The 57,671-nt window shown below is 57.5% G+C and carries 42 protein-coding genes and 2 pseudogenes (1 of these 44 running past the window's edge); 24 read left to right on the forward strand and 20 right to left on the reverse strand.

Features of this window, described 5'->3' with window-relative positions; all coding sequences use genetic code 11:
* Positions 1 to 271: hypothetical protein (locus H9532_RS03045; RefSeq protein ID WP_296365707.1), on the forward strand; the 271-nt coding region annotated here is incomplete at its 5' end.
* Between the two features lie 271 nt (positions 272 to 542).
* Here the strand turns inward: H9532_RS03045 and H9532_RS03050 are convergent.
* Together H9532_RS03050 and H9532_RS03055 are read right to left on the reverse strand one after the other, a co-directional pair.
* On the reverse strand, positions 543 to 1,763 hold the full coding sequence (locus tag H9532_RS03050) for a hypothetical protein (RefSeq protein ID WP_296365708.1): 1,221 nt from the start codon (positions 1,761 to 1,763) through the stop codon (positions 543 to 545).
* Between the two features lie 38 nt (positions 1,764 to 1,801).
* Complete coding sequence (locus H9532_RS03055; protein WP_296365709.1) at positions 1,802 to 3,664, reverse strand: hypothetical protein; 1,863 nt, start codon at positions 3,662 to 3,664, stop codon at positions 1,802 to 1,804.
* A gap of 803 nt (positions 3,665 to 4,467) precedes the next feature.
* Here H9532_RS03055 and H9532_RS03060 point away from each other — a divergent pair.
* The 5 genes and pseudogenes from H9532_RS03060 to H9532_RS03080 form a co-directional block, all read left to right on the forward strand.
* Positions 4,468 to 5,234: pseudogene (locus tag H9532_RS03060) on the forward strand (transposase); the annotation flags it as partial.
* A 373-nt stretch (positions 5,235 to 5,607) separates the two neighbouring features.
* Positions 5,608 to 20,127 (forward strand): Calx-beta domain-containing protein, encoded by a 14,520-nt coding sequence (locus tag H9532_RS03065; RefSeq protein WP_296365710.1) that lies wholly within the window; start codon positions 5,608 to 5,610, stop codon positions 20,125 to 20,127.
* A 183-nt stretch (positions 20,128 to 20,310) separates the two neighbouring features.
* Positions 20,311 to 20,700: pseudogene (locus H9532_RS03070) on the forward strand (transposase); the annotation flags it as partial.
* A 49-nt stretch (positions 20,701 to 20,749) separates the two neighbouring features.
* Positions 20,750 to 21,175, forward strand: a complete 426-nt coding sequence (locus H9532_RS03075; RefSeq protein ID WP_296365711.1) for a hypothetical protein — start codon at positions 20,750 to 20,752, stop codon at positions 21,173 to 21,175.
* The gene (locus H9532_RS03080; RefSeq protein ID WP_296365712.1) at positions 21,172 to 21,429 is read left to right on the forward strand and encodes a hypothetical protein; all 258 of its coding nucleotides are present in this window, start codon (positions 21,172 to 21,174) and stop codon (positions 21,427 to 21,429) included. The genes H9532_RS03075 and H9532_RS03080 overlap by 4 nt, the downstream gene beginning before the upstream one ends.
* Positions 21,430 to 21,876: 447 nt before the next feature.
* Here the strand turns inward: H9532_RS03080 and H9532_RS03085 are convergent, their stop codons facing one another.
* Positions 21,877 to 23,121 (reverse strand): nucleoside hydrolase, encoded by a 1,245-nt coding sequence (locus tag H9532_RS03085; RefSeq protein WP_296365713.1) that lies wholly within the window; start codon positions 23,119 to 23,121, stop codon positions 21,877 to 21,879.
* A gap of 705 nt (positions 23,122 to 23,826) precedes the next feature.
* Here H9532_RS03085 and istB point away from each other — a divergent pair.
* Genes istB through H9532_RS03100 form a run of 3 tightly spaced genes read left to right on the forward strand, consistent with a single transcriptional unit; the run spans position 23,827 to position 25,802 of the window.
* Positions 23,827 to 24,786 carry an IS21-like element helper ATPase IstB gene (istB, locus tag H9532_RS03090; protein ID WP_296365714.1) on the forward strand — a complete coding sequence of 320 codons (960 nt, stop codon included), beginning with the start codon at positions 23,827 to 23,829 and terminating at the stop codon, positions 24,784 to 24,786.
* Between the two features lie 36 nt (positions 24,787 to 24,822).
* Complete coding sequence (locus H9532_RS03095; protein ID WP_296365715.1) at positions 24,823 to 25,281, forward strand: hypothetical protein; 459 nt, start codon at positions 24,823 to 24,825, stop codon at positions 25,279 to 25,281.
* Complete coding sequence (locus H9532_RS03100; RefSeq protein WP_296365794.1) at positions 25,278 to 25,802, forward strand: ISAs1 family transposase; 525 nt, start codon at positions 25,278 to 25,280, stop codon at positions 25,800 to 25,802. The genes H9532_RS03095 and H9532_RS03100 overlap by 4 nt, the downstream gene beginning before the upstream one ends.
* On the opposite strand, the gene H9532_RS03105 is transcribed toward H9532_RS03100, so the two are convergent.
* Entirely contained in the window at positions 25,792 to 25,986 is a 195-nt protein-coding gene (locus H9532_RS03105) for a hypothetical protein (protein WP_296365716.1), read from the reverse strand. The two genes, H9532_RS03100 and H9532_RS03105, sit on opposite strands and share 11 nt — an antisense overlap.
* 291 nt (positions 25,987 to 26,277) lie before the next feature.
* Here H9532_RS03105 and H9532_RS03110 point away from each other — a divergent pair, with 291 nt between their 5' ends.
* On the forward strand, positions 26,278 to 27,180 hold the full coding sequence (locus H9532_RS03110; RefSeq protein WP_296365717.1) for a hypothetical protein: 903 nt from the start codon (positions 26,278 to 26,280) through the stop codon (positions 27,178 to 27,180).
* Between the two features lie 70 nt (positions 27,181 to 27,250).
* A complete protein-coding gene (locus H9532_RS03115) occupies positions 27,251 to 28,906 on the forward strand; it encodes a hypothetical protein (protein WP_296365718.1) in 1,656 nt (551 codons plus the stop codon).
* A 187-nt stretch (positions 28,907 to 29,093) separates the two neighbouring features.
* Here the strand turns inward: H9532_RS03115 and H9532_RS03120 are convergent, their stop codons facing one another.
* The 7 genes from H9532_RS03120 to gloA form a co-directional block, all read right to left on the reverse strand.
* Positions 29,094 to 31,271, reverse strand: coding sequence for a cation:dicarboxylase symporter family transporter (locus tag H9532_RS03120; RefSeq protein ID WP_296365719.1), 2,178 nt, complete (start codon positions 31,269 to 31,271; stop codon positions 29,094 to 29,096).
* Between the two features lie 120 nt (positions 31,272 to 31,391).
* The gene (rplA, locus tag H9532_RS03125; RefSeq protein WP_296365720.1) at positions 31,392 to 32,099 is read right to left on the reverse strand and encodes a 50S ribosomal protein L1; all 708 of its coding nucleotides are present in this window, start codon (positions 32,097 to 32,099) and stop codon (positions 31,392 to 31,394) included.
* 93 nt (positions 32,100 to 32,192) lie between these two features.
* Positions 32,193 to 32,618 (reverse strand): 50S ribosomal protein L11, encoded by a 426-nt coding sequence (gene rplK, locus H9532_RS03130; RefSeq protein WP_296365721.1) that lies wholly within the window; start codon positions 32,616 to 32,618, stop codon positions 32,193 to 32,195.
* Between the two features lie 118 nt (positions 32,619 to 32,736).
* Positions 32,737 to 33,333, reverse strand: coding sequence for a transcription termination/antitermination protein NusG (gene nusG, locus H9532_RS03135; protein ID WP_296365796.1), 597 nt, complete (start codon positions 33,331 to 33,333; stop codon positions 32,737 to 32,739).
* A gap of 105 nt (positions 33,334 to 33,438) precedes the next feature.
* Complete coding sequence (gene secE / locus H9532_RS03140) at positions 33,439 to 33,642, reverse strand: preprotein translocase subunit SecE (RefSeq protein WP_296365798.1); 204 nt, start codon at positions 33,640 to 33,642, stop codon at positions 33,439 to 33,441.
* A gap of 111 nt (positions 33,643 to 33,753) precedes the next feature.
* The gene (locus tag H9532_RS03145) at positions 33,754 to 36,498 is read right to left on the reverse strand and encodes an AAA family ATPase (RefSeq protein WP_296365722.1); all 2,745 of its coding nucleotides are present in this window, start codon (positions 36,496 to 36,498) and stop codon (positions 33,754 to 33,756) included.
* The gene (gloA, locus tag H9532_RS03150; RefSeq protein ID WP_296365800.1) at positions 36,488 to 36,889 is read right to left on the reverse strand and encodes a lactoylglutathione lyase; all 402 of its coding nucleotides are present in this window, start codon (positions 36,887 to 36,889) and stop codon (positions 36,488 to 36,490) included. Before gloA ends, H9532_RS03145 begins: the two co-directional genes overlap by 11 nt.
* Positions 36,890 to 37,015: 126 nt before the next feature.
* Between gloA and eno the strand changes: the two genes are divergently transcribed.
* Complete coding sequence (gene eno, locus H9532_RS03155; protein WP_010305456.1) at positions 37,016 to 38,308, forward strand: phosphopyruvate hydratase; 1,293 nt, start codon at positions 37,016 to 37,018, stop codon at positions 38,306 to 38,308.
* 25 nt (positions 38,309 to 38,333) lie between these two features.
* On the opposite strand, the gene H9532_RS03160 is transcribed toward eno, so the two are convergent.
* From H9532_RS03160 to H9532_RS03170, 3 genes are read right to left on the reverse strand one after another with little or no spacing between them, the layout of a single operon-like run.
* Positions 38,334 to 40,001, reverse strand: a complete 1,668-nt coding sequence (locus tag H9532_RS03160) for an AarF/ABC1/UbiB kinase family protein (RefSeq protein ID WP_296365723.1) — start codon at positions 39,999 to 40,001, stop codon at positions 38,334 to 38,336.
* Complete coding sequence (locus tag H9532_RS03165; protein ID WP_296365724.1) at positions 40,001 to 40,309, reverse strand: hypothetical protein; 309 nt, start codon at positions 40,307 to 40,309, stop codon at positions 40,001 to 40,003. The genes H9532_RS03160 and H9532_RS03165 overlap by 1 nt, the downstream gene beginning before the upstream one ends.
* A gap of 50 nt (positions 40,310 to 40,359) precedes the next feature.
* On the reverse strand, positions 40,360 to 40,788 hold the full coding sequence (locus H9532_RS03170; protein WP_296365725.1) for a hypothetical protein: 429 nt from the start codon (positions 40,786 to 40,788) through the stop codon (positions 40,360 to 40,362).
* Between the two features lie 182 nt (positions 40,789 to 40,970).
* Between H9532_RS03170 and H9532_RS03175 the strand changes: the two genes are divergently transcribed.
* Together H9532_RS03175 and H9532_RS03180 are read left to right on the forward strand one after the other, a co-directional pair.
* Positions 40,971 to 41,879: a LysR substrate-binding domain-containing protein gene (locus tag H9532_RS03175; protein ID WP_296365726.1), complete on the forward strand. Its 909-nt coding sequence runs from the start codon at positions 40,971 to 40,973 to the stop codon at positions 41,877 to 41,879.
* A 141-nt stretch (positions 41,880 to 42,020) separates the two neighbouring features.
* Positions 42,021 to 43,319 (forward strand): site-specific integrase, encoded by a 1,299-nt coding sequence (locus H9532_RS03180; RefSeq protein WP_296365727.1) that lies wholly within the window; start codon positions 42,021 to 42,023, stop codon positions 43,317 to 43,319.
* Positions 43,320 to 43,409: 90 nt separating this feature from the next.
* Here H9532_RS03180 and H9532_RS03185 read toward each other — a convergent pair whose 3' ends face one another.
* Both H9532_RS03185 and H9532_RS03190 read right to left on the reverse strand, forming a co-directional pair.
* Positions 43,410 to 43,802: a hypothetical protein gene (locus H9532_RS03185; protein WP_296365728.1), complete on the reverse strand. Its 393-nt coding sequence runs from the start codon at positions 43,800 to 43,802 to the stop codon at positions 43,410 to 43,412.
* Positions 43,803 to 43,936: 134 nt separating this feature from the next.
* Complete coding sequence (locus tag H9532_RS03190; RefSeq protein WP_296365729.1) at positions 43,937 to 44,551, reverse strand: hypothetical protein; 615 nt, start codon at positions 44,549 to 44,551, stop codon at positions 43,937 to 43,939.
* A gap of 393 nt (positions 44,552 to 44,944) precedes the next feature.
* Between H9532_RS03190 and H9532_RS03195 the strand changes: the two genes are divergently transcribed.
* Positions 44,945 to 45,571 (forward strand): hypothetical protein, encoded by a 627-nt coding sequence (locus tag H9532_RS03195; RefSeq protein ID WP_296365730.1) that lies wholly within the window; start codon positions 44,945 to 44,947, stop codon positions 45,569 to 45,571.
* 593 nt (positions 45,572 to 46,164) lie between these two features.
* Here the strand turns inward: H9532_RS03195 and H9532_RS03200 are convergent.
* Positions 46,165 to 46,743 (reverse strand): recombinase family protein, encoded by a 579-nt coding sequence (locus H9532_RS03200; RefSeq protein WP_296365731.1) that lies wholly within the window; start codon positions 46,741 to 46,743, stop codon positions 46,165 to 46,167.
* A 336-nt stretch (positions 46,744 to 47,079) separates the two neighbouring features.
* The gene (gene argJ, locus H9532_RS03205) at positions 47,080 to 48,309 is read right to left on the reverse strand and encodes a bifunctional glutamate N-acetyltransferase/amino-acid acetyltransferase ArgJ (RefSeq protein ID WP_296365732.1); all 1,230 of its coding nucleotides are present in this window, start codon (positions 48,307 to 48,309) and stop codon (positions 47,080 to 47,082) included.
* A 41-nt stretch (positions 48,310 to 48,350) separates the two neighbouring features.
* On the opposite strand from argJ, the gene coaE reads away from it, so the two are divergent.
* From coaE to H9532_RS03220, 3 genes are all read left to right on the forward strand, one after another.
* Positions 48,351 to 49,013, forward strand: a complete 663-nt coding sequence (coaE, locus tag H9532_RS03210) for a dephospho-CoA kinase (protein ID WP_296365733.1) — start codon at positions 48,351 to 48,353, stop codon at positions 49,011 to 49,013.
* Between the two features lie 111 nt (positions 49,014 to 49,124).
* The gene (locus tag H9532_RS03215; RefSeq protein ID WP_296365734.1) at positions 49,125 to 49,595 is read left to right on the forward strand and encodes a hypothetical protein; all 471 of its coding nucleotides are present in this window, start codon (positions 49,125 to 49,127) and stop codon (positions 49,593 to 49,595) included.
* Positions 49,596 to 50,107: 512 nt separating this feature from the next.
* Entirely contained in the window at positions 50,108 to 50,824 is a 717-nt protein-coding gene (locus H9532_RS03220; RefSeq protein WP_296365735.1) for a hypothetical protein, read from the forward strand.
* A gap of 336 nt (positions 50,825 to 51,160) precedes the next feature.
* Here the strand turns inward: H9532_RS03220 and gatB are convergent, their stop codons facing one another.
* Positions 51,161 to 52,633 carry an Asp-tRNA(Asn)/Glu-tRNA(Gln) amidotransferase subunit GatB gene (gene gatB / locus H9532_RS03225; RefSeq protein ID WP_296365736.1) on the reverse strand — a complete coding sequence of 491 codons (1,473 nt, stop codon included), beginning with the start codon at positions 52,631 to 52,633 and terminating at the stop codon, positions 51,161 to 51,163.
* Between the two features lie 102 nt (positions 52,634 to 52,735).
* On the opposite strand from gatB, the gene thiO reads away from it, so the two are divergent.
* Positions 52,736 to 53,845 carry a glycine oxidase ThiO gene (thiO, locus tag H9532_RS03230; protein WP_296365738.1) on the forward strand — a complete coding sequence of 370 codons (1,110 nt, stop codon included), beginning with the start codon at positions 52,736 to 52,738 and terminating at the stop codon, positions 53,843 to 53,845.
* A gap of 107 nt (positions 53,846 to 53,952) precedes the next feature.
* Positions 53,953 to 54,282: a DUF3307 domain-containing protein gene (locus H9532_RS03235; protein ID WP_010305496.1), complete on the forward strand. Its 330-nt coding sequence runs from the start codon at positions 53,953 to 53,955 to the stop codon at positions 54,280 to 54,282.
* 34 nt (positions 54,283 to 54,316) lie between these two features.
* On the opposite strand, the gene ndk is transcribed toward H9532_RS03235, so the two are convergent.
* Complete coding sequence (gene ndk, locus H9532_RS03240; RefSeq protein ID WP_010305500.1) at positions 54,317 to 54,772, reverse strand: nucleoside-diphosphate kinase; 456 nt, start codon at positions 54,770 to 54,772, stop codon at positions 54,317 to 54,319.
* Between the two features lie 169 nt (positions 54,773 to 54,941).
* On the opposite strand from ndk, the gene H9532_RS03245 reads away from it, so the two are divergent.
* The 4 genes from H9532_RS03245 to H9532_RS03260 form a co-directional block, all read left to right on the forward strand.
* Positions 54,942 to 55,193 carry a type II toxin-antitoxin system Phd/YefM family antitoxin gene (locus tag H9532_RS03245; RefSeq protein WP_296365742.1) on the forward strand — a complete coding sequence of 84 codons (252 nt, stop codon included), beginning with the start codon at positions 54,942 to 54,944 and terminating at the stop codon, positions 55,191 to 55,193.
* Entirely contained in the window at positions 55,190 to 55,582 is a 393-nt protein-coding gene (locus H9532_RS03250; RefSeq protein WP_296365744.1) for a type II toxin-antitoxin system VapC family toxin, read from the forward strand. Before H9532_RS03245 ends, H9532_RS03250 begins: the two co-directional genes overlap by 4 nt.
* Positions 55,582 to 57,528, forward strand: a complete 1,947-nt coding sequence (speA, locus tag H9532_RS03255; RefSeq protein WP_296365802.1) for a biosynthetic arginine decarboxylase — start codon at positions 55,582 to 55,584, stop codon at positions 57,526 to 57,528. Before H9532_RS03250 ends, speA begins: the two co-directional genes overlap by 1 nt.
* Before the next feature lie 96 nt (positions 57,529 to 57,624).
* Positions 57,625 to 57,671: the start of a hypothetical protein gene (locus H9532_RS03260; RefSeq protein WP_296365746.1), read on the forward strand. The gene runs 145 nt beyond the window's last position; the window shows 47 of its 192 coding nt (coding positions 1–47); it begins with the start codon at positions 57,625 to 57,627; its stop codon lies off the right edge, out of view.

A 57,671-nucleotide genomic window follows, 5' to 3' on the forward strand; every position in this document is an offset into this window, starting at 1 on the left:
CCTGTTCACCCTCGAACCAGGGCAATCGGGCCTCGGGATTTACACCTCGCAAAGGGACGCGGCCCACTGCAGTGCAATGGATCTCGCCTTATTCAGCAAACCCTACATGGTGCAGTCAGACGTTGTGAGGCTATTTAGGCTTGATGTAGAGGGGAAGAACGAGAAAGATGGCGTGATTGGATTTGAGGGCTTGCCGACAAAGCCTAGGGCGCCATCTCCATGGATTTGCGATGTCGATGCATGGACTGAGATCACTGTGCCAGAGAGGTAGTTCGCTGCCGATGGGGGAAGTTATAGCTCTTAGTACTGCAAGCTCCCAGTCAACAACGACCTTCTTGGTATTCGTGCTGGGCAGAAGGGTGTCTGGCGACAGTTCTCAACGAGTAATAGACGATCTTTACAGCCCCGGTGACACCAACTGTGCTCAATGAATATGATCAGAATTCTGACTTTGGTCGATTGGCGACAAGCCAGCGGTGGCTGGAAGGTGTTGGCTGACTCCCTTGGTTTAGAAGCAGCAGCCTAGGCACGGCTGAGCATTGTCAACCATTCCAGTCACTGGAATACCAGACGGGTGAATCAAAGCCACTGGTGTTGGGCATGCCTACCATCCAGTCGCTGTTGCGGAAGTGTGCGATCGAATTTAATGGGCCAATCCCATCAAACAGAGCAAAGGTGAAGTCAATACCGATGCCTGCTTTGCTTGACCACTTCTTCATCGCTTCTGAGGTGTTGGGTAGTGATTCTGCAACCAGCTCCTTGTTGTAGAAGCCATAGACAGGGTGCTTGATCTTGTCGGAACTGATACCCTCTTGAGCCGCTACTTCGACCACCTTTCTAGCGATGGTATCGCTAGTGATTTGAAGGTCAATATCACTTCGATCACCGATTCCTAATTTTGCCATCAGATCGACTGTCCGATAGCGTGGAATGTCATCACTTTCACGCTGGCTTTCCGCGCCAAGCCAATGGTCGTAGTTGATCAGAATATCTCTTGCTTTCTCTTGGGAGACTTCTGTTTTTGTTTCATTTTCGTAGAGCACGATCGCATCGCGTGCGGTGCTGGGTACGGTTTTTGTTGGATTGGAAAACAGCCTGGCAGCGCTCCCGTTCAGCCTGATGTCATGTGGCGCTGTAAAGCCATCGGAGCTCAATGCGCTGTAGAGATCTTTCGTGAAGCTGTCCCACTGGCTATTAGAGAGAAGGAACGGTGAATTACGCTCCCTCCAATCTGTAATATCTTGAGCTGTCAGACCCGTGAAGTATGCATCTTCTGGTTTCATCTGCCATTGAGCGCCATCACTGATGGGCGTTGCAAGGGCTTGAAGGTATCCTTTCTGAAGGGCTTTGGGGATTTCAAGCTGAGGAGCCGAATTGAATAGATTGAAGCTGCTTAGGCGTTGACCGGAGAGATCTTCGAGAACTTCTTGATTGGACAGATTGAAGGGCCTGAATTTAAAAATAAGCTTGCCACTGTTTTCTTTGTATTTAGGATTTTTGTTGAGCTTGAATGTGAGCACATCAACATCATCGCCAATTTTGAAGGTTGCCGCCAAATCGGCGCCTTTGCCATTGAGAAAAGAGTTCCACCGTGCCGCAACCTGTTTGGGGCTAGTGCTTTCTACGGGGCTGTTGTCTTTTTTTGCATGGATATACTCAGCACCCTGCAAAGCAAGTTTGAATTTCCCCCCATCAGACCGTTGTAATGCTCCACGATTGAAAAGAGCGTCGAACTGAGGGGCATTGGAGGAGGAGGTTGCCATGGCGAAATTTGTTGTGTGGTGATTGTGACGGAAGGGATTTACGACGCTGTGTGGTTGATGCTTGCGGTGAACCAGGGAATGGATCGATCCATCAGTGTGAACAGAGCTGCACGATGATTGGCGGCCTTTGCTGTGATCAGTTCGATATTCTGCTTGCCATAGTTAATGCGCTGCCAGTTATAGAGTGATTGTGTCACTGGGTTGGAAACCACCTCGTCTTGCTCGCCGTACACCATCAGCAGATCTGCTGACAACGGTAGCTTGCCAACACTGGACTCGTTCAGGAGCTTCACATAGTCAGATTCAGCAAAGGCTTTCGGGTTAGTGCTATAGCGAGCTGGAAGGATCTCCTTAGCAATGTTTGGGAGGAAGTATCCGTCAACGAGCACTCCTGAACCATCACTAGTTGGAAGTATCGACTTATAGTCTGAGGTGTAGATCTTTCGTCCAGCTTCATAGTATTTACCCAGGATGTCTTCGGCTATGTTGCCTCGATCTGAGTACCAATCCAGAGAAAAGGCTGACTGCACAAGGACGTTATAAATCCAAGGCGCTTCAGGAGTGTTGCCATCCGACCCATTGCGAGGATTCCAGATCCCAGCGTTGACATTCATGGCTAGGTCCAAGGGAGCGCCGGCGATGGCAACACCGCTGAGCTCGATCCCCTGTTGTTCAAGCCTTTCAGCCAAGCCCACTGCGGTAACTCCACCAATAGACCAGCCAGCGACATAGAGATTCGAGATCCTCTTATTGAGAGCGCTGAGCAGCTCGGAGGCCGACTTGTAATTGTCGAGACTGGACTGCTGGTTACTCTTTTTCGCTAAATAAGCGTAGTATTCTGGATTATTGCCCAGTCCGTACTGGTCACCGATGATCACGGCGAAACCCTGGCCGGCGTAATGCGCAACCTTAGTTCTTGTGCTGTAGAGGGACATCGCTTCGCCACTGTTTTCTGGATAAGAGAAGGCTTGAGATGCGGCGCTGGCTCGGTCGAATACGGTTTGGTGCTCCATCGCGATCACTGGTATGGAGCTGGCGTCTGTTTGGGGAATCGCCGCCAGACCATAATTGGTTGTGAAGCGCTCTTGACCCGGAATCTTGGAGCGGTAGGCGATCCGATAGAGATCGACAGAATGAGTTGCTTTGGGATAGTCAGGCAGTTGATAATCCCTTAGATATGGAAGAATGTTGTCCGGCGTAGCAGGGAGCTGTTGGTTGATCTTGACACCCGAGTCGTAGTAGGCACGATCTTGTTCCATCAATGCATTCAACTCACTGGCTGACATCGTCTTGAGGAATTCGAAGTGAGATCCCAGCAGTGCAGCTTTGGATCCATTGATGATGAGATTCTTCTTGAAGTCAGCACCGATCAGTTCAATCGGATTGCCGCCCTTATCGGCCAGTGTGCTTTTACCCGGTAGCAGAATTACTTCACTCCCAAGGTCTCCGAAATCGATCAGCGCTCCTCGTTGAATACCTTCAGGCAGCTCGCTCCCAAACACGAGAGTTTTGCTCCCACTTCCGCGCCTGTAACTCAGAAGAGTGCTCTGGCCATCGATTTCGATCGGGATTGCTGGTGACCCTTTGACGATGGTTTGCCGATCAAATCTGACTTTTACCATCACCTGATGCTTGGCGATGGCTGGTTGGCCAAATGAGACGACGCTAGGACCTCGAGCATCCACCAAGATGGATGATGCATTCACCCTGGGCAGAGCATCACTTACTGGATTAGCGGCGAGACTATGAATTCGTCCTGCAAAATCAAAGTCTCGAAGCCCAGTGATCGGATCGACCCGGCCTAATCTGATGCCATTAAGATCGAGATCGATACGATCAGGAGTCCATCGAAAAACTAGTTGCCTTGTTCCTGAGCCCTTAATATACTCTGCTTCATGCATTCTGTATCCCACCTCTAGAGGGACCGAAGGCTTTTGCTCTGCGTCCACCTCAACTCTCTGATCAAATCTGAGGACAAAGTCCAGTGGATCACGACGTCCGTAAGTTCCAAGTGCCGGAAGACCGACTGTTTCAACAAATGGTGCACCCCCAGTGCTGGGGCCGGACATTGACGACCAGCCATACTCTTGGGCAAAGAGAGAACTTTCGAGACTTGCAAGAGCCATTGGATTCCAACCACTAAATGACTGACAGGGCTGCACTGAGGGAGAAGAGTCGAGGCATTTCAGCTGAGATAAGCTAGATTGACTGGCAAAGTAATTGGTGGCTTTAATCCACGCTTGGTGCATAGAGGCGAGGCTACGGAGCAAGGCCACCCCGGGCGAACTGGCGGCAATGCCAATGGCAGTATCTTGTTCACAGCCTGAGGCGAATTTACCATCTATTACCCCTTGATACTACTGCGCCGTTACAAGCAAAAACAAGCCAAGGCAATTGCAATCCTTCTTTAGGTTTCAGGCCGGGCTCTGCCAGGCGCCAAGGCATGGCCTTCGGCATAGCTCTTGATCTGGATATCCCCAGGGCACCCTGTGAGTCCACCTTGCTCGATCCGTTGAAGCGGGACGAAGGCGAGCAGACCTCGGGTTGCTGAGGGAGTGGACGCTGGCCCCAGGGTTGCCTCCAATCCAGGCAGCGGGGCGCTTTGGACACCTACAAGCAGTCTTAGCAGTTTGATGAAAAACTCCGCCATCTCTGCAAGCATGGCCCAGCTGAAATGTGAGATCAGCGGGAGCGCAGCGGCTCCCTGTTCTCCAACGTCTCGATCGAGGGGCGCATCCCGGCCAGCCACCCGCTGCGGCGGATCTGGCCCCTGATCGACTCAATCCCACCTTCTGTGCGCTGTATGCCGCAGAAGATCGGCCCTCGGTTCCTCCGGAACAACTGCTGCTGGCCTGATTGGTGCAGGCGTTTTTCGGCATCCGCTCGGAGCGTCTGCTGTTGGAGCAGCTCAACTAAAGCCTGCTGTTTCGTTGGTTTGTGGGCCTGAGCCCGGATGATCCGATCTGGCATCCCACCACGTACACCAAGAACTTGGAGCGGCTGCTCAATGAGCACTTCTCGGTGGACGGCACGCTGCTGCTGGCCTGGTCATCCCATGCCTCCCTGCAGCGCATCGATGGCCAGGACGATCCACCGCCCTCAGGCCCCGGCAAGGTTTTCGGTCAGCCCAAGGACGGTAAAACGAGGACCAAAGACTACTTAAGCGGCATCAAGCTCAGCAACAGCACGCATCGCTCAACAACTGATCCCGACGCGCTGCTGGCGCGCAAGTCCAACGCCCATCCAGCTCAGCCGAGCTACCGGGGCCATGTGCTCATGGACAACCGCCATGCCCGGATCTTGGACTTCAAGGTGACGCAGGCAGTGGACACTGGCGGACGGGATGCCGCCAAAGACATGGCTGCTGTCATCCCCGGTGCCAGCCAGAAAACCATCGGAGCTGACAAGAACTGCGACACCAAGCGCAGCTATGGCATGCGCGAGAGCAAGCCGCAGGGCGAGACCCCTAACTACGACTCGAGTTTGCGCACCGGTGCCATGGGCCTGCTCAGATCGATCCGGCAGTGCAGGGCGATCGAGAACAGCAGGCACTGGGTGCGCGATGTGGTTGTAAGAAAGATGCCCACCGCAACCGGGAGAACAACGGTGCCCTACGGCGCAATGGAATCTGGTCGATCACCGAGGGCATCGCCGCCTTGGCTCACGACATCAAGGGGTTGCTCAGGCTGCTGGGATGGCGGGAGCTCGCGACGCCAGCAAGCTCCTCGTAATGACTCCTCAGAGACCCTGGATGCCATGGGGCTTTCAGGCAGCCAGGTTTCCGGTCGATATCGCTGTTCAGAACAAGGATTACTCACCCTGGCTTTGAACTTGCGCCAAATGCATGGCAGCCAGTAAGATAGTTAGAAAAGCTGCCAAAGAAATGGACCCTTTTCGTAAAGAAATTGCGAAGAACGTCCGCCGCTCCGACAGCGAAATTGGCTTCAGCACACTTGAGCGCTCTGAGAACAGCTGGGCAAACCGCTCGGCCTTTGCGGCTCTGACCAACGACGGGCAAGTCATCACTTGGGGCGATCCGGCCACAGGCGGGACTCTTGACGACGCCAGCGAGGAACGCCTGACAAGGCAGGGCAATTCCGATGCTGCACCCTGGATCTGGACAGTAGAACTCGCCTCCAGCGAACGCGCCTTCGCTGCCCGGCGTGCAAACGGCGAGGTGGTGGCCTGGGGAGATATGGCCGCGGGTGGCACCATTCCAGAGAAAGTGCGTGAAGCGTTAAATACCGGGGTGCTGCGGGTGTTTGGCCTGGCTGAGGGCTTTGCCGCGATCAAAGAAGACGGAACCCTGATCACGTGGGGGGACGGACCAGGGACTAGAAGTGAGGCAACCGCTCTAGATCCCAGCCGCCCGTACCAACTTGTCTCGAGTTACGACTCGCTAGCGATCCTGCAGGGCGAGCGTTTGGTGGGCTGCTGGGGCGGAGGAGCAGGTGCGGTGCAGTGGCGCAAGAACCCTTCCGTATCTGAAACCCTGGCCACAGGAGTTGAGGAGCTGGTGAGCAACGACGCCGGCTTCGCCGCTCGCACCACCGGCGGACAAGTGGTCACATGGGGAATCCCAAAGGGGATCGGTGATGCCAGCGGCGTGAGCGTCAGCGACCGCCCCGACATCGTACGACTGGGCAGCGATACATACCAGTTTCATGGTTTCGACTCACTGGGCAGAATCTTCCTCTGGGCAAGCAATGAGAATGGCGGCGATGTGCAATACGCCGCCGGCATTGGGCCAAAGCCATGGCCTGCTTTCTATCAAGGCCCAATCGAGGGAGCACGCAGTCTGTTCAGCGTTCCCGGTGGCGGCATCGGCTGGAGCCATGAGGACGACAAGCTGTGGCTGTACCAGGTTTCTGGTGGCGGGGTCTATCAAGTCGTCAGTACAAATAAGAACCCAACTCTTGGCACAAGCGGACTGGCAGTGATTACGCCATCTGGAGGTTTGGACACCTACGGATCTGGGCTCGATCTTCGGAATCCCAACAGCAGCGGATTCTTCTCACCCTCAAGCAAAGCCACCTCTGCGGCCTGGGAAGCAGTTCGCTCGAGCGATGGTGCTTTCGCCTCCCTGGCCAGCGATGGCACGATCGGCCTTTGGGGCCAGCCTGCCAGCGGCGCCAGCCCGGCCAATCCTGCTCTGACGCAGCAACTGCTGGAGGAGCATCCGGCCGCTGCTCTGTACAGCAACAGTGGCGCCTTTACAGCCGTGTCGGCCGATGGCACGGCGATCAGCTGGGGCTCCAGCGTCAGCGGCGGCGACCAGGAGGGCGCCCCGCAGGTGTTCCAGAACGTTCACCACCTGGTATCTCCCTGGCAGAACGTGCGCATCGATGAGCTGGGCCCTGGTCTGCTGCGCTTGCTGGCCAATGAGAAGACCAATCCAGACGGCCAGTCCGTTCCGATCCTGGTGCAGGAGGGCGACAGTCTGTACGCAGTAATCAGCGGCGACCCGAACGGCGATCGCAGCAACACCACAGGGAACGTGTATCTGTGGCACCGCGATGGGAAGACTGCCGGCGACTCCAGCCAGGCGTCGGTCAACCTGGACGCGCTTTCCGCTGGGCTGTGGAGCGTCACTCCCACTTACCGCGACCTTCCGGGCTTCCAAAAGACCCTGGCGCCCCTCAGCGTGCAAGTGGAGCAGGTGGACAATGGCCAGGCGGCGATCACCGTTAAGCCCTACGGCTTCAAAGGCCCCGCCGATCAGGCCTTCACGGCCGGCAGTGGGCAGCTCGCCGAATTGGTGGCCAGCCTCAGAGGCGATCCCGAAGGCATTCGCAGCATTGAAGCGGTGCAGTGGTTCCGTGATGGCGCACCCATCGCCAGTACCGGCAAGCCAGAGCTGAGCATCCTCACCACCGCGAAACCGGGCGCCTATTCCTTCGAAGCCACCTACGTCGACAACCAGGGCTATCGCAGCACCGTACGCAGTGGCCGCATCAAGATCGATCCTGCCGGCACCGTGCCGATCCAGAGCCACCTCGCCAGCGGCGGGCTGCAGACACTGTGGCGCCTGAGCGATGACGGAAGCGGCGTCGAGCGTTTCGACTCAAGTAGCCTGCGCATGCGCCCCGTGGATATGAAAGGGACGCCAGGCTTTCTGGCGATCTCTGCCAGCAGCGACGGCAGGGCCTGGGCTCTCGACAACGATGGCTACCCCTGCCTCTACGAGGGACGCAGCAACAGCTTCATACGCCAGGACGGCACGGGCAGGGGCGACAAGCAGAGGACAAATCTAGGCGGTGGCTGGCGCCAAATCGTGGCAGCCCGGGGCAGCGACACTGCCCCGGCCCTGTGGCTCTTGGGCGACGCCCCCCTTGATGGCAGCAGCAACGTGGCCTACGTGCCCGGTGCCCTAGCCAAGGACCAGAGCATCACTGATCTGAAGCCAATTACGGTGAAAGGCGGCCCACAGCTGCGGCTGCTGGCGGTGGGCGATGACCAGACCCCCTGGGGGATCGACGAAGACGGCGATCTTTGGCGCTGGGACACGGTCAGCGAGGGCTTCGAGCTGCTAGCAAATGGCGCGGGTGAGCATATCCGCCAGCTGCAGATGATCGATCAGGGGCAGGTGTGGGGCCTCAATGAACAGGGGGAGCTAGAAATGTGGGACGGCGAAGCAGAACGCTTCAAGCCTGTGCCGCTACATTCACCCTTCTTCACGAGGCGTAGCGAACTACTCACTCCCGATGTGATACCCACCTGGGAGAGCTTCAGCCTGAGCCAGCTGGGCGGCTTCGTGGGTATCCCGCGATCGGGAGTGACACTGCCCAAAGAAGGCAATGGGCTGGTGAGCTTCGACACCAGCGAAATCAGAATGTTGAGGGGTCCCTCCGAAAACCCCACAGAAGTAGCTCTCTATAACGGTGAGACCATTGAAGACAATGGCATCAGAAAACAAGGTCAGAATCTTGCCTTCAACTTAAATAACGAGGTCAATATTGCATACATGCTAAACGATAGCGCCGCTGGCCAATGGGAAGGTGCAGCATCCATTCCAAACGCACAGAGCGGCATAGGGCTAAAGCTTGAATCAGGAGACAGCCGAAATAGCAATGGAGAAAGATTACCAGTATTGAGAGTGTCGTGGACAAACGGCGTGTCAGACGACGATGATACACGCGACTTCACATCAAATGGCTTTATTAGTCCCTTTGGTGGATTGCTGTTCGGAAGCGCTGTCCCAACGCCCAAGCCAAGCTCGGGACTCAGAACACAAACAACACTAGCTCCCTTAGCCGCTCTGCCCATGAGCGATTTGAGCAGCAGCAGCAGACTTGGAGGGAGCACCAGCAAGGAAAGCAAAACTATCACTCCAGGCCTCACTACAGGCCTGGAAGGGAAGTGGCAATGGGAAAGAGAAACTCAGTATACAAACTGGAAAGAAGAGCAGACCGTCTCAGCGACCATCAGCAACGGAGCCAGCGTTGCTGAGCTGTTCAAAAGTAAGCCAGAACTTGACAACAAACTCACTGCTAGGTTCACCACCGAATGGGTGTGGTCACAAAAAGCAGACGAGTGGTACAACCTTCCAGGCCTACTCACTGGCGCATCTAAAGCTGTGTGGGACAAGACACCAGGGCCTAGAACTAGAGAATTAGAATTTGAACGAGGCGCAGACGGCGTAATAGACCCCAAAAGCGGTAGGTACAAAACAAAGCAACTAGAAGCCAACAAGTCCATCACCCTCAGCCTTCAAGGAACCGTATCCGGAACATTGGATGAATGGCTATTACTGGGGACACAGAACGCCGTTAATTTGTCACTGGCCTACAAGACAAATGTTCCGATATTCAGCCTTGGCTTTGGGCGCTTTATATTCAGCATAGATACTGGAGGGGGATTTGAGCTTTCAGCAAGCACTTATGGCCCCCTCGGACTATTCACTCCATCCCTATACCTCTACGACAAACTGACAGGCCAGGAAGCAACAAAGGACACCCCCGCCGTCGACCTCATCTTTGGGCTAGACGATCTAATCAAACCATCTTTTCTGAACAATCCTGTCGTTAAGGCAGTCAATCAATACCTTTTGCCAAGCGCGACTGCACTCACAGAGATAGGCTGGCTGGTGGCACGTTTGATGGGCAAAGGAAGGTCACTCGCAGGCCAAACAATGGCCGCGGGGCTTCAAAGCGTTGAAGCTCTTAGATCGAACTACAACACGAACGAGAACAAGATCATCAGCGATCCCCAAGATGTAGAAGGGATAGACAGCACAGCGGATTTGCTTACTGGGCCAACAGCCAAGCCCCGCACCGAGATAAACGTCACATACAAGCCAATTCTTGCCGCAAAAGGTAAATTCGACCTAGTCGCCGGAAATGTAAATCTTGACGCCAAGCTCAAATCAAGCTTCACGTACGATGTACTGAAGAACGATACCACCTCGAAAGGCAGCATCGCCATTTCGGCAAGGCTGCAGTTGCTTGGCTGGCAACAAAGTGAGACATGGGAATTCCCCATCTGGAAGACTGAGCCTCCGAAGCAGACTCTTCTCTCCACATCAGCCGATCAAGACACCAATGCTCGGAAATCTGATGTTCCCGAAACGCTCTTTGAACAATCTGTCGTATTAACTAGCGGCCCAATCGAGAGAAGTGCTGCAATGGCACTCTCGAACGAAGACGTGCAAGACGGAAGAAAAATTTCGGCCAGTGCAGCAGAAGATGCCATTCTCTCAATGGCACGGCAGGGGCAAACAGCTACGGGGATCTACAAACATCTCGTAGACGAGCACTCTGGCATCTACCAACTTGGATGGGTGACAGGAGCCACACGGAAAGGCACAGACGAAATCCGCTGGGACTGGTCTTCGGCCAAAACCATTGAAGGATCCGAGGGTTTCACGACAAAGGTTACATTGGTAGAAAGGCCGAATGGCGGGCTAGCTGTAGCAGCAAGTCATATCAATGAAAGCGATTCACTCCTTAAGCCACTGACACAAGTCGCGCCAGGTGTGATCCACCAAATCGATAGCGACGCGAAGACGAATCAGTCAATTACTTTGGGTCGAAGCACAGAAAGGCTGAAGCTGCCTACAGATCAGTCCTGGGCACAGTTGGGGACAAGCCTTGCCGCCTCAACAGCTCTTCTTAGCGATTGGGAAGGGGAAAGCCTGGTCGCAGGTGCAGATGGGAGTAACAATGGCGCAGGCTCTCTCTACATTCTAAATGGAGCATCGCTCAGCACGATCAACGACCTCTCAGAGTTAACCAACAACCAAACACCAAAGCGCGGATTAGTTATCCAAGGTTCACGTCAAGCTGGCAGCAGGAGTGGACTCGGGAAGTTTGTTGTCAACGCTGGGGATACCAACCTCGACGGCTTCAACGAGATTCTCGCGTCAGCCCCTAACGATCTCGGGGGTGCTGGGCTCGTCTACATGCTTTATGGCGGACGATCCATGGAGTTACTAAGGGATGTAGCGGGGCAAGCCAATGGGTCAATCGACCTTGACAGCCTCGATGCGCTTCAAAATTCCTGGCGCAAAGACCTGTTCCTACAGAGGTTCGAAGGCATCGGCAATAGAGATGGATACGGCACGATCCTTGCCGGTGGCGGTGATCTCAATGGGGATGGCTTGTCAGATCCACTGATCGGCTACGCAGCCGGCAGTCTCAATTCGGGTAGCGTCGAAATCTGGAGCAGTCGAGGTGAGCTCAAGTCTCGCGATTTCGATCCGGGGGCTGTTGAAAGCGAACAACAAGCTGTACCGCACTTCGATCGCTCCCTCTGGGTCAGCAGTCGGATGGAAGATGCCAATCAGAGTAATCTTCCTATCCATAGTGCCAACTCTGTCGGCGATCTGAATAACGACGGGTATGGAGACATCACAATCAATTCCGACAGCCAAGCTGTATTGGTATTCGGTGACAGCCTGATGCCCGTCTACTGGGAGGCTGCAAGTGTACTTGGCGATATCTCGTCCAGTGATGCTGCAAATGATCAAGGGTCACCCTCCAATACATGGACAGCTAGCTGGACTGATACAACCGGCGATACCGTGGTCCTTAGCCTCCATGGCCGCGACACCAACGGCGATGGCCTCCTCAGAACGGGCTCTGCTGAAGAGATCGACTGGATTGCGCTGCGGCTCGACCGTACTGAAGGCAAGCCGCTAGTGGCTCTGAGCGGCTCCATTGCCGACCGCTGGCAAGGTGCTCTGACGCTGAACAACGCATCACTGAGTTTCGATCTCAAAAACAGAAGCTTCACGGCTCCGATACAACTCACCGCCTCCGGTGAGAGCAGCAGCTTCAGCTGGTCGAGCGATAACAAAGGGGTGCAAGTCGATGGCGAGGCCCGGACCCTTCGGGCACGTCTGATCACCAGTAACGCGCCAGGAGTTCTGAACGCCACGGGGATCGGCGATTTCGATGGCGATGGCCAAGTTGATCTGGCTCTTTCGCAGGCGGGCTATCGAACTATTGCCCTAGACGGTACCGGGCGGCCGGTTAAGCAGCCAGGTCAAAGTGCCGTGCTTTTCGGAAACACAAACCTGGCAGCCTCAGATGCACCGCTGGCGCTGATGCAAACCAGCGACGGCCGGACAGGACTAAAACTGAACAGCGGCGGGGAGGTGAGTTTCGTTGGCGACTGGAACAGCGATAACAAGGCAGATCTACTGATCAGTGATCCCGCCTCAAGCGGCGGTGCGGGCGAGGATCAGGCCGGACGCCAGGTGCTGCTGTTCGGAAGAGAAGCTGACGACATTGGAGAACTGGACCTTGATGAGGAGCTGGCGGCAGGTCGCGCCCAACTCATCCAGGGAAGCACTGCCTATGGCCGAAGTGGAACGGGTGTGGCCGCTGGTGACTTTGCAGGCAACGGCCGTCGAAGCTTGTTCATCGGTTCCCCAAACACAATCAGCGAAACTGATCTCCGCCAAGCGGCGGATGGGGTCCGCGTCTACACAGCCATCCAGAACGCCGATGGCATCTGGCAAACACCGGAGCGGATTCCGCTGCCAGAAGCTGCCGGTGTGCAACAGCTCGGCACCTTTACAGCTGTGGGGCATCAGATCCTCGCCACCTGGGTGCGATCTACGAGCGATGACAAGGGCAACCAGAAGGATGAACTCTGGGCAGCATTCCAGAACCCGGACGGTCAGTGGCTTCCCGCCATATTGCTGCAAACAAGCCTGCATCAAGAAACAGAAACGGTGACAATCGGCGAAGTCAATGCGCTGGCGCTCACCGATAGCCATGGCAAACATAACGGCGAGGTGCTACTGGCCTGGACCTGCCTTGATCCGAGCACAGATCGCAGCTTTCTGTTCCAGAGCATGTATGCTCAGGCCACGGGCTGGAGCCAGGCGGAACAGAAGGATCTACAGGCTCTACTAACAGCAAATCTGGATGCACTCAGTGGCTCTCAGTTGAAGCTACAGCTGAATCCAGGAACCGTGGAGCAACGCAGCCAGATTTCGGCTGTCAGCGGCATCAACTCCGAGGGAGATCCGAGCGCAAGGATCACATTGATACGCTCAGGAGATCTAAGTCAGCCGCTAACTTTAAATTACACAACGCGGGACCAATCTGCCTCAGCGGGCTCACAATACCAGCACAGCAGCGGCAGAGTTCGTTTTGCAGCCGGCGAAGGCAGCCTTAGGCTGGACATCCCTCTGCTCGACACAGAAAATCTCGAATATCGGAACACTAACTTCGCCGTAGATTTCAGCCTACCTCCCAAGAAAGCTAAATCCACTCGACCGCAGCTTCTTCTGGGGAAAACTCCCGTTTCCTATGCCGGAGACACCCCGATCTTGAGTGTCGTTGCCGGTGTGCAGGATAACGAAACAATCCGCATGCGGGCTATCGATGCCGGCATCAGCCTGCTAGGCCCTCTGACCGGCAGCACGGGCACGTCATCGACGGCCGGCAGGGGTGCCGACGCCAAGACGAATTACAACATCACAATGGTTGGCGATCCAGGCGCAGACCGGGGTCTGGGTCAAGTGTACGCCGTCTTTGTGGCGTCCACCGTCAGCGATCCAGGCAACGAGGGAATGGACTGGAAGCAGCTCAACGACATTGCATCACTGGATCAACCCACCTCCGCAAAAGCAGGGAACAAACGCCAACTCAATGTGCTGCTCAAGCCGGAGGAAGCCCTCATGGATCTCGACCCGCATGCCGGATTCGGGACAGCAATGGTGACACTCCGCCTTGACAAGGGTGACTTCTTCGCAATCAGCGCACCAGGCAATCTCCTTGATCCGAGCAAAACCGGACGCGTATATGTAGTGGCCGCTGATGTGGTTCAGAACTGGGCTAAAGATCCAAAGACTGCCGATAGGCCTCTCGTCCTGAACGAAGACAACAGTCTGATTATCGAGCAAAAGGCGGGCGGGCTGTTCGGCTCGGAGCTCACCACTGCCGATCTCAATGCCGACAATAAACAAGAATTGATTGTTGGCTCCCCAGGCTCAGAAACCGTATTCGTCTTCGATGGTGCAACCTTAACCCAGACCGGACGCCGATCCCTAGGCTCCATGAAGCCCAAGGTGATCCAGAGTGCGAACCGCGGTGGCGAGCGCGAGAGCACCGGCTTCGGATCAGCAATTACAGCGCTTGATCTAGACGGCGACGGAAATCTTGACCTGGCGATTGGCGCGCCTCAGGCGCTGCCTGTACAGGCCAGGAGCCAGTTAAATCCGGCTCCTGTAGTCGGCAATGCAGGTGAGGTTTATGTCATCAAAGGTGGCGGTAGCCTGAATTCCTTCGAGGGTGATATCGCGAGTCTGAAGAACAGCAAAACAGCGCTCTCCTTTAAGGGATACTCCCATGTCAACGAACGGGGCAGCGAAGATGAGCTACGGCTTGCAAGCGAAGAACCTCTGCCACCAGGCAGCTTTGGATTCGGCGAAGCACTGGGATCTGATCTGGCGGCAGTGGATCTCAATAGTGATGGGCTTCTAGATCTCGCCATCGGTGCTCCGGAGTTCACCCCGGACAACACGCGGATTACGGGGCGTGTTTTAACATGGTTTGCTAATAAAACATCTCCTCGCTGGGGAGCTTCTATTGATCTCGCTAACCTCAAGAACCCGAATGCAAGTGACGGCGTTAGCTTCTTGGGGCAGCAGGATTATGGGCGAGTTGGTACTAGCCTGGCTGCAGCAGGTGATCTCAATGACGACGGACATCCTGATCTGGCCATCGGCGCACCCCTCGAGGACGGTGGCGCGGGAAGAATCTACGTGGCCTTTGGGAGCGCAAACCGCTACGGTCCCGAAGCACTGAAAACAACCGGCAACAGCTTCAACCTCGATGCCACATCGCCAGACAGCCCCTTCCAGACATTCGAAGCACCAATCGGCTACGAACTGGGCCGCGCTGTTTCAGCACTTGGCGATGTCAACAACGACCAAAACACCGGAATCGGCGGTGATGACCTGTTTCTTGGTAGCCCCTCAGCCATCGCGCCACAAAAGGTTGCGAATGACAAGGGCGATCTGCAGTACACCGAAGCTGGCCAGACTCACATGGCCTGGGGGCGCCCTTGGCTCGGTCCAAATCAGTCATCCGATGTGCCATTCACTCAGGGGCTGGGTTATCTGCTGCCCTTTGGCGGAATTCCTCTGGCCCTTGGTGATCTCAACGGCGATGGCTATGAAGATTACGCCCTGCTAGGAAGTTCCGAAGATGCCGGTGGTGCAACCCCATCCGAAGACGCCAACAAACTACGCATCCGCTTTGGCGCCGCTCTGGAGTACGAACAGCAGCAAGTACTGCTCAGTAACTTCAGCCTCAGTGAGTCGACAACACCTCTGACGAAAGACGGCTATCCATTGGTGACAACCGGGGATATTGATGGCGACGGTTTTGGGGATTTGGTGGCCCTTACCCAGGCAGGTCTACGGCTGTTGCAGGGTGGACCCAACCTGAGCAGCCAGGGCAACAGCAAGGGACGGTGGGATGTAGCGGGCGAGCCACTCAGCATCAGCGGGCCCACCACGCCCATCTCATTGCTGACAAGTGGCGACTTTGACGGTGACGGATTTGATGATCTAGCAGTAGTCAATCAAGATATAGGCAGAGGTGTTTCGCAAACACCGCCAACTCTCAATATTTTCTGGGGCAGCAGCACTGGTCTCAAGCCCGGCTTTAATACAAAGCTACCGAAACCACCTACCATTGGCTATGTCGATACTGCCATCAGTAACATGATCGCAATCGACGCCAATGGCGATGGGGTAGATGAACTTGCTGTCTACGGAAAAGATATCAGCACGTTTGGATGGGGCCTAAAGCTCTTGTCTGCTAATCGCACGAGCAAGTCTATTGTTCAGTTAGCAAGCAAGGCGATAGACAGTGTTGAAGACAAGTATGCAGCTATCGAATTAAGCCATGGCGATCTCAACGGCGATGGCTTCAGTGATCTACTGATTGACCAAGGTGGCAGCACTCTCTCGCTGCTTCACGGCGACAGGCATGCATACCTCAAGGAATCCAGCCTGTCTTTCAGCCGAACTCAAGCTCCAACGCCAGAAAACCCAATTCAGCGCAGCCAGCTGGCACGCTTCATTGGCGACACCAATGCAGATGGTCACGACGACCTTCTGTTTTCACCAACCAGCTCCGCCCCACTGATAAAAAATCGACCTCCAAAGCACGGACACTTCAGCTACATCTATCTCGGAAATACTTCGCCTATCAGCAGCAAGAGCGTTAAGATACCAGCGTTTTGGAGCGATAAAGACAATTTAGGCGACCCATCCCCGCGACCTGACATCATCGATTGGGAGAGAAACTACGGATACGCAATTGAATCACTGCCCGGCGAGGCCAAGCCATACCGCACTGGTGGCATTGGCGATATAAATGGTGATGGCTTTGATGAGGTGCTGTTCTCAGGCAACAGCCTCTATGTAGGGGATCCAGCAGTCGCAGAACAACGCCCTCACTCGATTGCGCTGTATGGCAGACCACATCTAACTCCCGCCAATCTCAGCACCACAACCAACAATGATGGATCAAGATCAGACGACGTTCTCCATCAATTGGGATCGGCCGGCAAGAAAGAGTTGCTGCTGCGGGGCAAGGCCGGCAGTGATCTACTGCAGGTGCACGCTGACCCCTATGGAACCACTGTATCCATACCCAACGACGGCATCAATGCCGGGCGCCTCACCGTTAGCGCCAGCAGTGGCAAGACCCTTTGGAGTCAGCCTCAGAATGCCTATGAGCTGGCATTGAAGGACGGAAAACTCCAAGTCATTCGAACCCATGACAACACCACGGTGAAATCATGGGGAGACGGCAACATTGGACGGCTCCATCTATCAAGCGATGGCTGGCTGTACCTTCTCGATACAAATAGCAAAATCCTAAGTCAACCTGACAATGCCTACTATGAATTGAATGATAACCGATCTCATGGAGCGGGTCTGCCTGGCCTAGGAGTACAAGGCATTGCAGGGTGGTTTGAAAATGCTGGCTGGGCTTCAGCACGTGAGGCCCCAACAACGACAGTAAAACAGAGCCAGCTAGTTTTCTCCCCTGAAACGGGCGCGCTTTACCTTGTCAATAGGCAAGACAAATCTAAGAACGGCCAAAAAAGTAGCGACAACGGCAATGATCTCTGGGTTTATAACGGGCTTGAGGGGTACGCGACAGGCTTTGACGGCTCAGGCAAAACCCCTATCTCCTATCTTGACAACGGACAAGAATATAGCCGCGGAAGCCACATCACGTTGTTCAAAGGAGACGATCAAGCTCTATCGTCAACTCCCAGGGCAATACTAACGCAAGTATTAAACCCTGGCGAATCACTGATCAGCAAAAATGGCGCAGCTTTGCTGAAGCAATCGGCTATTGAATCGATGGATTCGTTGCAAACTTCACGCCAGGATCTGCAAACTTCGGTTGGTAGTGACAAGACTATTCCCTTCAGCGTACGCCGTGTCAGCGCTGTTGTGCACGATCGACCTCTGGAGCAAGTCTTGGCAAACACCAACATGGCAACCGCCATAGACGACCTCGCTTGGTCTGCTCCTGCCGTGCAGGAGAAGGGCCCATATGTCGTCTCCATGGACGGCAACGGCCGACTTACGATCAATGGCCAAAAGGATGTGGAAGGCCAGATCAAACCGGGCAGCGAGCTTGCGGTGCTACATGAAGGCAATCCTGATCCTTTCCTGCCTCCGATTGGCAGCGAACCTGTACTGCTGCGACCCGGCAGGGAGTTCATCAATGATCAGATCAGCCAGGCTGTAGGGGGCAGTCGCAGCACCAACAACAACTTCACAGCTGTTCTTAAGGGCGGCCTGGATGACGATCGGCTGGGCATTGATTCCCTGCAGCGCCTGACTCCTTCAAGCCCAGATATCGCGGCAGGCCAGGTCGGCAGCGTGGATGGCGGCCCAGGTGTCGACACCCTCTTCTTCTCCACACAGCGCAGCAACAGCTCCGACACGGGTATCAACTTGGTGGGATTGGGCAGCCGCATCCGAAATATCGAAGCGATCGAAATCCCAATCAACAACACGCTGATCCTCGATGAGGCCTTGCTGCTCAACACACCCTTGCACAGGCTCAAACTCGAAAGCCGTGGGGCCGCCCAGGTGACCCTGCACACTCGCAGCATTTACGAGTACATCGGCGATCAAATGGATGCCGGCAAGTCCTATAGCGTCTTTACCAAATCCGCTAGCAACTTACAGCTTTGGCTTGAGCAAGGGCGAGTCAGCATGAACCAGACACTCAACAACGTTGGCAGCAGCGCCTCTATCAAACTAAGCAACATGGAGGGGAGGTTGGCCCTGAGCTCGGAAGATCCAATTGATTCAGACGGGTTAGCCGCAGACCCGTCTTACGCCTATCGCTGGTATCGCGATGGCGATTTGATCGTCGGGGCTTCTGAAGCTACCTATGGCGCGGAAGTACAGCAGGCCTTGTCCCCCGGCAGCTACGTACGTGTGACCGATTACACCGACCGACATGGCTTGAGAGACAGCGTTACATCCGAACCCATCGTGATCGATCCGGCTCGATCCGTTGCCGGCGGAACTTTGTGGATTGGACGCACAAAGCTCGGTAAAGGCCAGAAAGCACGTTTAGGGACAAGTGCGACAGGATGGCAGCCAAGTACAGATCTGCTTCTTGCCAATTTCACCGCTGGAGAGGCGACCGAAGCAGGAGTACATAGGCTGAATCTACCAACGTCCAGTTCCAACAGCACACATGTTGGCCTTGTGGCCATGGTCAACGGAGATGGGCAAAACCTCCTGAAGAGCCAAGCTGGCCTGACAGATTCCACCGAACCCAGCCCCTACGACCTTAACGGGGATGGCCGCATCGACAGCCTGATTTGGCAGCCCGACGTGAATAGCGGCTCACTGGACACTGTCCTACTGACCACCGATAGCCCCACAGCTTTGGTTGGCAAGGCCAACGGCCTGCTGCGATTCACCCAGCAGCGACGCAGCTCCATCGCGGGGGTGCAATCGGTCAGTGTCTCCTTGCTGAAAGCACCAAGGACAATGGTGTCCATCATTGGCATCCCGTTAGGGGAAGGCGAAAGCCTTAAAGCGCTCACAGCTGGTGAAAGAAGCGCACGTGCTTTGACACTGCTCAGCAGCGCAAGCCGTAACACCCAATGGCCGCACTCAACACACGATCGTCGGCGTTCCTTCGGACTGCGCACAGATCAGAAGCTTGCGCTCTTAGAGCTCAGAGGGACGTCACCTGAAAACTGGGATGGGACTAGCAATTGGAGGTCGGTCACGCTGCGGCCTTCTTCGATGGAAAAGAGCCAATCCTCCGAGCTGAAGTTCCGCTCACCCTCAGGGCTCAGATTCAGGATGAGCAGTGAGACCACTCCTCAGAATATCGATGACTTAGTGGCACGCACCCAAATAGGCGGCACCCCTGTGCTCGATTTTCGTGGCCTGCATGACCTCAAAGTCAGTGGTACCACTAGGCTCCATAACAACGTCAATTCCCGAACTCGCATAGGCTTTTACCCCGTCGAAACGCTGGAAGGCGAAATTCGGGACCCGCTAACCAATCAGCTGGTGGCCCCAGGCGATCCCAACTATGGATCCATTGCGAAAGAAATACGAACCAAGAAACTTGACTACCACAACAACACCAGCAGTGGCACAAGCTCTAGGCCAATCAAGCTTGCATCAGATCAGCTACTTGCCCCCTTTGTCATCACAAACAATGAGCTGCACGGCAAGAATGCTTACTTCGCTTTTCAAGCAGCGAATCAAAATGAGCTCAATCATTTCACCAGTCTTGGAACCAACACCATTGGCTTTGAAAAACATCCTTTTGGGCGTGGCAGATCCTTTACGGATCTAATCTTCGATCTTCAATTGGAAGCCACAGATAGCTGACACGCGCAACAGCTAACCACCCTTTTCGTAGCGCGGCATCAGTGCACTGCACTGGTCCGTGCTACTTGGGGCTTCCTGAATAAGGCCGGATCCACTGCAGTGCAAAGGATCTGACCAGTTTTTGACGGTAAAATGTGCGTGAACGGGCTGATCTGAGCCCAAAAGCGATCCGGAGTTTTCCACATGTACCGGCGTGAGCATCGTCATCAGCTCTCGTTCGAAGACTTTTTTCTGCCGTTTGGCAGCAAAATCCCTGGTGATAATCGCTGGATCAAGCTGGCTGAGCTGATTCCGTGGGATGAGCTGGAGGATGATTACGCGGCGCAATTCTGCAAGGGCTTTGGAGCACCGGCAAAGCCTTTCCGCATGGCACTGGGCGCATTGATCATCAAGGCTCGTCTCGGTCTCACGGACGAAGAACTGATCGAGCAGATCAAAGAAAACCCTTACCTGCAGTTCTTCATCGGCCTGGAAGGATTCCAGTATTCGGCGCCATTTGATCTATCGATGATGGTCTATTTCCGCAAGCGCCTGCCGGAAGCGGCTGTGAATGACTGCAATGAACGGATTGTGAGCCATGGCCTGACAGTGATTCGCTCATAAAATCCCCAAGGCCCAGGCGGTGCATGGCACCACGGGTGAGGCGCCGCTGGAGGCCAAGCCGTCCTTCCTGGCGGAGCGGGAGCTGGTGCGGATCGTCCACAGCGACTGCTGCGTGGAGGTCGAGGCGAACTGGTATTCGGCGCCGCAGGTGCTGATCCGCCAGCGGGTGAGCGTGCTGGTGCGCGATCAACAGGTTCTGATCCTCTATGGCGGCAGGATCGTCGCTGAGCACAGGCGCCAGCGGCCCGGTAGCCGCAGCCGCCAGGTGATCGATGGGCATTGGGCTGGCCTGGTGCCACAACAGCAGCAGCGCGAGGCGGTGCGATCCCTGAGGGACGCCGGCGCCAGTTGTGATCAGGACTGCGAGCAGCGCACGGTCCGCAGCTCTGAACTGGCCCGGCCTCTGGGCGTCTATGCCGAGCTGATCGGTGAGGTGGCGGCATGAGCACGAACCCACGCAACCGATCAACACCCATCACGCCACCGGCGGCGGTCCTGGAGCGGTTGCGGCACTACCGGATGGGCGTGATTGGTGTTTGCAGCGTGATTGCCGCGGAACTGGCCTACGGCGTGGCCGCCGCCAACGCCCAGGTGGCGGCACTAAGAAGCCTTGGTTTGCAGGCACGTTTCCGGACCGATGGCTGCGTTGAGAATCTGGTCCGGCAGATCCCCGCTGGCGGAGTGGACGAAGAGGAGTGATCAACTACTTGCTGACGCTGAGCAACATTGATCAACTCTCAAGCAATCCAGGTGCATGAGAATATTCTTAATTAGGGCGATGGCGACAGAGCTCAGCGTCAGGCGATCTTAGCGAGTTTGAATGAACACCAAGCAACCTCAGATCTGCTGATGGACCGAGCTCTGACTGCTGCTGACGCATATTAGGTTTTTATGGTCACGGGATAGCTTATCGCAACCCCAAGGCATACGCCCATCAAAAGCGCCCATGGGAGCACTGCTATACGACCGACCAAACGAAGTGAGGATGCGGACAAAAATGGCGAGGGGCACTCAGCTTCTAATTGGCTGCCTACATCAACGTATTGTTTATTTGCTCACAATACATATCAAATGACTTGCACTTCTGAGGAGCGTTGTCGTGAGAAAGTAAAAACGTCGAACCATCTGCAGCGCACCTATGCCCAATCAGCTCGCAATGCTATCTAAGGTTTCAGATATCGGCTGGCTGAATAGGGAATGCAAGCCATCTGTCTTGCCAAAGTCTTCGCTGAGGACGGATGTCAAAAGGGATTCGAAACGTGAGACGTCAGCCTGGAACACGACTTTCACATCTTGACCGGCAGAATCACGCTTCGTCCAACCTGACTTGAATGGATCAAGAGGAGAGCGGGGACGCCCCTTCCAATTAAGACGGCTAAAATCACTAGTGTCACCGAACGGTGAGTCTTGCTCAGGTGCGATGTCATCGCGAGCCTTTGCATTGACCTTGATTTTTACTCCTTGTGAATTTGTGATCAGATCGGGAGATACCGCAATTGCCGCGGCTAGAGGATCCCAGTGATAATATTCGCCTAGAGGATTCACAATAGCATCTTTCCACCAGGTGGCTGCTAGGTTAGCCACTCTCCCAGTTGCATTCTTTTGAAAGTTTGCAAGAAAGTCTTCGGTCAGTGGGGCCTGATTGGTTGCATCAAGAGGAACGATCGTTATGGGTATCCCTAGATCAAAGACGGTCTTAGCTGCGACAGGATCGATCCAGAAATTGAACTCAGCACGCTCGTTAGGAGTGTTATGAATGTTGCCTTTGACGTCAACTGCGCCACCCATAGAGACTATATGATCAATCTTACCTGCAAGCTTGGGAGATTTAGCTAAGACCTTAGCGAGTGTCGTGAACGTGCCCAACTCTAGAATGGAAATCTCGCTCGGGCTTGTCAGGAGAACTTTTCGGAGAATGTCCACAGACTTTCCGTTTTGCCGCTTTGCAGCTTTGGTGTAGTCAGGAATTTTCAATCCTCTGAGATTGTCTTCTGTGTACCGCCATTCAGAGGGATATTGATGGAAGCCCTGAAGGGTATTCTTGCCGCCTTCTCCTATGATGGGAAGTTGATCCGAAGGGATTCCTGCATACCTCAGAAGCCGGACTGCGTTGTTTTTCGCAGGAAGTGAGTGTGCAAGACCGGTTCCTTGAGTTAGAATGGCTTTGATGTTAAACTTGCTTTCGGGCTGTTTCGAGATTTGAGCCAAATAGAGGAGTGCGATTCGGTCGTCTAGCCCCATGTCTGTGTCGATAATCCAGTCCATTGAATTAATTCGCGTTGATTTTGATTTGATTTTTGTTTTTCGATCAAGGAAGCTGTGTTGCTCAGACCTTGAAGCTACAGCCTCGTGGAGCCTGTCAACTTGATGGCCTGCAAACACGGCGCTCATGAACATAAGCGTTAGGATCCCTCGCGAAAGAGAACGAGGACTGCAATTGAAGAATTCACAAGATTTCCCTTATCATAACTTGGTTGCTGAGGGGTGTCAATGTTTCAAGCGGCGACACCCCAGCTTCTGGAAAGGGCCGTTGGCGGTATTTATTTGGTTGCAAATCACGCAACAACGAGTCGATTCAGCATCTTGCTGCAAGAGTGGTTAGATGCCCGATCCAAACCAATAGCGATAGCTGATTATGCGATTGCATAAGAGATTGGAGCATGCCGCGGGACTGACCCTGGAATCCCACCTGATCATTATCCACCCTGAACTGACCAGGTGGCGGGGCGAAGCAAAGGGAGACGGTTCACGTTACTTCGATACGCCAAGTGATGACTTAACTACTCGAGCGGTTGGTTTTGACGGGGGAAAGTTCATGTTGTAGAACAAACGTGAGTTGTAGACCATCGGTGTCAACTTGAAGATAAGCCGATCGGTGGTGACGGGAATCCCTTCATTGGACCGGACGCAATGAGAATGAATTCGAGGCCTATTAAAAGTCTGTACCAAACGGCCTTCTGGCCTGGCCCTGACGGGGTTCTCCAGGATGCGTATCGCTCCAGATCCTTACACACGCCACCGCTCTCCAGAACCCTGCTGGTTCCACCGATATGCTCAGCTTCCTCAAGGTGCTGCCGCCCCGAGGAGCTTGAGGCGATGCTCACCCGCCTGCGGCTGCCGGCGATCCGCGATCACCTTGATGCGCTGCTGGAGGAAGCGGCCAGACGTGAGATGAACCTGCGTGAGGCGCTGACCTGGCTCTGCACAGCTGAGGTGGCTCGCAAGGACCATCTGCGGATGGGAATGGCGCTGCGGCTGGCGCGCTTTCCGTATGTGCGGACGCTGGAGGCATTTGATTTCGAGGCTCAGCCGTCGATCGATCCGGCCCAAATCCGCGAGCTGGCCACCTGCCGTTGGGTGGCCAACGGCGACACCTTGCTGCTGCTCGGACCGCCGGGTGTGGGGAAGACCCACTTGGCGGTGGCACTGGGCCGGGAGGCGGTGGGACTCGGTCACAGCGTCCAGCACGTCGGTGCGATGGAGCTGATCACAGCCCTGGCCAAAGCCCAGGCGCAGCACGCTCTGGAAGCAAGGCTGACGCAGTACGCCAAAACCCGGCTGCTGATCATCGATGAGCTCGGCTACCTGCCGCTTGAGCCGAACGCGGCCTATCTGTTCTTCCAGCTGATCTCCCGCTGCTACAAGCGCGGCAGCGTGTTGATCACCTCCAACCGCCCCGTCATGGAGTGGGGCGAGGTGTTTGGTGATCAGGTGGTTGCCACGGCAATTCTCGATCGGCTGCTGCACCACAGCCACGTGCTGACGATCCGGGGCGACACTACCGGCTCAAAGAGAAACGTCGCAGCGGCCTCATCCGCCCGCAGGCGGGCGGTTCCTCCTCACAGGGCAGCGCTGGCCTACAGCCACCGCCGCCCAGTGAGGAGGCCTGAGGGAAAACTCGAATCAGGCAGCACAGGTTCCGCAGCCCACAACAACAACGTCACGACACACACCGATGAGACAACGATCGAAAAGGCACCGGAAGGACTCCATCAGCAGACCATCAGCTGGGCCAGATTTCGTGTCGGCGGAGGACCAAAAGCAGATGTCGCTTGACACGGGATCCTGAGTAAATGCGAGAGCCTCCGGGATTTGGAGCGTTTTGCCCGGCGCCATCACGATGTGCTCACAGAGTCGCTTGGCCTTGGGCTCAAGCGTCCTCCATCAGATTCCGCCTTCCGTTACTTCTTCCTGCAGGTGGATGTCGATGGCGTCTGCGCCGCCATCCGTGACTGGACCATCGCCCAGATCCCAGGTGGGGCAACGGTTCTTGATCAGTTGGTCTGTGACGGCAAGACCCTGCGAGGTTCGATCGTGCCCACCAGTGGTGGCGGTTCGGCGTTCATCGCCCAGGTGACGCTGTACTCCGCAGCTTTGGGTATCGCGATCGCTCAGGCTTGCTACGCCACAAGTGATAACCACGAGCGTGCGGTACTCCAAAGGTTGCTTGGTGAGTTCGATCTGGAGGGTGTGCTCATCCAGGCGGATGCGCTCCACACACAGCAGGCGTTTTTCGGCAGCTCACGGAGCAGGGGGCCGACTTCCTGCTGACGGTCAAAGCCAACCAGAAGACTCTCTACCGCCAGATCGCCAGCCAGCTGGTTGGAAAGCGCAAGATCCCTTTCATCGCAAGTGATCACGAAGTCGGCCATGGGCGCGACATCACCTGGGATCTCAGGGCCAAGGAGGCACCAACCCACATCAAGGAGAACTGGCACGGCGCCTGCTGGATTGCGGAAGTGATTGCAACAGGCATGCGCGATGGCAAGCCGTTCAACGCCACCCATCGGTTCATCACGAGCCTGCGCACTACCCCAGAAGCCCTGCTGCGTCTGGTGAGAGAGCGCTGGAGCCTGGAGAGCTGGCACTGGATCCGGGACACCCAGTTCCGGGAAGACGCACACCGTTACCGCGGAAATGGCGCCGGTGCCATGGCCACACTGCGAACCGCAGCCATGAACCTGCTGCGCCTGGCTGGATTCGGCTCAATCCGCGAGGGCCTGCAAGCGGTGATGCATAACATCACGGCGCTGCTGGCGCTGGCGCGACGACAACCAGAGCTCAAGCCATGACCTGACTTTGAATCAACCCTGTCAGCAGCCCAAAGTGCTGCTCCAGTTCAACCCGCTCAAACAGGTAGAGGAAGGTGGAGTTGCAGGGTGCCTTGGGCAGCTCCAGGCCCACCCAGCGCCGCGCCGAATGCCTGGTGATGGCGTTTAGCACAACGCTCCTGATCCATGGCGCTGCGGCAGCCACTCAGGATGCCCAGGATCGCCATCAACAGCAGTAACCACTACGAGTAACAGACACCTCGACGCTTGCGGCCTTCCGGTAGGGCCTGCAAGAACGCGATCAGATCAGCAGTGGCAGCGGGGTCGGCCAACAGACGGGAGCAGTCCCGACAAAATCGGCTCCAGCATGGCCGCGCCAGCTGCCTTGTGCCTTACTTTCAGTCGGCCCTGTAGACCACCCCGCATCCGCGTATCCGTGATCGACTTGACATAAACATCAAAAGATGCTAGGAAAGATAAAGAGTCTGTATCACCTATGGCTGACGCGCTTTTCACAATTCATGGTGGCAGCGGCAGGATCAAAAGAGGCGCAAACGGCAAATACAAATTAATCATTAGCGACCTTGACGCAACACATTCCTGGTTCACTAACCGCCCCAATCGTCTGCAAGGGACACTCTCGACGCAAGAGATAACAGAAGGATGGGAGGGCTACTTTGGGAAGAATCCACCAAATTCTGTCGTCTCATTCCACGACGACAATGGCGCATTTAAGCGGATCGCTTTTGAGCAACTGAAACCAAGACTCAAAGACGAAGGCACCAAAATGGTGTCCCGCATGAAAATGCTCCCGAGCACAGCAGCACCAGAAGCCGAAGGCCAATCTCCATCCATGAATGGCCTTGACTATGATCCCGTAACAGGATTCAAGCTCAAGCGAGGCGAATCAGTCTCAATCAACGACCCCTCAGTCGTGGTAGACGATTTTACGCTAAGCCAAATCACGATCGTCAATAATTCATCTCAAAAGATGCAGGTTGATTACGTGATAGGCGAAATGAAGGCTGGCGCAATTCTGACATCGAGAGATCTTCCGGCTGGCACGAGTGTTGTGCTTACGGGCACAACACATGATAAGTGGGATGTATCGGCGAATGTCATGGTCTGGGAAAAGACCAGCTGGAAGAAAGGCTTGATCATTCAAGCTGACAATCCATGGTACGAAACGCCTCAAATTGAGATCAATATGACAGGCCGGTATTACAACTCAAGCCAATTCAAAAAAGATGTGTGGTATAAGCCAGGAGCCGGTGAAGATTGGCTGCTTCAGTCACCAAACCCTGTGCTCGACTTCAAATACCACAATGACAATCCAGGCGATGGAGACGGCAATAAGGCATGGACATTTGTATTCACGAATCAAAACCCATCCATTTAGCGCCGAGTAGCGGTAGAAGTCTAATTTTTGCTTCATTCACGAGCAGTTCACCCTCTCATTCATCGCAATCATGGCCAACACCAAGATCCCAGCCAACTCCCTTCTCCTCGCTCAGTTTTCTCAATTTCGGGTCAAGCAGCGCAAGCCAGATTCACGCAACTTCATGCTTGTTGCCAAGGGCGAGGAGATCAATACCGTCTGGTTTGAGGATCGCCCCCTACGGGGTTACGGCCATTTTAGTTTTGATGAAATTACCGGCAAAGCTGCGTGGAAAAAACTATTCAACGGCGACAAACCTAACAGTGTTCTTAGCGGACAAGGCAGGAGCCTTGTTTTTGAAACTGGGCACTTTCAGACGAGAGCCAACGGAACATACGCCTCTAGGATAAAATTGATTGGTGATCAAGCCAATCAGGATGTTATTACTGGGCAATGGAAGAAATCATCTCTATTGATTGATTCAACCTCTGCTTCCGAAGAAGACAGCAGTAACACCATTGTGGAAGGTCTTGCGGGCCTACTTGTTGTTGGCGGCGGCCTTGTACTTTACAAGAAGATTCGCGCCAATCGAGTACAAGAGGCCGCAGAAGAACAAATCAATGAATTAGATCAAAACATTGCTAACGCCGAAGACAATCTTGCCGACATGAAAGGCCAATTTGAAATCAATGAAGCAATTATAAAGGAAAATACGGCTAAGCTCAATAAGTTACAAGAACAGCTTAGTGCCTACCAAAAAGAGTTGGCCAATGCTGAAAAGCAGCTTGAATTAGCCAAACAATTTGGCGGCAACGAAGAAATCATTAAACTGTGGCAAGACGAAGTTAATGAGTGGCAAATGGATATTATGAGAATTCAAGAAAAGATAGAGCCAGTCAGTTCTGCGAACGAAGAGCTAATAGCTAAATCTTCGGACTTGCTGCAAGACATAAAAGACATCAGAGGCAATATTAAGATACTTGAAAACCAAAAAGAGGGGGTGCAAAAATTACAGACTATCATCGAAGAAGAACTTGAAGAAGATCTCGATGATGTGGCCAACGATGCGAAGCCCTTCGAAACCGAGGCCTTCAAAGACAATCAAGCGGCTATTGAGGGGGGAGAAATGCCAGAAGTGAGGCTTTTGGATCAGATGATTCTTGAAGACGCAAATGAATACGAAGCACAGCTAATAAAAGCCATAAAAGACCCTTTTGGCAGTAACTACACTGAAAGCATCGAAAACATCCTTAAGGACGTCATCTCCGAAGGACAAAATGAAGCATATGACGCACTTGCAAAAGCTACTTGCTCTGTGCCAGTTCTAGCAATGGGTGCCAAGCAAAAAGTCGCTGTAGGTGGTGGCTTTTGTACAGAGATTGAAGGTATTGATCCAGTCGTTGATCTCTATGCCGAGGAGTTCACAATCGAAGAAAATATGATCTTCAAAGGAAGTCATGTTTTCACCGAGTTTAGATCAGACTTGGCTGAAATAGGATATGAGGCAGAGATTGCTGAGCTTACCGAATTCGTAGCTGGTCCAGAATTTGCTGGTCAAGCCGGTGAGCTCATCGGCGCTTTCACAGAGGGAACTCTTGTAGCCGAAGAAGCAGTTGGTGCCCTCGACATCGCATCTATCGGCCTGGGTGGTGAGGCTTTTGTGGATGGCCTAGCATTGGAAGTTGGAGGGGATGCATTACTCGGCGAAATCGCGCTTGATATCCTTGAGATTGCTGTTATATTCTAACGATGCAACTCATTGTTAAGTGATGCCCAAGGGAAGCCTTTATTAATATTAATAGTGCATTTCACCAAGTAACAGTCTGGCAAGACTGCATTTCCTGCGTGTTCATTATGGTATCGCCTGCGATTTTAACTCTCCAATGGATAATGGCATCGTAGACGCATCGCTGATCGTCCCCGCCGCCGATGAGCTAGCTCTTGCTCTCCTTTAAAAGTATCCAATAATTAAACAAACGGTCAACACCTCCTCGCGCAACCTCGCGGGTCAACCAGCCATTGATGTAACGGCGAAGAGAGGAATCAGCACCTCCAACTAAAACAACTAATTCCGATGTTAAATCCCTGCCAAATGGTGTAATCAGGGTGGTGCGTGGATACATCACGGCCCAGGCCGCTCCCGATTCAGCCGATGTCAGCAAGCCATCAAATCGACGTTGACCTTCTGGCGAGAAGAAGTCTTCCTTACTCGAATTCGGCACCAGTGACACCTGCACAGGCCTGGACGGTCCCCCCAAATAGCGACCTAATTCCTGTTCAAGACCGCTGCTAATGATATCGGGGTCACGCACAGCAAGCACAACAGGCCGTTGCAGCTGCACAGCTTGGCCGTTCTGGAGCAACTTCACCTTCTCGTCTGGCACCACCAGTGCCAAATGCACCGGTAAATACCCACGGCTGAGCTCAAAGCGAATGGCACGTTGCGGGCTTGATTGAATACCCCCAGCCACAAGGTCGAGCCGCCCTTGCTTCAGCCATAACTCCAGTGTGCTGATGGGTGCCTGCAGCACCTCAAGCTTCACGCCCAGATCACGGGCGAGCATGCCCATTAAATCCATGTCAAAACCCACCAAACGTCCCTGTCGGTTGCGGTAAGCCCAAGGCAAGCCATCACTACGAATCCCAACCCGCAGTACTCGACGCTGCTTGATCGCTTCAAGGCTGACAGTCTCGATCGGTTGCTGTCCCGTGAGCTCAACCGGCGCACCGCCGCTGAGAGTGGTCGTCAGCGCCAGCAGACGCTGATCATTGCGATAAGTATCCCTCAGCGCAGCATTCAGAATCATGCGATTGGCAGAGCCAAGGCCAGCACACAGTCCAACCAAGGCAACCAATCCACACAGAAGCCGCTTGAAACGGGGTGCCCAGGCCCCAACACCTGAGGCATACACCAGTACAGCCAGAACCACCAGGCCTTCCAGGGAGAGCACTTTCTCAAAGCGATAAAGCCACTCACCATTGATATACACCAACTGCAAGAGGTCGATCGGCAACCCCAATTGCAGCAACTCCTGACGAACAACGGCTTTAATCCCAGACACGGAGGCTGGAATCGCCCGCAACAACATGCTCACCGTTGAGGCCGGCTCCAATGGTTGATCCACATACCAAGCCGCAAAGGGAATAAAGATCAGACTGGCCACCTGGCCCAACGTTGGCAAGGAATATCCCAAGGACACCAACGGCGCCAGCTCCTCACCCATGGCAACAGCAAGCCCGGCATCGGCGCGAGTTGCTTTTGGCAGAATCTCCTGAAGATTCGTCACCAACATGGGCAACGCAATCAGGAGATTAGCGCTACTGGCTGTTAAGGCCAAAGGCCCGCTGATCACACGCCAGAGCTGGGCTGGCGTCACCGGCGTCAAGGCCGTGACAGCCAGAAGAGCAGACAACGTGAGCAGAACAAAGGCAATCAAGCTAAGGCTCAGATACCCCTGCATGCGAATCAGATCATCAACGTCGAGGCTGGCGACATTGCGAGCGATCAACGCAAAGATCCCATAGGGGATCATCAAGACAACTAGCTTGTTCAAGCGCTTGAATAACGCCCTTATGACGGACAACGGCTTGAGAAGCTCATCTCGTTCAGGAACACCCTGAAGCAAGACGCCTAACAAGCTACTAAACAGAACAACGGCCGGAAAGTTATCCGCAGCGAGTGCTCCAAAGATATTCTCGGGTACATAGATTTTCAACAAGTCCGCCGATGCCGGCTTCTCAAAAAGACCGGCATGGAAAAACTCCGATGTCACCAACTGCGGCAGGAACAGTGGCAACACAACCACCAAGACCCCAGCCGCCAGCCACAGGCCCAGCAAAACCAAGCCACCACGCCGAGCGAGCAAAGGCAGTGTTCCGACCTGAAGTCGGCCGAAACCAACAATTAGCTCACAGATCAAGAAAGGCATCACAACAATCTGTGATGCCTGCAAAAACACCGTACCCACAGGCGTGAGCCAACCCGTCTGCGAAGGAGCCAATAGGCCAAACGCCGTACCAGCCAGCAGCATCAACAGACACTGATTACCAATCTGCTTCGGCCATAAAGCCAGAAGACGCGTCCATACGGGCTGAGCCGGTTGCTCGTTCAACACCTTCGGAAAATCTCACCGAAGGCCATGATGCCTGCCCCGCTCAAAAAAAACCGGGGCAGAGCGCCCCGGCTACGCATTCTCAATGGAATGCGATCACAGCTACGGCAAAACGGCCGATCAGGCTTCCTGCTTGATGTCCTGCAGAGCAGACACATCCACTTCCACCGAGGGGCCCATGGTGGAGGTGATGTAGAGGCTCTTCCAGTAGCGACCCTTCGCACCGCTGGGCTTGTTGCGGTCGATGGTCTCTTGGAGGGCCTTGAGGTTGTCGAGCAGCTTGGCGGCGTCGAAGCTGGCCTTACCGAAACGCACGTGCACGATGCCGGTGCGGTCGGCACGGAACTCGAGTTTGCCGGCCTTGAACTCGTTGATGGCGGAGGCCAAGTCGGTGGTGACGGTGCCGGCCTTGGGGTTCGGCATCAGACCACGGGGACCGAGCACCCGGCCCAGCTTGGCCACCTTGGGCATCATGTCCGGGGTGGCGATCAGCAGATCGAACTCCATCTCGCCCTTGGCGATGGTTTCAACCAGATCGTCGTCACCAGCCAGATCGGCGCCTGCGGCCTTGGCCTCGGCCACCTTTTCACCACGGGCGATCACGGCAATGCGGATGCTCTGGCCGGTGCCGTGGGGCAGCGCCACGGTGGTGCGCAGCTGCTGGTCGGTGTACTTGGGATCGATGCCGAGGCGGGCGTGGGCCTCAACGGTCTCGTCGAACTTGGCGGTGGCGTTGGCCTTCACCAGTTCCACCGCCTCCAGCGGGGAGTAGGTGCGGGTCTCAACCTTGCCAAAGGCGGCGGAATAACGCTTGGAAACTTTGGGCATGTCAGGCGTGGGGTGCAGGCGAGCCCAAGGGCTCTCCCCCGATAAGGGACAAGAAATGGAGTGGGATCAGGGTTGGGCAAGTGCCCGCTGATCTCAGTCCTTCACGGCGACGCCCATGTTGCGGGCAGTGCCTTCGATGATGCGCATGGCCGAATCAACGCTGGTGCAGTTGAGGTCGGGCAGCTTGGTCTTGGCGATCTCCTCGAGCTGTGCGCGGCTGATGGCGCCCACGGAACCCTTGGAGGAGGTGGCAGCACCCTTCTCGATCCCGGCTGCCTTGGAGATCAGCACGGAAGCGGGAGGGGTCTTGGTGATGAAGGTGAAACTGCGGTCTTCAAAAACCGAAATTTCAACCGGGATCACATAGCCAGCCTTGTCCTGCGTCCGAGCGTTGTACTCCTTGCAGAACGCCATGATGTTGACGCCGTGCTGACCGAGGGCAGGGCCCACCGGCGGCGCGGGGTTGGCTTTGCCGGCCTGGAGGGCCAGCTTGATCACAGCTACAACTTTTTTTGCCATCGTCCTGGCGGCTTGAGCAATCTGCGGATCCGCGACCCTAGGGCAGCGGGTGCGGCGGATCCCGGAAACCGGAACACCGCCTGTGGCCGCCCTCCGCAGGGAGACGGCCGCACCGGCATCAGCTCTGTTTGCTGATCTGGGAGAACTCGAGTTCCACCGGGGTTTCCCGGCCAAAGATCGAGAGCAGGGCCTTGAGCTTGTTGCGCTCGCCCGACACTTCGATCACCTCGCCCTGGAAGTCCTTGAACGGACCAGCCGTCACGAGGATCTGATCGCCCTCGGTGAGGTCGACCTTCACCACAGGCTTCTTCTCGGCGGCACGCTTGAAGATGCGATCCACCTCCGAGCGGCTCAGGGGGCGGGGCTTGATGTGCCCGCGGGCTTTGCCGGTGGCGCGGCGATCTTCAGCGCCCACGAAGTTGATCACGTTCGGGGTGCTGCGCACCGCCATCATCGTGTCCTCATCCAACACCATCCGCACGAGCACGTAGCCGGGAAACACCTTCTCTTCGGTGCTGGTGCGGCTGCCGTCTTTCTTGAGCTTCACCGCCGGGGTCTGGGGGATCTCGATTTCAAGGATGCGGTTGTCCACGCCCAGGGTCACGGCCCGCTGCTCGAGCGTGGCCTTCACCTTCTTTTCGCAGCTTGAGGCCACCTGCACGGCATACCAGCGGGCGATCGGCGCACGGCCTTCGGCGGCGGGCACGCTGAGGATTTCCGGACCTTCAGCCGCTTCGGCACCAGCCAGGCCTTCAGCGCCCAGCTCTTCAGGGCTCAGATCAACGTCGGACACGGGCAACGGCAAAAGGGGAACGAGAAATCAGCGGAACACCTGGGCATTCACCCAGCTGTAGAAGCGATCAATGGCGGCGATGGCGAAGGCCGAGAGGGTCACCATCAGAATCACGGCCACCGATTCGGCAAACAGCTGCTGGCGGCTGGGCCACACCACCTTGCGCAGCTCGGCCACGGTGCTGCCTACGAAACCGGAGGCGGCAGGTGGGTTCTCCGCGGCGGGCGGAATGGCGGGCTGATCGGGTTGTGGCTCAGTCGGGGTTTCCACCACAGGGTCCAGAAGGTGTTCGCAGAGCGAGGGCGCGCGCTGTTGCGCAAACAGCCACCCTACCGGACGTGATCAAGCCGTCCCGCCGATGGGGGTAAAGCGCAGCTCTCCTTCCGCCTCCAGCAGGCTCACTTGCACGGCAGCCGCCCCGAGGAAGCGCTCCTCGAGCAGCTCCGTGGCCAGGGGGTTTTCGATGCGGCGGCGCAACAAGCGGCGCAGGGGCCGTGCTCCGTATTCCGGCTCGTAGCCCTGTTGGGCCAGCCAAGGCACCACCGGTGCATCCACCTGCAGCTCCAGCCCCTGCTCCCGTAGCAGCGCCGCCAACTCGGCCAGCTGCAGGTGCACGATGCGCTGCAGCTGCTCGGGGCCGAGGGGCTGGAAGCGGATTACCTCATCAATGCGGTTGAGGAATTCCGGGCGGAACTGGCTGGCCAGGGCCTGCTCCACCTGCTGCTCCAGCTGGGCCGGATCACCACCGCTCCGGGCGTTGTCGAGGATGGCGCGACTGGCCAGGTTGCTGGTCATCACCACCACGGTGTGGCGGAAATCCACCGTCCGGCCTTGGGAATCGGTGAGGCGCCCGTCGTCGAGCACCTGCAGCAGCACGTTGAACACATCCGGGTGGGCCTTCTCCACCTCATCGAGCAGCAGCACCGCGTAGGGCCCGCGCCGCACCGCCTCGGTGAGTTGGCCGCCCTCCTCATAGCCCACATAACCCGGAGGGGCACCAAGCAACCGCGCTACGGCGTTGCGCTCCATGAACTCGCTCATGTCGAGCCGCACCAGCGCCTCCTCCTCATCGAACAGCGCAGCTGCCAGGGCCTTGGCCAGCTCCGTTTTGCCCACGCCGGTGGGCCCAAGGAACAGAAACGAGCCCACGGGCCGGCGCGGATCCTTCATACCGGCCCGGGCCCGGCGGATCGCCGCGGCCACCGCCGCCACCGGCTCCCGCTGGCCGATCACCCGCTCTCCCAGCCGCTGCTCAAGCTCCAACAGCTTCTGACGTTCACCTGCCATCAGCCGCTGGACGGGGATCCCCGTCCAGCGGGCCACCACATCGGCGATATCGCCCTCCTCCACCTGCTCACGCAGGAGCGATTGGCCGGCTCGCTGCTGCTCCTGCAACTGCGCCTCCAGCTCACTGCGGCGCTGCTGCACCCCGTGCAGCTGGTCGTACTGCAGGCGGGCGGCTTCCTCCAAATCCCCATCGCGCTCGGCTTCGGCAATCTGCAGCCGCAGGCTCTCGTCGTCGGCCAGCAGCTGCCGGAGCTCGGCCAACTCCTCACGCTCCCCCTGCCAGCGCTGCTGCAGGTCCTGCAGTTGGGCACTGGCCTGGCGGCGCTGGTCCTGCAGGGCCAGCCGCTCCGCATCCGGGGCACTCTCCGCAGACAAGAGGGCCAGCTCTACCCGCCGCAATTCGCTTTCCGCCTCTTCCACCAAGCGCGGTTTGGAGGTCACCTCCATGCGCAGCTGGGCGGCGGCCTCATCGATCAGATCGATGGCGGAATCCGGCAGGCAGCGATCGGCGATGTAGCGATCGGCCAGCCGCGCCGCCGCCACCACCGCGCCATCGGTGATCGCCACGCCGTGGTGCAGCTCGTAGCGCTCCTTCAGGCCGCGCAGGATCAGGGTGCTCTCCTCCAGCCCCGGCTCTTTGATCAGCACCTGCTGGAAGCGGCGGTTCAGGGCGGGGTCCTTCTCCACCGTGCGGCTGAAGTCCTCGGGGGTGGTGGCACCGATGCAGCGCAGATCACCCCGGGCCAGGGCTGGTTTCAGGATGCTGCCCGCATCACTGCTGGAGCGCTCCGGCCCCACCACGTTGTGGAGCTCGTCGATGAACAGGATCACGCCGGCCCCATCGCCTTCGGCGTCGCGCACCTCCTTGAGCACGCTGCGCAGGCGCTCTTCAAATTGCCCGCGGAACTTCGCTCCGGCGATCAGAGCGCCGAGATCGAGGCTGATCAGCCGTTGCCCTTTGAGCGCATCGGGCACCTCCCCAGCCACGATCCGCTGGGCCAACAGTTCGGCGATCGCAGTTTTGCCCACGCCCGGCTCCCCGATCAGCACCGGGTTGTTTTTGCCGCGGCGGGAGAGCACCTGCATCAAGCGGCGGATCTCGGTGTCACGGCCGATCACTGGATCGAGCTCGCCCGCACGGGCGGCGGCGGTGAGATCACGGCCGAACTGATCAAGGGCGCTGGGTTCCTGCTCCAGGCGGAGTTCGGAATCCGAAGCGTCCGCCGCAGGCGGCCGGGGTGCAGCGGCAGAGGCGGCGGTGCCGGAGGCGGCTGGAGCGCCCCGATCAATCCAGCTGTCGCTGGGCTGGGCGACCCGCGGCGCGGGAGGCGACGGCCGTTCCGAGCGTTGCTGGCGGCGCAACAGGTCTTCGCTGAGGCCCTGATCCGCCAAAAGCCGCCGGCCGAGGCGGGGTTCATCCAGCAGTGCCAGCAGGATCTGGGGGATGTCGATCAGGGGCGCACCGGCGGCCTGGCGGCACCGATCAGCACTATCGAGCAACTCCTCGAGGGCCTCACCGATGTAAAGCTCTCGGCCCGAGCTGGTGGGCTGCTCCGCGCAGACATCGTCGAGCTGATCGAGCAGCGCCTCCGGATCCAGAGGCAGCGGATCCATCCAGCTGGCGTAGCGCGCGTCGCTGAACAGCACCTGCAACAGATGCTCCACATCCATGTCGCCGTGGCGCCAGCGGCGGGCCTGCTCCTGGCTGGCGAGCAGCAGATCCCAGGCGGCATCACTGAAGCGATCCGGCTCCGTGGTGAGGCTGGCGCCGGCGGCGGGATTGGCGAAATCAGGCCGCATGGGCGCGGGAGCTCAGCTCGATCAGTTCCACCTTGTAGCCGTCGGGGTCTTCCACAAACGCAATCACCGTGCTGCCGTTCTTCATCGGGCCCGGCTCGCGCACCACCCGGCCGCCCTTGGCGCGGATCTGATCACACACGCCAACGATGTCGTCCACGCCGAGGGCGATGTGGCCATAGCCCGTGCCGATGTCGTAGCTGGTGGTGTCCCAGTTGTGGGTGAGCTCGAGCACGGTGGTGTCGCTCTCCTCGCCATAGCCCACAAAGGCCAGGGTGAAGCGGCCGCCGGGATAGTCCTTACGGCGCAGCAGGCGCATGCCGAGCACCTCTGTATAGAAGGTGATCGAGCGCTCCAGGTCGCCGACCCGCAGCATCGTGTGGAGCAAGCGCATGGAAGCCGCATCAGCCAGGCGCATTCTGACCAGAGCTCACCATTCGGTGCCAACGGGCACAAGAGGGGCGGCAGGGGCGACCCATAGGATCCCCACCAAGGACCACTGAGACACACCTAGGCCGCTGTGATCGACACCCTCGACCTCGTGATTGACACCATCGTGGCCAGGGAGGTGCTCGATTCCCGCGGCACCCCCACGGTGGAAGCCGAGGTGATGCTCGAAGGCGGTGCCAGCGGCCGCGCGATCGTGCCGAGCGGTGCCAGCACCGGCGCCCACGAAGCCTGTGAACTGCGCGACGGCGGCAGCCGTTACTGCGGCAAAGGCGTGCTGCAGGCGGTGAGCAATGTGGAAGAGAAGATCGCTCCCGCCCTCTGCGGCCTGAGCGCCCTCGATCAGGGCACCGTGGATGCGGCGATGCTCGAGCTCGATGGCAGCGCCAACAAAAGCGCCCTGGGCGCCAACGCGATCCTGGCCGTGAGCCTGGCCACCGCCCGGGCCGCCGCCAACGGCGTGGGTCTGCCCCTCTACCGCTACCTGGGCGGCCCGATGGCCAACCTGCTGCCGGTGCCGTTGATGAACGTGATCAACGGTGGCGCCCACGCAGCCAACAGCCTGGACTTCCAGGAATTCATGCTCGTGCCCCACGGCGCTCCCACCTTCCGCGAAGCGCTGCGCATGGGCACCGAGGTGTTCCACACCCTCAAGGGCCTGCTCAAGGACAAAGGCCTGAGCACCGCCGTGGGTGATGAGGGCGGCTTCGCCCCCGACCTCGGCAACATCGAAGCCGGCGAGCTGCTGGTGCAGGCGATCGAGAAGGCCGGTTACCGCCCCGGCGATCAGATCTCCCTGGCCCTGGATGTGGCCAGCACCGAATTTTTTAAAGACGGTCGCTATGCCTTCGATGGCGGCAGCTACACCAGCGCTGAGATGGTGGATCAACTGGCAGCCCTGGTGAGCCGCTTCCCGATCACCTCGATCGAGGACGGCGTGGCCGAAGACGATTGGGATGGCTGGGCCCTGCTCACCGAGAAGCTCGGCAAAACCGTGCAGCTGGTGGGCGACGACCTGTTCGTGACCAACAGCGCCCGCCTGCAGCGCGGCATCGATCTGGGCGTGGCCAACTCGATCCTGATCAAGGTGAATCAGATCGGTTCCCTCACCGAAACCCTCCAGGCGATCGATCTGGCGGGCCGCGCCGGCTACACCAGCGTGATCTCCCACCGCTCCGGCGAAACCGAAGACACCACCATCGCCGACCTGGCCGTGGCCACCCGCGCCGGCCAGATCAAGACCGGTTCCCTGAGCCGCAGCGAGCGCGTGGCCAAGTACAACCAGCTGCTGCGCATCGAAGACGAACTCGGCAGCCAGGCCGTTTACGCCGGCGCTGAAGATCGCGGCCCCCGCGGCAAGGCCTGATCGGCCACGGGGCAACTAAGCCTGCTCAGGATTGCCCCAACTTGTCGATGCGGCCATCGCGCCGCAACCGGGCCTGAAGCTTCAACCAGCTCAGGCCCACCGGCGCTGAAAGCACGATCGGCACGGCCGTGAGCGCCGGCCGCGTGCTGGCCGCCAACAACGCAGCCGACACCAACAGAGCACCCAGCAACATCGCCTGACCCGCACTTTGTTGGCTCAAGGCCACCCGTCGCAGCAGACGATCGGTTTCACCGGCGCGGATCTGCACCTGAAGGTCGCCCTGCTCGATCCGCGAGAGGCTGTCTTCCAAGCGCTGCGGCAGGCCGAGGGCGCGGCTACCCACCTCCACCGCCTGGCGGCCCAGCTGATTGAAGAGATCGTTGGGACCGTTGCCGGAGGCGCTCATCAGGGGCAGTAGGTAGGGGCGGGCAATCGCCACGAGGCTAAAGCTGGGATCGAGGCTGCGGCCCACGCCTTCAAAGGTGGAGAGCGCCCGCATCACAAAGATCAGCTCGGGCGGCAAGCGGAACGGCTGGCCGTAGACCAGCTCATACAGATCACCCGAGAGCTTCTCGATCACATTGACGGAGAAGGGAGGCGTGAGCGCTTCGGTGAGCATCACCCGCACGAGGCGGCGCACCGGCCCTGGATCAATGTCCGCCGCGATCACACCGGCAGCTTGCAGTTCGCTCACCAGGCCGCCGGCATCGCGAGCCGCAGCGGCCGTGACCATGCGGCCCAGGCGACTGCGCAGCCGCTGCGAGAGGCTGCCCACCATGCCGAAGTCGTAGTAGATCAGCGCGCCATCGCGGGCCACGGCCAGGTTGCCCGGGTGGGGATCGGCATGAAAGAAGCCGAAGCGCACGAGCTGCTGCAGGTAGCTGGCCGCTCCCTTTTCGGCCACCGCAGCCGGATCGATCCCGGCCTCGAGGATCGCCTCGCGATCGGTGATCTTGATCCCGGGCACGTAATCAAGGCAAAGCACACGGCGGGTGGTGAGCTCCCACACCACGGCCGGGATGCGAATGCCTGGATCATCCAGAAATTGCTGGCGGAAACGGGCCGCATGCTCGGCCTCCAGGCGGAAATCGAGCTCCCGCAACAACACGCGCCGGCACTCCTGGGCGATCGACACCCAATCGCGCCCAACCCCCCAGCTGGGATGGCGCTGCAACACCGCAGCCACCTGCTGCATCACCTCGAGGTCGAGCCGGAACAGCCGCTCCAACCCCGGCCGTTGAATCTTCAGAACCACCTGGCGACCGCTGCGCAGGCTGGCGCGGTGCACCTGAGCCAGGCTGGCTGCCCCGAGCGGATCAGGATCGAGATCAATGATTTCGGCGCAGCGCTCACCCAGCTCCTGCTCCAACAGCGCCTGGGCCGTTTGGAACGAGAAGGCCGGAACGCTGTCCTGCAGGCGCGAGAGCTCCTCCACCCAGCTGGCGGGAAGCACATCGGGGCGCGCCGAGAGCAACTGGCCCAGCTTGATGAAGGCCGAGCCGAGCGTGAGCAACTCGGCGGTGAGCCAGCGGGCGCGGCGTCGCTGCCGCGCTGCGCGGCGCTCTGCGGTAGCCCCACCGGGATAGCTCCAATCGCGGGCATCGAGCCAGAGCCACAGCAGCAACTGCACAACGGCAGCCCAGATGCGCAGCACCCGCGTGGCGCTACGTACGCCCTGCATCAAGGCAGGCATCAGGGCCTCTCCTCAAGCCGTCGTGCCACGCGCGCCACCTGAGCACGTAGCTGGTCGATTTGGTGTTGAGGATCCGCGGGCATGGGGTCTGAGGGAGGAGCGTCCGCAGGAGCCGCAGCCTCACCGCGCTCGAGGCGCTGGGCCTCGAGCTCCACCTCTTCACGGAACAGGTCCCATTCCTGGCGGAACCGTTCCGGCGCATCCTGGGCCAACACCGCCAGGCCCGCTGCCGCATCGGCCAGGCCACTGCCCAGACGAGCCGATAGCCGGTTCAGTGCTGCCTGCACAAGGGTCTGGGGTGTGCTCATGGCGGCCGTCCGGGCCGAGGCCAGGCGTGATCTGCTGAAACTGTGGCAGATCAGAGCTGGGGAGCGGGAGGCGGCGGGGGTGTGGATTGAGGCGGCGCTGTCGGTTCTGCCGCGGGAGCGACAGGCGCAGCCGGCAGCTCCGGCTCGCGCGGCGGTTCGATCTGATTCGCGCGTTGCAGCTCGGCTTCAGCCTGCTTGGCCGCTTCAGCGCGCTGCTTGGCCTCCTGCTCCTGTTGACGCTCTAGCTCTTGCAGCTCCCCACGGATTTCGGCCTGGGCATCGCCAAAGCGCAGCGTCAGGCTCTCCAGGCTGGTGCCGGGGAACACCTGCACATCAAACCCTGGGCCAAAGCGGATCAGCTCGGTGACGTTGAAGCTGAGCAGCCGCTGGGCGACGCCATAGGCGAGGCCAAAACACAGCCCAGCGATCAGAGGACCCTTCCAGATCTGCTGGGGGCGAGGCTGGGTTGGCTGCGACACTCTTGCCATGCGCGGCCCACATCAAGCCTGCAACTCTAAGCAGCGAAAGCCGCATTGGCCCGGGCGGCGAGCCGCGGGATGAACTAGCCCATGCAGGTTTTGCATCAACGCGGCCGGTCTGTGTGGGTGCCAAGAACTCAACAGAGCCAGCCGATCTCAAGGCTTAATTTCAGCATCGCGTGTTGGGGAAGGCAGTTGTGATCTCGCTGGACAACCTCGCCGCGCTTGATCACCTCATCTGGCTGCGCACCGGCCAACGGGCAGCCGAAGCGCTGGCCTGCGCACAGCCCACCGTGAGCCGCAACAGCCGCCGTTGCCTGGAGGTCTTCGGCCTGGAGCTGGCCCGCAGCCGCGGCGAATGGCGACTGGTCGGCGATACGGAGCTGCTCAACCTGGAGCGCTCCGTGCATCAGCAGTGGCGCTGGAGCCGCCGCTGCACCCTACGGCTCGAAGCCCAGCACTGGTCAGCACCAGGGCTGGATGGCCTAGACCTCACCAACTGGCAACGCGGCAACTTCAACCAGCTCGAGTACGAACAGCCCCACGCCCTCCTGAAAGACGGGGTGATCGATGCCTGGATCTGCTCAGCACCGGATGCACCGGTGCGTGACGGACTCACCGCCCTGCGGCTCACCACCATGCCGATGCATCTGATGGTGCCGGTGGGTCACCCACTGGTTGATCGGCGCGATCCGATCGCCTGGGATGACCTGTTGCCCTACCCGGTACTGCCTCTGCCCAATGGCAGCTTCCCGGTCTTTGAAGGCGTGCTGCGCCGATGCGGCCTCTTGCCCAGTGCAGAACGGGAACAGGCGATGAAACAAGCCCCCTGGTTTGGGCAGGTGCCGGTGGAGTCGATGCTGATCGGCTACTCGTCGCCGCTCACCCTGCATCTGTTTGGCGACGAGTGGGTACGCCTTCCGCAGCGTTTACCCGTAGACGTTGGCGATGTGCTGATGGTGCGTGATGCCTACCGCGATCACCCGCGCACCAAGGGCTTGTTCAACCTGCTGATTGATCACCTCAGCCGCCTGGCTGCCCCGCACCCTGAGGTGACCGTGCACCGCAGCCCCGTGGCTTACGTCGTGTAGTCGGCGTTGATATAGCACATTGCTCAGAACAGCTGCTATCATTGGAGTTTTGCATTCCTGAAAAGTGACACAGCCGTGACACAAGGCCTGTTGCCGCCCATCCCCTGACACAAACTTGACACACTCCTGCGTCGACCCACCGTGACCAAAAGCGAGGACGGAACACTTGTACTGAACAAGACAAAGATATTCAACGCCGAAAATTGCTATATCTACCAACGTGGAGGAACCAAGTCAAAATACTGGCAGTTTTATTATTGGGATTCAGAGGGAAGGGAAGGGTTCAGAATTAGAAGATCACTAAGGACCAAAGACTTTCTAACCGCCCAATCACTTGCCCAGAAAGAATATATCAACATCAAAGCAAAAATCCAGAACGAAGAGTCACTGCAAACGCTAACAGTCGGAGAAATGGCGAGGATATTTCTTGCCAAGAAGAAGTCTACAATAAGCTCGGCACCACACGCAGGGGTGACACCAGAAACTTATCGAGTGCTGAAGAATAAATGCAGGAAGTTAATTGACTACCTTGGAGAAAACACAAGAGTTGATCACCTCAAACGAAATGCATTTGAAGGCTATGAGCAGTGGCGAAGAGATGGACACGGAGGCAAGATACCTAAAACAAAAACAACAATCAAGGCTGAACTATCTACCTTTAAATCTGTTATTCAGAATATCGCAGTCAAAGATAAGAGAGTAATTAGCAATTCCCCAGACATCCCTGAGATCAAGGTACCTCGCACCGAAGCACGACACAGGAGGAATCACTTTAGAGACGACGAACTAAAAATACTACTTAGAACAATACATGAATGGAAAGAAGAAGATGTAATCAGGAAAACAGCAGGGCTTCACAGGAAAATAATTGCTTGCGCCATAGAGTTAATGCTGAATAGCGGAATTCGTGTTGGCGCAGCAAAGAAAATCAGATGGCGTGACATAAGAATTAATTCTAGAGACAGCCGAGAGCAGCAGAGGCTCTACAGAATTATTACGGTGCCGCCAGAGAATAACAAGACCGGCAAGGAATATGAATGCAATTGCGAGGTAGCACTTGTGCTGAATCGGCTGAGGACAGTTTCTAGCTTCACCAAGTCAAGTGACCTACTATTCTGCAATCAGAAAGACGGAAAATCTTTTTCTTCTAGGATTTGGGCAGATGCCTGGAACCAAATAATTGCTAAAAGCAAGCTTGAAAACGATACAGGCAGAAAGTTTTCGTACTACTCTTTAAGACACACCTATGCAACCATATCACTAGCAAACAAAGTTCCACTGCAACTTCTTGCATCAAACATGGACACAAGCACTAAGTATATTCAAGACCATTATTATCACCATGAGCCCGAAGGATTGACGGCGGAACTTAATCCTATAAAAAGAACGAGAAAACTAACAGGGGGCGAAATGTACAGCACATATGTTACGCCACAATGAATTCAATAAAAGGATGGAAATACGAGGGAAGGGAAAGCGATCAACTATTAGTATAAAAGATGACTGATATAGATTTGCGAACTCAAAAGATCATTCCTCCTCATACTTAGAGAATGAGGTGAGATAACTTTTTGAAGGTTCAACATTTTCATCCTCTGAGTATGATACAGCATAGACCACAGCTGTCTGAGAGCCCGAGGCACCGAAGTCCTGATTAATTGTTGAGGCTTCAGTTTCTCCAAGGTGCTTACCCAGCCACAGTATATCCTCAGGAGTTAATGAGCCAAATGGATTATCTTCATCTTGACGGTTAACCCAGCAAATAGGATCAAGAGAATCCCAATTGCAAGCCTGCACATCATCAACATCTATTTCGTACACTACAACTTTTGCAAAGTCAAAATTCATATCAAGCTCATCATCAAGCTTTGCCCAAAGAGACTCTTTATCATCATCCTCAAGGGAATCAAAAAGGCTTTCCATGCAAAAAGGCGGTATTCTCTACTTCTCCATCATAGCGCCTACCGCTAGAACAGGCAACCTACTAGAGAAACGGTCAACGATGCAGACAAACTCAAGAATAAATCAAATATAATAGAATTGCCAGAAAGAATGAGTCAGCCCCTAGAGTGAATGGCAGCTGCCAATTTCTCCCAAGACGCATGAGCCCCTTTGTAGTTACATCCAGGAGGTGCTGCCGAAAACGCACTTACATACTGATTAAATCCAACTTTACGCAACCTTCTTTGAGACTTTCCACCTAATGCGCATACAACAGCATTTGGAAACAACTTGATCTCCTCTAAGAGGTAATTTGTAACGCAAGCTTTTTCTATGCCAATAGGAATAGTGCCACTCTCCTTCTCTGCTGAGCAAAGGACAGAATCAGTCAAGAGAGACTTGCAGAGTTGCTGATCGAAAGTTAAGCCTGGAAAACACATATCTAGAATTAATCGTACCCTTTTATGAAACAGATCAGTCTGAGAGCGATAGCATTCTTCGGTATATCTTATTGAATCATCAAGAGAAGAAAACGACTCAGATTCATGCGGGTCTCCAGGCTCTGCAAAAATCAAAATCAGCTCAACTTCTTCTGGTTTTCCATTGGCACCACATATGCCTCTTGGAGCAAAACCCTTGGACGGACAGAATTTTATACTTTTGCATGATGACTCTAGGAGAGGGCAAGGAGACCAGGCTTGCTGCAAAAGCTTCAGCAGAGAGCTATTCATGCTAGACAGCAATAACTTAGTTTGAAGTATATCCCATCTGCTCTTTTCGTCAAGCGACAGGGTTGACAGCGCAAGGGACTAGCGCTATAATAAGTCTGCCAGGCTTCAGACATATTAACTAAAACCTATATAAATAGTATTGACGCAATGCTGTCAGGCCAATATTCACATATTCTATCCAATTTGGGTCAAGCAGATGCCGCTCAGTTTGTTTAGAAGTAAATATTTTCCTTGCCAGGACAGGGATTACCTGGAGGTTATTGGTGTCTCCAATGAAACAGAGGATAACTCCAGAATCAATCATTAAGCCTTTTTCAGGTAAGTCTCCAGCATCCCCTCCTATTATAATACATAAAGAATTAATGTTATATCCTCAATTGCAGTATGACCCAAATGAAAACCAACAGCAAAGGAAAAATAGCCAGAAATTGGCTTTTGGGTAGCCAGTCATTAAATCAACACTTAAGAAGCTTATCGTCAAAAGGATTTTGGAGCCAGGTATTCAAAGAATACATCTCCTACCAATTCGATTCGGTTTTTAAACCATCATACTTTGGGACTATCTGCTGGACACCATTCTTATTTGAATTTAATGAAGCAGTGAAGGAGACAAGCCACTTTAAGAATAAGTTTCTTACGGCTTTATGCGACTGCAAGTTGTATCAGATACCACATTTACCAGACAGGCCTAGAATAATCTTTTTCCATGAGACAAAAGAAACTCTAGTCAATCCAACATCTTCTAATCCGAAGTACAAACGTGCCCTGCATACCCATTTTCACCTAGAGGGCTCTGACAAGATTCCCGATGTTCATTATCTCAATATGCTTATCCAGGCCAAAGTAAGGCCAGGATTTGACAGGCTAAAACGGAGAGATACTGCCTTACATAAGGCTATTGTCATCCAAGATTGGATTAGAGATTTTCATGCAGACTATAATCTGAAGGACTTCTGCTCTAATAGATATCGCCAAGATGGTGACTTAGTGATCGACTACAAGAACTCCGATCTGGGATAAGTACTCAGATGCAGAATCAATGAATTTATTTGACTTTTAGGTTTCCAAGGCCTCATATAGCCAATCTTGGATTACAGGTTCAGTTTCTAGGGTTTTTCTGGTATTTTCACTGGAGTTTAGTGGGGTTCTGATTCATGTACCTGCGGAATGCCCTTTGGCCTAGTTTCCGCATCATCTCTAGAGCAAGGCGGGAAGCTATATAAATAGTAGTGACTTCAGGATATTTACGCCTATAGCATAGTTCTGCAGTCGTCAAAGAATTCAATCTATCGAAATCCAGTATGCAAACTATCTATCGCAAGGGATTGGTATTTCAGGTAAGTTTAAAGTGCAGGGAATCCGAGAGACTTCTCCAGCAAAGGAATGAGTTGATGGACTACTATAAAATGGATTGCTCTGGCTTGATAAAGCATTTGATCTCAAAGGAGCATTATTCAATAAGAAGGCAACTTAACTTGGTCTGATTATGCTGAGCTCAGAAACCAGAAAGATCATCAGGAAGATCAGGGAGACCTGCAAAGATCCATTGACCAAGAAGCCAAGCTTTAAGTCAGACGATGAAGTTATTGAATTTGCAATAATGAGCCTAGATCTCAAGATGCGTTGACGTGATCCTTGAGAATCCTCTGGACAGTGGCCAGAGACAGACCTGTTTGATCACGAATAGATCTGTAAGACTCACCTTCATCACGCAGTCGGACCACAAGGCGTTCCTTTTTGTCTGAGGTCTTTGGACGGCCACCAAGGTTGCCACCAGTTCGTCTGCGGTGCTCTACAGATTCTCTGGTGCGCTCCTGGATCAGAGAGCGTTCAACCTCTGCAAGGCCCGTTAGCAGGCCAATGACCAATGGCGCCAGCTTTCCAAGACCACTGGTATTGATCAAGCCATCCAAGGTGCGGACATAGACCCCTTGGATCTGAAGCTCGTTGAGTCGGTTGATTACTTCGACTTGTGATCTCCCAAGTCGATCCAGCTTTGACACGACTAATTCATCACCTTTCTGCAAGAAGTCAAGACACTTTCGTAACTGGCTGCGCTTTTCCAGTGGTGCTCTTGACGAGACCTTCTCAGCAAACACCTCGCTGCATCCTGCGGCCCTTAACTCTGCGATCTGGGCCTCAGTGTCTTGATGGGCTGTTGAGCACCTTGCGTAGCCAATGGATTGCCCCATAGCTCAAAACCCAGTGGGTATCCGAACAGAGCAATCATACAGTGTTTCTGGTACGCATTTTTCTTTGTATGCACTTGCATTTAGATCGTGCTAAGAACCCCTGCGTTTTCATACACGGCTGGACACTCAGCGCAGCCAAAAGGCCGCCAAGCCCCAGGAGCTCTCCACTCGCAATGGCCATAAAGCCGCTTAGCGAGCCCATCGGCCAGCCAATCCCCACGCCCCAGAACAAAAAGACCGCTATCGAGCAGCCCAGAGAATGGGCATAATCGGTGACACAGCTGTGACACAGAGATTTTCAGGCTCTTAGAAGCACTGCAGCACAAGGGATCTTGACTAGGTAGTGTAATCGGCGTTGATCCGCACGTATTGATCGGAGAGGTCGCATCCCCAGGCGCAGCCGCTGCTGGAGCCAGCGCCAACCTGAATGCGAATCAGCACCGTGTCGTCTTTGAGGTAGGCACCAGCCGCCCGATCGCGCATGTAAGCCGAAGCCGAGGGGCGATCGAAGGCGAGGGGTTGGCCAGCCGCCATCAGCTGGTGCTCACCGAGCCACAGCGCTACCGCATCAGGATCCATCGGCACGCCGGCGCGGCCGGCGGCGGCCACGATGCGGCCCCAGTTGGGATCGCGGCCGTGCACGGCGCACTTCACCAGGGAGGAGCCACAGATCGTACGGGCGATGGCACGGGCAGCGGCGTCATCGCTGGCGCCCTCCACCTGCACCTCGATCAGACAGGTGGCACCTTCGCCATCCCGAGCGATGGCTTGAGCCAGGTGTTGCGACACCGCTGTCAGGCCGGCCTCCAACGCCTCGTAATGCTCGGGGTTCAGGGGCTCACCGGCTGCAAACGCCAGGTACGTGTCGTTGGTGCTGGTGTCGCCATCCACCGTGATCGCATTGAAGGAGCGATCCACCGCCCGCTTCACCATCGCCTGCCACACATCGGCCGGCACGCCGGCGTCGCAACTGAGATAGCCGAGCATGGTGGCCATGTTCGGGTGAATCATTCCCGAGCCCTTGGCCATGCCGCCGATGCGCACGCGGCGGCCACCCAGCTCGGCCTCAAGAGCGATTTGCTTGTCGATGAGGTCGGTGGTGAGGATTGCCGTAGCGGCAGCGGAACCACCCTCAGGGCTGAGCGCTTCAACCAAGGGATCAATCCCCGCCAAGAGGGTGTCCATCGGGATCGGCACGCCGATCACACCCGTGGAGCAGATCAGCACCTCCTCGGCCGTTAGCCCCAGACGATCCGCCATGGCCTGGGTGGCGCGCTGGCTATCGATCAGGCCCCGATCACCGGTGCAGGCATTGGCCTGGCCGGAATTGGTGAGCACCGCCCGGGCCCGGCCTCCGCTGGCCTGCAGCCGCTCGGCGCACAGATCCACGCAGGCGGCTCGCACCAGTGAGGTGGTGAAGGTACCGGCGCAAACGGCGCCTTCCGGCGCCAGCACGAGGGAGAGATCAGGCTTGCCGGAGGCCTTCAGGCCCGCCGTGATGCCGGCGGCGAGAAAGCCTTGCGGGGCCGTGACGCCGCCGGAGATGGGCTGCCAGGGATGCGTCACGGCGGGCGCTGCTTACTCGAATCCTGCGATTCTGAGCGCTGATGGCCCACTCGCCTGTGGCAGAGATGCCCGCCTCACCGCGCTGGAGCGGTCCACAACGCCGCATTGGTCTCACCGGCGGCATTGCCAGCGGCAAAAGCACCGTGGCCCGCTGGCTAGCCGAGCAAGGGCTACCGGTGCTGGATGCGGATGTATTTGCGCGGGAAACGCTGGCGCCGGGAAGCGCTGGGGCCAAGGCCGTGATCGATCGCTACGGCGAGGCGGCTCAAACAGCGGGGAGCGCACCAGCTGCAGCTGTGATCGATCGCGCTGCACTCGGGCGAATCGTGTTTCGCGATCCGCTGGAACGGCAATGGCTAGAGGACTTAGTGCATCCGCTGGTGCGCGAGCGATTCGACAGGGAGCTTGCAGCGCTCAAGGCAGCTCCGGCGGTGGCACTGGTCATCCCACTGCTCTTCGAGGCGGGCCTCGAAGGCATGTGCAGTGAGGTGTGGCTGGTGGACTGTGAAGCGGAACAGCAGCTGCAGCGCCTGATGGAACGCGATGGCCTCAGCGCCGAGGAGGCCCAGACCCGCATCGATGCTCAATGGCCACTGCAGTGCAAACGTGCACTGGCAGATCGCTTGATCGACAACCGGAACAACGTCAAGGTGCTCAACAGTCAGCTCATGCAACTGCTCAACACACCGTTGGAGTACCTGTGATCAACATCACAGCCAGCCTTGTGCCCAGTCATCAAGAGATCCTCTGATTTTGGCGAGGTTGTGTTCATCGAGAGGGGAACACCTCTCCACACTCCTCACCAAATAACCGTCATGTCTGCTCTCTTCGCTCAAAAAACCATCACCGGTTACGCTGCTCTCGCCGTTGCGGCTGCTGGCACTGCCCTGCCTGGCTCTGATGCCAAGGCTGCTCCGCTGATCTTTGATTGCTACAGCCGCAGCACCAGCGATCTACTGGTGAAATCAGCCCTGGATCTGAGCAACGAAAATCTGGCTTGCGTTCAGAACGGTGTTGGCACTCCAGTCTCCTATGTGCCGGCCGCTCCTCAGCAGGTCTATGTGACTCCCGCACCCGCTCCTGCTCCGTCAGCTGGTTCCTCCTTCTTTGGCAGCATGCTCGGTGGCGCCATTGGCGGCGTGATCGGGAATGCCATCAACGGTGGCAACCGCACGACTGAAGTTCACCACCATCACCAACAACGGCCAGCGGCTGAGGCGTCTCCAGCGAAGTCCCAGGTCGATATCTGCAGGATGAATCCCAAGCTCTGCATGATCGTGCGCTGATCCTCGGAAAGGTCATGAAGCCCTCGAGCCTTTGGCTCGAGGGCTTTGTGTTGCTGGCGGGCTCATCGTTTGATGAGGGAGCCGTGGTCAAAACCAGTCAAGCGGAGTGCACTGAGCTGACGACGCCGAGAGGGTGGTGGTGCAGCCTGAGATGGTTGGAATGAAGAGATGGGTCCGCAGCGTGGCGGATCTCCCGGCCCAGCAGGGCTATGCGGCCTTGACGATCAATCCCGTCTGGTGAATGGCTCCCGACCCGAGGGCAGTGATGACGATGAAGGCTTGGCCTTAGGCCAAGAGCTTTGTGGCCAAGTCAGGGCTGAACCATGCCTCTCTGATGTGGCTGCGGCGGCGATCGAGATCCGTTGATGCCACGCATGCGCTATTCGGGGGGCGCTGTGAGCAAGATCACAGCTGCGAACGAGGTGGGTCAACAAGTCGGCCGTTGAACCGGGCGAGGGTGTGCACATCGGGAGGGGAACACCTCCCCCTCAACTCCTCACCCCTTAACCGTCATGTCTGCTCTCTTCGCTCAAAAAACCATCACCGGTTTCGCCGCTCTCGCCCTTGCCGCTGCCGGCACTGCCCTGCCTGGTTCTGATGCCAAGGCTGCTCCGCTGATCTTTGATTGCTACAGCCGCAGCACCAGCGACCTGCTGATGAAATCAGCCCTGGATCTGAGCAACGAAAACCTCGCCTGCGTTCAAAACGGCGTGGGCGCTCAGGTGTCGTATGTGCCGGCTGCTCCTCAGCAGGTGTATGTCACCCCAGCTCCTGCCCCTGCTCCTTCTGCTGGTGAGTCGTTTTTCGGCAGCATGCTTGGCGGCGCCATCGGCGGCGTGCTCGGCAATGCCATCAACGGTGGCAATCGGACCACCGAAGTGCATCACCACTACGACCGAGGCCAAGACCAACTTCAAGACACCATGGATCGTGGTGGTGCGACCTCTGAGCCACAAAAGACCGCCAGGAATTTTCTCCCTCGCGGCATGCACGCCCATAACCCCGTTCAGCGCAAGTCGATTGCTCTCCCTGATGGCTTGAAGCCATCAGGAAAACTGACCCTGCCTGGGAACAAGAATCTCGAACGCCAGAGCAATCCTTCTGGCGCTTCCATTTCCAACAACCCCTCCAACTCCTCCAAGCCTTCTGGAGTCGTGTTGCCCGGTGGCACGAAGATTGGTGGCCTTAACCCTTCCCTGGGCAAGCTCGGCAGTCGTCTTCCGTTCTGATTCAGCGAGAGCTACTGATCCCCCAGGTCGTAACGACCTGGGGCTTTTGATTGGTTCGAGGCTGCGTCACCCAGAGAGACAGTGAAACTGACCTTTGACAAGCAGACGCGAGCTAGGGATTGAGCCCATCACTCTCGGGAAGAACACCTCGTCCTCTATTGGCAATCTCGGCAACATTGCATTCCAGGAAGCGGAGATCTGGGAGGAGCCAAGCAGCCCATGCCTGGCATTGTGGATGGTCGACGGCCCTTCTGATGAACAGGACCACCCACGTTCTGCCCCTCATGACAAAAGCAAGAGGGGGTTGTATCCCGAAAGTCAGGTTGGATTCTGAGGTCAGCCCTTCAACTTCTGATTGAGGATCTGGTTGGCCAGCTTCGGATCGGCTTTGCCGCCGGTCTTCTTCATCAGCTGACCCACGAAGAAGCCCTGCAGCTTGGTTTTGCCGCCGCGGAAGGCCTCCACCTCTTCAGGATGGGCCGCCAGCAGCTCCTCCACGATCGCGGTGATCGCCGCCGGATCGCTGATCATGCCCAGGCCTTTGGCCTCCACGATCGCGGCCGGTGAACCACCCTTCTCCAGCAGCTCCGGCAGGATCTCCTTCGCGATCTTGCCGCTGATCTTGCCGCCGTCGATCAGTTGCACCATCTCCGCCAGCTGCTCGGGGCGGAAGGGCAGATCGGCATAGGAAAGCCGGTTGGCATTCATATAGGCGGCGATGTCACCCGTGATCCAGTTAGCCAGGCCCTTGGCATCAGCGCCGGCGGCCACGGCAGCCTCGAAGTATTCGGCCATAGGGCGCTCATCGGTGAGCACGCGGGCGTCGTATTGCGACAGGCCCAGCTCCTCGGCATAGCGATTGCGCTTAGCGGCGGGCAGCTCGGGCAGCTCAGCACGCCAGCCTTCCCGGCGCTCCACGCTTACCTCGATCGGGCCGAGATCGGGGTCAGGGAAATAGCGGTAATCGCTGGCTCCTTCCTTGCCACGCATGCTCTTGGTGAGCTGCTTGCCCTCATCCCAGAGGCGCGTTTCCTGCACGACAGGCTCACCGGCCTCATAGGCCTTGATCTGGCGTTGGATCTCGTATTCGCACGCCTTCTGGATCGCCGAGAAGGAGTTCATGTTTTTGATCTCCACCTTCGTGCCGAAGGGTGCGTCGGGCCCGCGGCGCACGGAGATGTTCACGTCGCAGCGCAGGGAGCCTTCCTGCATGTTGCCGTCGCTCACGCCCAGATACCGCATGATGCGGCGAATTTCAGAGGCATATTCCGCGGCCTCACGGCCGGTGCGGAGATCGGGCTTGCTCACGATCTCCGCGAGAGCCACACCGGCACGGTTGTAATCCACGAGGGAATGGGTGGACCCCGCTAAGCGATCGCTGCCGGCATGCACCAGCTTGCCGGCGTCCTCCTCCATGTGCAGGCGTTCGATGCCGATGCGCTTGAGGTAGGTATCTTTCCCTTTTTCCGCCACTTCCACGTCGATCCAGCCGTCTTCGGCGATTGGTTCGTCGTATTGGGAGATCTGGTAGTTCTTCGGCAGATCGGGATAGAAATACTGCTTGCGATCAAACTTGCTGTGCTCAGCGATGTTGAGGTTGAGCGCCATCGCCGCCTTCACCGCATACTCGAGCACCTTCTGGTTGAGCACCGGCAGCGTGCCGGGCAACCCGCACACCACCGGATCAATGTGGGTGTTGGGGTCGTCGCCGAAGGCCGTGGAGGCACTGGTGAAGATCTTGCTGTTGGTTCCCAGCTGAACGTGGGTCTCCAGGCCGATCACGGCTTCCCAGGCGGCCTCAGCAGCCATGTGTGTTCTCCATGCGTGGGCCGATCCTATGGAAGGGCGCCAGTGGCCATCGGCGGGGCCGGGCTGAAACACTGAGGAGCTGTCTGCAGCTGTCCGCGAGCCATGGCCGCCTCCAGCGAGTCGCCGGTGTTGGTCCTGGGCGGAGGGCTGATGGGCCTGGCGGTTGCTCACCAACTGGCGCGCGCAGGCCAGGCCGTGGAAGTGCTCAGCCGGCGCCGCAGCGAAGCCGCGGGGTTCGTGGCCGCAGGGATGTTGGCGCCCCACGCGGAAGGGCTGAGCGGCGCCCTGCTGCAACTCGGCCAGCTCAGCCTGGAGCGGGTGCCGGCCTGGGTGGCCCAGATCGAAGCCGATAGCGGCCTCAGCTGCGGCCTGCGGCCCTGCGGAATCGTGGTGCCGTTCGCCACGGCTGCCGAACGGGATGTGTATCCCACCGCCGCCTGGGGGGAGGCCCTCACTCGCGAGGGGCTGGAGCGGGAGCTGCCGGGAATCGGGCCGGGTTGGCAGGCGGGCTTGCTGTTCCGCCAGGACGGGCAGATCGACAACCGCCGCCAGCTGATGCGCGCCCTGGAGCGGGCCTGCGTGGAACTGGGGGTGCGCTTCCAGGAGGGCGTGGAGGTGCTGGAGCTCCTGCAGGAGGGTGATCGCCTCAGGGGCGTGCGGGTGCGCGATGCCGCAGCCACGGTGCAAACCCTGGAGGCCGCCACCGCCGTGCTCTGCAGCGGCGCCTGGAGTGCCCAACTGCTGCCGCAGCTGCCCGTGTTCCCGGTGAAGGGGCAGATGCTTTCGCTGCAAGGGCCGCGCGAGGCACTGCAACGAGTGATCTTTGGCCCCGGCACCTATCTGGTGCCCAGGGAAGACGGGCTGCTGGTGGTGGGTGCCACCAGTGAACGGGAAGCCGGTTTCACCGAAGGGCTCACCCCCTTCGGCCAGCGGCAACTCCAGGCGGGGATCGAAGCGCTGCTGCCCGAAGCCAGCCAATGGCCACCGATGGAGCGCTGGTGGGGCTTCCGGCCCTGCACGCCTGATGAGGGGCCCCTGCTGGGGCCCAGTGCAGTCACCGGGCTGTGGCTGGCCACCGGGCATCACCGCAATGGCGTGCTGTTGGCCGCGATCACGGCAGAACTTCTGGGGGCCTGTCTGCAGCCGGGCGGTTGCTCTCCTGCTCAGCAAGCGCTGCTCAACAGCTTCCGCTGGGATCGCTTCAACGGCTAACCCCGCCGCGGCCAACTGCTGCGCAACGGTTCACCTCAGCTGCCAACCCAGTCGCGGAATCGTGTTCAGCATGGCTGCATCGCTGCTGAGCCGTTTCAACCTGCGCGATGGAGCCGCTGCCCTTCCTCAACCTGCTGGCCCTGCTCTGCATGGGCCATTTCCTGGGGGATTTCGGTCTGCAGAACGACCGCATGGCCCAGGAGAAATGCCCGGGTTGCTCAGGCGCGGTGTCGTGGCGCTGGTGGCTCACCGGCCATGGCGCCATCCATGGGCTGCTGGTGGGGCTGATCACCGGCCAACCGCTACTGGGCCTGGCGGAATGGGGCCTGCACACCCTGATCGATCTGGGCAAATGCCAGCGGCGCTACGGCATGGGTGCCGACCAGGGCCTGCATCTGCTCTGCAAGGGGATTTGGGCAGCGCTGGCGCTGGCCTGAGCTGGACAGCGCTGCCCGGAGGCGATCCGAAGGATCAGCCCTCCACGCGCCAGGTCTGATCGGCGGGGGTCCAGTCGCTCAGCTCGGAGGGCTGGAACCAGAGGCCGATTTCGAACTGGGCGGTTTCGGGAGCGTCGGAACCGTGGATCACGTTGCGGCCGATGTTCACGGCCAGGTCGCCACGAATGGTGCCGGGCTCAGCCTCGAGGGGCTTGGTGGCACCGATCAGTTTGCGGGCGCTGGCGATCACGCCGTCGCCTTCCCACACCATCGCCACCACGGGGCCGGAGGTGATGAAGTCGACCAGGCCAGCAAAGAAGGGACGTTCGCGGTGCACGCCGTAGTGGCTCTCGGCCAGTTCACGGCTGGGGGTGAGCTGCTTGAGGCCCACCAGCTTGAAACCCTTGCGCTCGAAGCGGCCGAGGATCTCGCCCACCAGGCCGCGCTGCACGCCATCGGGCTTGATGGCAACAAAAGTGCGTTCGGCCATGGAAGAGAAAACGTCAGATCCGGCCCATCGTCCGCGGCGGGGCTGCCGCTTGGCAAGCACAGCGCCACAACAACGCCATGCATCGATCCGCCCTTTTGAGAGCCAGCAGCCATCCAGGCATTTCTGACCCTAGTTATGTGACTAGGCTCAAGCTCTACCGACGATGACCATGGCCACCGCTCCCCGTCAGGTCTCCAAGTCGCAATTCAAGGCCCAGGCTCTGGCCCTCTTCCGCGAGATCGAAACCAGTGGGGAACCTCTGGTGATCACGGATCACGGCCGACCGGCCCTCGAAGTCCGTCCCTATCGGCCCCAGCAGAGCGATGCAACCGATCCTCTGGAGGCACTGCGCGGGTCGGTGACCCACTACGACCAACCGTTTGAACCCATTGCCGAAGCTGACTGGGAGGCCCTGGCGTGATCCTGCTCGACACGCACGTGTTGATCTGGTGGGCCAACGGTGAGCAGGACAGGCTCTCCAATACAGCGATCGCGGCGATCGAAGCGGAGGAACAGCAACGCCTGGTGTCGGCCATCAGCTGCTGGGAAGTGGCGATGCTGGTGGATCGAGGGCGACTCGGCCTGAGCGTCGACGTTGAACGCTGGCTCCACTTGGTGGCATCGATACCCAGGCTGCAGCTGCTGCCCCTGAGCCCCACGGTCGCCGTGGCCTCCACCCGACTCCCCGGCACCTTCCATGCCGACCCCGCCGATCGGTTCCTCGTGGCGCAGGCCCGCGATCTGAACATCCCCCTGGTGACGGCAGACTCCAAAATCAGGGCCTACCCGCACGTCCGCAGCCTGTGGTGATCGCCCCCTCCGCCATCGCAGGCCAGCAGCAGGGCTGGACCCCCGCCGCCAGCGCCGAGCTCTACGGCCTCAGCCGCTGGGGAGAGCCCTACTTCTCTGTGAATGCCCGCGGGCACATCAGCGTGCAGCCCCAGGGCGATCGGGGCGGCAGCCTCGATCTGATGGAGCTCGTGCAGGGGCTGGAGGGCCGCAACCTGGGCCTGCCGCTGCTGATCCGCTTCGACGACATCCTCGAAGACCGGCTTGAGCGCCTGCACGCCGCTTTTGAGCGCGCCATTGCTCAATACGGCTACGCCGGCCGCTATCAGGGCGTGTTCCCGGTGAAGTGCAACCAGCAGCGCCACGTGGTGGAGGAGCTGGTGAGCTGCGGGCGCCGCTGGCATTTCGGTCTGGAAGCCGGCAGCAAGGCCGAGCTCCTGATCGCCCTCTCGTTGATCGACGACCCTGAGGCGCTGTTGATCTGCAACGGCTACAAAGACCAGCGCTACATCGAAACGGCGATCCTGGCCCGCCGCCTTGGCCGCCAGCCCGTGGTGGTGATCGAGCAGGCCGATGAGGTGGAGCGCATCATCAGCGCAAGCCGCGCCCTTGGGGCCGCCCCCTTCATCGGCGTGCGCGCCAAGCTCTCCAGCCGCAGCACCGGCCGCTGGGGCAGCTCCGTGGGCGACAAGGCCAAGTTCGGCCTCTCGATTCCGGATCTGCTCGCCACCGTGGAGGCGCTGCGCCAGGCCGACCTGCTGGGGGATCTGCGCCTGCTCCACTTCCACGTGGGCAGCCAGATCAACGACATTGCCGTGCTCAAGGACGCGCTGCAGGAAGCCGGCCAGATCTATGTGGAGCTCACCAAACAGGGGGCCCCGATGGGCTTCCTCGATGTGGGCGGCGGATTAGGGATCGACTACGACGGCAGCCGCACCGCCACGGCGGCCTCCACCAACTACTCCCTGCAGAACTACGCCAACGACGTGGTGGCCACGGTGCGCGAGTGCTGCGAACCCCATGGGGTGGCGGTGCCCACCCTGGTGAGCGAAAGCGGCCGCGCCATCGCCAGCCACTTCTCGGTGTTGCTGTTCAACGTGCTGGGCACCGCAGCCATGCCAGGCGCTGTGCCTGCCGAGGAGGAGAGCGAACCCCTCACGGTTCGCAACCTGCGGGAGACGTTGAAGGGGATCACCGCGACAGCCCCCGAAGAGGAGGGCGTGCTCTCACGCCTACAGGAGGCCTGGAACGACGCGATCAAGTTCAAAGACGACGCGCTCGCGGCCTTCCGCTTGGGCTACATCTCGCTGCCGCAACGGGCCATGGCCGAACAGCTCACCTGGGCCTGCGCTGAAGCGATCGTGGCACGTCTGCCCCGCGGCAGCGGCATCCCCGACGACCTGCGCCAACTGCGGGCCGCCATGGCCGGCACCTACTACGCCAATCTCTCGGTGTTCCGCTCCGCCCCCGACACCTGGGCGATCGAGCAGCTTTTCCCGCTGATGCCGATCCACCGGCTGGATGAGGAGCCGACGGAGCTGGGCCATTTCGCCGACCTCACCTGCGATTCCGACGGCAAGCTCGCCCGCTTCATCGGCGATGGCCAGGCCAAGCCCCTGCTGGAGCTGCATGCCCTGAGGCCCGGGGAGCCGTATCTGATCGGGATGTTCCTGGGGGGCGCCTATCAGGAGGTGATGGGCAACCTGCACAACCTGTTCGGCAGCACCAATGCGGTGCACATCCGCCTCGCCCCCGGTGGCGGCTATCAGCTCGATCACGTGGTGCGCGGCAACACCAACGCCCAGGTGCTGGAAGCGATGGAGCACGATCCGGAGCTGCTGCTGGAACGGCTGCGGGTGGCCAGCGAAGCCGCCATTCAGCGCGGTCAGCTGAAGATCAGCGAAGCCCGCCGGCTGATGGATCACCTGGAAACCAGCTTGCGGCAAACCACCTATCTGCAGGAGTGAGCCACGGGCTGTGAGCAAGATCACGGCGGCGGCCGCCGGGGATCACCGGGCCATCCCGCCAGAGCGGTGAGGGTGAATCCAGTTCCCCCAACGGCCATGACCTTCTCCCTCCCCGGCTTCGATCAGTGGACCTTCCAGATCGT

Origin of the sequence: Vulcanococcus sp. Clear-D1 (genome assembly GCF_014654725.1) — a bacterium.
Lineage (GTDB): Bacteria > Cyanobacteriota > Cyanobacteriia > PCC-6307 > Cyanobiaceae > Vulcanococcus.

What these genes read in the sequence shown, in the direction of transcription:
- H9532_RS03050 (WP_296365708.1), bottom strand. Translation starts at nt 1,763, where the DNA reads ATGGCAACCTCCTCCTCCAATGCCCCTCAGTTCGACGCTCTTTTCAAT.
- H9532_RS03055 (WP_296365709.1), bottom strand. Translation starts at nt 3,664, where the DNA reads ATGCATGAAGCAGAGTATATTAAGGGCTCAGGAACAAGGCAACTAGTT.
- H9532_RS03065 (WP_296365710.1), top strand. Translation starts at nt 5,608, where the DNA reads ATGGCAGCCAGTAAGATAGTTAGAAAAGCTGCCAAAGAAATGGACCCT.
- H9532_RS03080 (WP_296365712.1), top strand. Translation starts at nt 21,172, where the DNA reads ATGAGCACGAACCCACGCAACCGATCAACACCCATCACGCCACCGGCG.
- H9532_RS03085 (WP_296365713.1), bottom strand. Translation starts at nt 23,121, where the DNA reads ATGAGCGCCGTGTTTGCAGGCCATCAAGTTGACAGGCTCCACGAGGCT.
- istB (WP_296365714.1), top strand. Translation starts at nt 23,827, where the DNA reads ATGCTCACCCGCCTGCGGCTGCCGGCGATCCGCGATCACCTTGATGCG.
- H9532_RS03110 (WP_296365717.1), top strand. Translation starts at nt 26,278, where the DNA reads ATGGCTGACGCGCTTTTCACAATTCATGGTGGCAGCGGCAGGATCAAA.
- H9532_RS03115 (WP_296365718.1), top strand. Translation starts at nt 27,251, where the DNA reads ATGGCCAACACCAAGATCCCAGCCAACTCCCTTCTCCTCGCTCAGTTT.
- rplA (WP_296365720.1), bottom strand. Translation starts at nt 32,099, where the DNA reads ATGCCCAAAGTTTCCAAGCGTTATTCCGCCGCCTTTGGCAAGGTTGAG.
- rplK (WP_296365721.1), bottom strand. Translation starts at nt 32,618, where the DNA reads ATGGCAAAAAAAGTTGTAGCTGTGATCAAGCTGGCCCTCCAGGCCGGC.
- H9532_RS03145 (WP_296365722.1), bottom strand. Translation starts at nt 36,498, where the DNA reads ATGCGGCCTGATTTCGCCAATCCCGCCGCCGGCGCCAGCCTCACCACG.
- gloA (WP_296365800.1), bottom strand. Translation starts at nt 36,889, where the DNA reads ATGCGCTTGCTCCACACGATGCTGCGGGTCGGCGACCTGGAGCGCTCG.
- H9532_RS03160 (WP_296365723.1), bottom strand. Translation starts at nt 40,001, where the DNA reads ATGCCTGCCTTGATGCAGGGCGTACGTAGCGCCACGCGGGTGCTGCGC.
- H9532_RS03165 (WP_296365724.1), bottom strand. Translation starts at nt 40,309, where the DNA reads ATGAGCACACCCCAGACCCTTGTGCAGGCAGCACTGAACCGGCTATCG.
- H9532_RS03185 (WP_296365728.1), bottom strand. Translation starts at nt 43,802, where the DNA reads ATGGAAAGCCTTTTTGATTCCCTTGAGGATGATGATAAAGAGTCTCTT.
- H9532_RS03190 (WP_296365729.1), bottom strand. Translation starts at nt 44,551, where the DNA reads ATGAATAGCTCTCTGCTGAAGCTTTTGCAGCAAGCCTGGTCTCCTTGC.
- H9532_RS03195 (WP_296365730.1), top strand. Translation starts at nt 44,945, where the DNA reads ATGAAAACCAACAGCAAAGGAAAAATAGCCAGAAATTGGCTTTTGGGT.
- H9532_RS03200 (WP_296365731.1), bottom strand. Translation starts at nt 46,743, where the DNA reads ATGGGGCAATCCATTGGCTACGCAAGGTGCTCAACAGCCCATCAAGAC.
- coaE (WP_296365733.1), top strand. Translation starts at nt 48,351, where the DNA reads ATGGCCCACTCGCCTGTGGCAGAGATGCCCGCCTCACCGCGCTGGAGC.
- H9532_RS03215 (WP_296365734.1), top strand. Translation starts at nt 49,125, where the DNA reads ATGTCTGCTCTCTTCGCTCAAAAAACCATCACCGGTTACGCTGCTCTC.
- H9532_RS03220 (WP_296365735.1), top strand. Translation starts at nt 50,108, where the DNA reads ATGTCTGCTCTCTTCGCTCAAAAAACCATCACCGGTTTCGCCGCTCTC.
- gatB (WP_296365736.1), bottom strand. Translation starts at nt 52,633, where the DNA reads ATGGCTGCTGAGGCCGCCTGGGAAGCCGTGATCGGCCTGGAGACCCAC.
- thiO (WP_296365738.1), top strand. Translation starts at nt 52,736, where the DNA reads ATGGCCGCCTCCAGCGAGTCGCCGGTGTTGGTCCTGGGCGGAGGGCTG.
- H9532_RS03235 (WP_010305496.1), top strand. Translation starts at nt 53,953, where the DNA reads ATGGAGCCGCTGCCCTTCCTCAACCTGCTGGCCCTGCTCTGCATGGGC.
- ndk (WP_010305500.1), bottom strand. Translation starts at nt 54,772, where the DNA reads ATGGCCGAACGCACTTTTGTTGCCATCAAGCCCGATGGCGTGCAGCGC.
- H9532_RS03245 (WP_296365742.1), top strand. Translation starts at nt 54,942, where the DNA reads ATGGCCACCGCTCCCCGTCAGGTCTCCAAGTCGCAATTCAAGGCCCAG.